This window comes from Halalkalicoccus subterraneus, from assembly GCF_003697815.1.
GTDB classification, from domain to species: domain Archaea; phylum Halobacteriota; class Halobacteria; order Halobacteriales; family Halalkalicoccaceae; genus Halalkalicoccus; species Halalkalicoccus subterraneus.
The window spans coordinates 1-55,551 of record NZ_RDQG01000016.1 but is presented as its reverse complement, the minus strand read 5'-3'; the positions used below and the strand labels follow the sequence as shown (position 1 = coordinate 55,551).

The window sequence follows — 55,551 nt, the reverse complement described above, 5'->3', positions numbered from 1 at the left end:
TAGACTGGTCGTCGTCGACGAGCCACCAGACGACTGCCCCGGCGCCAACCTTCCGGCGAGCGACAATCCCTTGATCCTGTAATCGGAGGAGTTTCTGGCGGGCGGCTTCGGACGTACAGTCGAGTTTCTCACCGACTTCTTTTGCGGTGACGATCGGATCCGCTGCATGTTGGATAACCTCGAGAACGGTATCGGGGCTGACCGTCTCGACATATCTCCCCTCTTCGTTGCGCTTCCGATCGGAACTCATGTGCTAGGCTATGGAATCCGAGGGCCATAACCCTATTGCCCCGAAACAAGTGGGCAAGGTTTATTACCTATTGGTACGTAGCAATAGGTAGAGACAGACCCGCTCCTCGGGGCATTTCGGAGTTAGAAGGAATGCCCGCGTGCTGAGACACGCGAGCTGGTCTGTTTCAGGAGAACCAGACCATATGCAAAGAAACACTCGCCGCACTTGAGTTCGACGCATCGACCAGAAAACGCGCCCAGTACGAAGCCTTCGACTTTGAGCTCGAAGCGCCCGGGCTCGTGACCGTGCGCAACGAGAGCCACGAGAACGCCGACGAACACAGCTATCGCGTGAACGTCGAGGACGGGATTCCGGTCGCCTGTGAATGCCCATCCGATACGTATCACGACGGAGCATGCAAGCATCGTGTTGCGGTTGCGATTCGTGAGCCCGTTCTTGAGGCTGCAAGCGACTACGAGAGTAGCGGAGAGCAAGAACAGGAGGTAGCCACCGACGGCGGAACGACTGTTGAACGGTCGGGAATCAGTGAACACAATGTGGAGAAGCGCCCAAGCGATTGTGACTGCATCCCAGGAATTGAGGATCTTCCCTGCTGGCCCTGTTATCGCGAGGGATTCCGGACGCCGAATCCAAACCCGGAGGGTGAGACCGAGGACTAAAGCGGTTTCGAGTGGTTGGATCACTCGCTAGCCAACACGACAACAATATTTGATCGATGAAACAAGCGCGATTGACGGACGGCGACTGGACTACCTCGGCGGCTGAGAGCCAATTAGCACCTGCTCAGAGCAGTGCGGAACAGACGAGTGATGAGACGTATCCGGAGACGAAAGTAGCGCTGTGCGAGCACGCAGCGACTCATGCTAGAGAGGTTGCAGCCGAACACTTTCCGGAACTGCCAGTCAACGCTATTGACTGGGAAACCTCGACGCGGATGGAGCGCTCCGCCGGGGTCGCGATCTACGACCACCAGTGTGAGCAGATCACAATTTGTCTCTCGTGGGATGCCTATGAGTCATATGGATGGGAGCAGTTTTCTCGAGTCGTTCGTCACGAGCTGATCCATGCCTGGCAGTATCACGAGTACGATGAGGCCGACCACGGGTCGACGTTTCACCAGTGGATTGAACCGCTGAAGACGGATCGTCATTGCGAGCAGTACGCTGAGCCCAACTACTGGGTCATCTGTGAGGCGTGTGAGAGTCGTGATCCCCGATATCGCCGGTCGAAAGTTGTGAAACAACCTGAGAAGTATTCATGCGGTCGGTGTGGTGGTTCGATCTCGATTGAAGAAGCGTAGTACGGTTATTCGCAATCGCCCACGACCGAATCCGGAGCCCAAGAAACAGTGGGTGCTACCCGAGAACTCATTAAATAGTTCGGCGGAAGTGTGGTCAGAAGAGATTCGCTGTCCAACAGATTCCACGAATATCGAGTCAGTCATCACGAACGCTAATATGAGGGTCGTCAGCCGGGCAGTGCACTCATCGGCGATCGGAATGCCAAGCGCGGCGAGTTCGGTCAGCTCGCTCGGGTTGTCCAGCACCTCAAGGAGCCGACTCGGCGTCTCGTCGAATTGCCGAAGCTTGACGGGGCCGTACTCGGCCCACAGATTCCGAGAATGTTGGCTGCGAGCGGTCAGACGTCCTCGAACAGCGGCTCGACGACGATCAGTCGGGTTATCGCTGGTCACCTCCGTCTTCAAAGAGGAACTGCATGGTCTCAAGTACGTCCACAGGCATCCGCTCGGGGAATGATTGATAGGCCGGCACCTCGGCGGTGATCCAGCCGTCGTACCCGATGGCATCGACGGCATCAAGCACGCGTTCCCAGTTTACGTCGCCTTGGGGCGGGTACGTCACGCGGTGGGCGTCTGTGAGCCAGTCTTTGACGTGGATCTTCGAAATTCGGCCGTCGAGCGCGCGTAGCCACCGACTCGGTAGTCCGGAGCGAAGCGCGTTTGCAATATCGAAGTATGCCCCAACGGGGCCGGCGTCCTCGACGTCATCGAGAAACGCTGCGAATTCATCTGGAGAAAGCAGGAAGTTGTTTTGAACGTTCTCGATTGACACGCCAACATCACGATCGGCCGCGTAGTTCGCGATCTCGCGGACTGATTCGACGGCGCGTTCGTAGTCAGCGTCGTAGGTTGTACCGTCTTGGATTACAGCGGGGACGATCAGGACGTCCTCAGCGCCCAGCATCGCAGCGGCGTCGATCATATCACGACTGATATCCAGCCCGATCCGACGCAGTTCATCATCACTGCTCGAGAGCGGATACTCCCAGTGGCTAATCGTCGAGATGGCGGGAACACGCAGGTCATGCTCTTCGGCTATCTTGGCGGCCTCTAGACGTCCCTCTTCGGTCGTCAGGGGCCCCCCGTGCTCGACGTTCGGTTCGACGCCGTCGTAGCCGGCTTTCGCGAGGATCGAGCACATATGCTCGAACTCGTCTGCGGGAAATCCACACTGGTTGAATCCGTAGCGCATCGTCAGTTCATATCCCAGTCATCGGGCGGACTCACCGAAATGATCTCCGTGATATCGCCAAACAGCGTGATATCCTCGCCTGTCTGGACGTTGAACCGTCTCCCTCCGTCTTGGAGTGTAGAGGCCCTTCTGTTCGCGGATCGTGGATGTTCGTTTATAGAATTCACTACAGTGAATGACTACTAGCGACTATTTATATATTCGTATTAGGTAGCAGCCATATTGGCAGGCGAGCCTGAAGGACCCACAGCTGGGCGGTCTCTAGCGGTTGTAGGCTTCCATCACGACCACCATGTCCACTAGTACGCTGGCAACACCCCCTAGATACAATACACGGCCTGGCACGCGCAGATTTGCTACGACCTTAGCGAGCGGAAGAGTGACGATGAGGTGCTCTCGGCGATTACCGGCTACGCCAAGCAGACGGCCCCACCCCGGAGCACTTCTCGACGCGCGACCGATTCGAGCAGTTCATCGACCAGAAGTGGACACCGGCGTCGATTTCGAGAAGGAGTTCGACGCCGACGTGTTCCGATATGTCTCGTTCGACCGGGTTACCAAGGAACTAGGTCATATGCAGCGGGCCTACGACGAAATGGCGACCGCGCTTGAGGACCGAGAGATGATTGCCTTCGCGGCACCGCTCTTTTGTATTGTAAGCGTCAGATAGATCGCTTACAAGGCTAAGAACAGTAGAACATAATACGGAGGGTATTTTGAACGTGGTGTTCACAGTGGCAGGTCCACAGATTCACCTATTTGAGTGTTACCGTCGTCCCTTCAGATGCAGATTCGTAGAGCGCTTCGAGGATACGCATGTCATAAAGGCCATGTTCACCATCTGCGTAGATCGGTGCTTTGGAGAGCAATCGATCGGCGAAGTAGTCGAACTCCTCGGTCATCTCATTTGTATTGTCGCTGGACATTGAGAACGTCTGATCTTCAGTCTCAACGGATATCTGACATTCCATGTGGAACGCCGGTGATAGTTTGATTTGTCCCCTTGTCCCGGTAATAGTTAATTCCGTGTCGTTGTACGCGTTCTGTGTTGCTGTAAATGCGGCGTGCACACTTCCCTCGTAGACAGCAGTTGCCGTCGAACGCTCATCTGGTACATCTGCAAAGGCATCGTGTATCGACGTCATTTGTGCCTGTACAGAAATCGGATCAGCGGAGAGAATAAATCGTACTGTATTAATCGGATAAATTCCGAGGTCCATCATAGACGTACCATAGCCGCTTACATCTGGGTCAAGCCGCCATTGATCTGGGTCTCGAATGATGTCGAGTAATGATTGTGAGTTGTTCCCGTACACTTGTACTGGATCGCCGATAGCGCCGTCTTCAACGAGGTCACGTGCACGCCTGACCAATGGCTCCGTATGCATTCTATAGGCGATCATCAGCGGTATGTCTTTGCTGCCCGCTATCTCTACCATTTGCTCAGCACGCTCAGTACTCGCCTCCATCGGTTTTTCGCAGAGAACAGCCTTATCGAATTCGGCAGCAGTCTCCACATATTCGAGGTGGTATGCATTTGGTGTTGCAATGTAGACCGCGTCATATTCCGCAGCACACTGTCCATCGTGATACTCTTCATCTGAAATTGCATACGGGATATCCGCTTCGTCGGCAAGCCGCTGTGCTTTCTCTTGTGATCGGCTTACGAGTACCGTAGTCTTACAGAGGTCAGTATCGCGGATAGCGGGAATTGCCTCTTCAATAGTCCACCACCCAAGGCCAATCAGTGCAAGTCGAATGGTTCCGTCGGAGGCCTCCTCCCAGTCTCGATACGTGAAGGAGTTGATAGTCTGTTGAAAACCCATGCTACATAATCAATGGGCGCTCAAATAAATGATCGTATCTCAACGTTATATAGTTAAAACAGACTTTTAGTAATCCAGAGTTGGTCTACAAATTCGATTGTGAAGGAGTAGCGATAGAGGTGTGCGATTATATCGTGGTAAAGGGATCTATGAGCTATCAACCATCATTCGATCGGGATCCCGAACAACCACGGGAGAAACGCCACCGAGAGGTAGAGGAACCACTGGGCAAACCACGAGAGTCCGAGCCACATCAGCCCCCAGGGGGCCGACCAGATCGACGGACGGACGGGCCACTCCGCGCCCGGATGGGTCTGAGTCTTCGGGTAGACGTAGTCGAACAGGAAGTGAAGCCCCATTCCGACGGTCACAAAATGGATCCCGGTGTAGACGCCGCCGGTTTCGACGCCGAGCAGGAGGGCCACCTGGAACGCGATCGCCGGCGGGAGGAACGTATGAAAGATCCACGAACGGTGGAACCATTGCCAAAACGTATCGACCTCGGGCAGCAGGACGCCGACGACGAGGAAGAGGAGGAAGACGGGATGGTGTCCGATGACGAGTGCGAGCAGCGCGGTCGGTATCGTCGAGAAGACGTGGACTTTTCGCGTCGTCATGGTGTCGTGCTCAGGTATTGCCGGATAGGTGATTCTTGCGTTTCTGCGGCCTGCTCATACATTACGATCTCCAGTACGGCGACGAACCCGGGAAACAGGAGGAAGACGAACGGCGGGAGGACGACCGTGAGCGTCGCGGCGGCGACGATAAGACAGGAGTGGAGCACCGCGAAGTGGGGGTGGGCACTCGAAACGTCGACGGCCCGTCGAAACGCCGCATTCGTTCCGATTTCCGGTTCAAGCGAGCGGACGTTCGCGACCCGGAAGACGAGGAAGAAGGCCACGAGGGAGAGATACGCACAGACGAGACCCGCGAGAAAAAGGTAGCCCGAGAGCTCCGCGAGCGCGAGGTTGATGTACAGGAGCGTAGCGATCGGGGGTACGACCAGTAGGACCGAAAGTGAGAGGCCCGAAACGAGGTTTCGCCGCACAGATCGGAGGTACGTTTTCAGCCGCGCGAGATCGGAGCGGTGGTCCTCCGGGACGATACGGATCGTCTCAAACAGGGCGAGGACGGCCGCACCGGCCGGGACGAGGAGGACGGACAGAAGGGAGAACGCGAGGCTGAGTAGAACCAGCAGCACGATCTGGCGGTAGGTGAACTTCACCGCCACGACGAGCGATCCGGTGAGGTTCGGGATCCGCGCCACGGATTACCCCTTCATGCCGCTCAGGGTCATCCCGCGGATGAAGTACTGTTGGGCCGAGAGGAACGCGAGGATCACGGGCAGCACCATGATCGCCGCCGTCGCCATCACCAGCCCCCAGTTCTGTGTGTACTGGCCTTGGACGAGGAACAGCGCGACCGGGAGCGTATAGAGCTCCTGGGAGGTCGCGATAATCAGCGGCCACTCGAAGTTGTTCCACGCGCCCATGAACGCGAAGATTCCCAGGGTAGCCACCGCCGGCTTCGCGAGCGGGAGGTAGATGTGGTAAAAGGCCTGGAACTTGTTACAGCCGTCTATCCGAGCGGCCTCGCCGAGCGAGTCGGGCAGCCCGAGGAAGTACTGGCGAAGCAGGAAGATCCCGAACGGGCTCGCGATGAAGGGGACGATCAGCCCACGATAGGTGTTTACCCAACCGAGTTCGGCGAGGATGATGTACACCGGAATGAGCGTCACCATTCCGGGGATCATCATCGTCCCGATGAAGAGGAGAAACACCTTCTCGCGGGCGAAGAAATCCAGTTTCGCGAAGGCGTAGCCCGCAAGCGTATCGAACGCGACGTTGAATAGGGTAACCGCGCCCGCGAAGACGATCGCGTTGAAGAACCACCGCTCGACGGGGTTCTCGGCGAACAGGGCACGGAAGTGCTCGAACGTGATCGTCTCGGGAAGGATCGTGACGATCCCGACGCTCGGATTCGCCGAGAGCGCCGTCGTCACCGTCCAGTAAAACGGCGCGATCATCAACAGCGCGCCGAATATCACGCCCGCGTAGAGCGTTGTCTTCTTCGCCCAGTACACCGGTCCCGACCGTTCGTACCCCGGATAGTCGTAGTTCGAGCGAACCATTAGTAGGTCACCTCGTCGTTACCGCGCGTGCGGTACTGGTAGTAGCTGAACACGAAGATGATGGCGAAGAGGATCATCGCCATCGCGGCGGCCAGTCCCATGCTGTCGTGCTGGAACGCCTCCTGGTAGATCAGGACGACGATCGTCGTCGTCGCGTAGTACGGTCCGCCGCTGGTCAGCGCGTAGGCGATCGCGAACACCTGAAACGAGGAGATGATCGCGAGTACGATCACGAAGAAGTACGTGTTCTGGAGGTTCGGCCACGTGACGTGTCGAAAGCGCTGCCAGCCGTTGGTTCCGTCGATGCGAGCCGCCTCGTAGAGCTCGTCGGGGATGTTCTGGAGGCCCGCGAGGAAGATGATCATGTTGAACCCGATCCCCGCCCAGATCGCGATGAGCATGATCACACCGAGCGCGGTCGAGGGGTCGCCGATCCAGTTGTGCGCCAACCCGACCGGGCCGAGGATGTTGTTGACGATCCCGTTGAGGTTGAGGATCCAGCCCCAGATGATCGCGCTGATCGCCCCCGAGAGCATCACGGGTAGGAAGTACGCGGCGCGAAACACCTTTTTGAATCGGATCTGCCGATCGAGCACGAGCGCGACGGCCAGCCCGCCGGCGATCGCGACCGGGACGACGCCGAACGTGTAGATCATCGTCCGCGAGACGGCCCACCACCAGAGGTTGACCGTCGGCGTACTCAACACGGCCCAGTCGTTCTCCCAGGGAAGGGGGTAAATGAGGCTGCGGTAGTTGTCGAGGCCGACGAACTGGAGGTCGCCGGTAAGCACCTGCCATTCCGCAAACGAGAGGTAGACCGCGAACAACACGGGGACGAACAGGAACGCGGTGAAGACGATGAGATTCGGCAGGATGAACAGAAGCGCCGCTAAGTTGTCCTTTCGCCTAATCGCCTCGAGCGATCCGAACCTCGCCCAGCCCCCCTCGGTCGATTGTGAGTCTTGCGTTGCCATGTTTTATCTGAATTTCAGTGATCAGCCGAGGATGTTATTGTTAACTTCTTCCTCGATTGTCGCGAGCGCATCAGCGGGTTCGACTTCGCCCTGGTAGACTCCCTCGAACTGAGGGTAGATCGCGTTGACGATCTCGCTCGTGTTTGGACCGTACTGCAACGCGATAACGTTCTCAAACTCGCCCATCTCAAACCAGCGCTCGTAGCGTTCGTCCTCCTCGTACAGTTCGACTTCCTCGCGATGGGATTCTCGGATCGAGAGGGCAATCCCTGTTTCGAGCCACGGGAAGATCCCTTCGCCCATCAGGTATTCAACCAGATCGACTGCCTCGTCCTGGTGTTCCGTGTTCTCGGAGACCGCATATCCAACACAGGAGATCGCTACGGTCTGCTCCCCTCCCTCGGGAATTGGCATCCCTGCAATGTCGGTTACTTCATCGATCTCCTCGTAATCGTTTTTGAGTTCAGCAAAGATCCAACCACCACCTGAAAGCATTGCTGTCTGTTGTTCACCGATCATCGCGTGTTCGGCATCGGACGCGACCTCGGATCCGAGCCCCATCAAGCCGTCCTCTCGGAGCCCCTGTAGGAATTCGAGGGCTTCTACGTTCTCTGACGAGTTGATCACACACTCAGTGTTGTCCCCGTTCATCACTTGCCCACTGTTCGCGTGCATAAACGGGTACGCAAGCGAGTTGTGGCCGTCGATGTTCCATTCCACGAGCGGGTACTCAACCTCGCCCTCCTCGTCAATCGCTTCAAGCATCTCGCGGAACTCGTCCCAATTTTCGGGCATCTCGTCATAGCCCGCATTTGCCATCATCTCTGTATTGTGGACGAGCGCATTATACTGGAAATCCTTTGGGACGAAATGTACCCCCTCGGGGAGCGTTGCGGCATCGACCACCGGCTCGTCGAGATCATTTAGCAGTTCGTTGTCTAGTTCGGGTTCGAGGTCAACGAGCACCTCCTCGAACTCCCCGACGTAGTCCATCGGCATATAGAAGACGTCAGGTTCCTCGCCGGCCCCGAACTGGGTCCTGAGTCGGTCCTCGAAGTCCGCGGGAACGTGCTGGAACTGAACGCCGACCTCGTCGTTCTGCTCGGCAAATGATTCGAGCATGTCTTCGACGGCTTGGCGCTCAACACCCTCGCCCCATCCGGAGAACTCAAGGGTGATGTCTCCCTCCCCGAGTTCGACTTCTTCGACGTTGTCGTCTTCTCCCCCGTTCCCGTCGTCTTCGCCGTTACCCCCGAGGCAGCCCGCGAGGGCGACCACCGAGCCGCCTGCTGTGATCTTGATCAGCCTTCGCCGTGATAGACCGTTACCATCCATGGCACTCACTGTGAATCAATTACTATTAAAGTTGTTGGTCTTTCGTTTGAGATTTGGAACCATCTCACCAGTCCGTACACCGATACGGTCGCCGTTTCGAACCCAGTGTTAACTCGGCATACTAAGCAGTTCCCGGCGACTGTTCTTGACCGCCTCCGTGGTTTCGGCGTCGAAAACGTGGATCCGCTCTTCGGGGAAGACGACGTCCAGATCCATTCCGACCTGAACGTGGCGGTCACCGCTAACCGTGGCGGTCATGTCGGTCCCGCCCAGTTCGAAGTGGACATAGGTCATATCGCCGACCGGCTCAACGACTTTCGGCTGGACCGTAATCCGGTTCGGCTCGGCCATCCCCGTGACCACCTCGATGTCCTCCGGTCGAACGCCGAGAATCAGGTCCGGACCGGCTTCTCGGAGCTCGGCGGCTGTCTCCTCGGAGATTTCGTAGGCGAACGCCTCGTGGACCAGCGTCCCGTTTTCGAGCGTGACGTCAAGGAAATTCATCCCGGGCGAGCCGATGAAGCCGGCGACGAACACGTTGTTTGGCTTCTGGTAGCACTCCAAGGGAGTACCGACCTGCTGGAGGTCCCCTTCGTCAAGAACGACGATCCGGTCACCCATCGTCATCGCCTCGGTCTGGTCGTGCGTGACGTAGACCGCCGTTGTTTCGAGACGCTGTTGGAGGTCCTGGAGTTCAGTTCGCATGGTCGTCCTGAGCTTCGCATCGAGGTTCGAGAGGGGTTCGTCCATCAGGAACACCTTCGGTTCCCGAACAATCGCCCGTCCGAGCGCGACGCGCTGTTGTTGGCCTCCGGAGAGTTCACCCGGCTTACTTTCGAGCAGGTCCTCAATCCCCATCATCCCCGCCGCGCTCCGGACACGGTCGTCGATCTCCTCATCATGGAGATCAGTTGTCATTTTGAGGCCGAAGGACATGTTCTCCCGGGCGGTCATGTGGGGATAGAGTGCGTAGTTCTGGAACACCATCGCGATGTCCCGGTCCTTGGGCTTCTCGTCGGTGATATCCTCTCCGTCGATACTGATTGTCCCGTCGCTTACTTCCTCCAACCCGGCGATGGTTCGAAGTGTGGTCGACTTCCCACAGCCAGAGGGGCCAACGAGAACGAGGAACTCTCCGTCGTTAATGGTGAGATCGAGGTGGTCGACGGCGACAATCTCCTCGCCACCCTCGCCGAACACTTTGGTCACGCCCTCCATATCGATTCGTCCCATACCCTCTGCGTACGGACCCCACCGTATAACTATTATGTTTTATAGTATTGGTTTCCGGCTAAGAACGTTCGCTTAGACGGGTAGTAACGGGGCATCAGACCCTATTCAGTGAAATGGCGAGTTATTATCGCGCTATGTATACTTTCAAAGTAGTAACTATAATGATACCTACAAGGCAGTAAATTTATATCAGGGAACATGCCATGGAGAGTGTATGGTCAGAATATCGTTTATCGGGGCCGGTAGCATGGTGTTTGCTCGAAAGCTAATCGGAGACATCCTTTCGTTCCCAGAGCTGGCGGACAGCACAATTAGGCTGATGGATATCGACGAAGGACGTCTCGCGAAGACAACCGAGGTAGCCGAAGCGATGGTCGAAAACGGCGACGTCGACGCGACGATAGAATCGACGACCGACCGGCGACAGGCACTCGACGATGCGGACTACGTGCTAAACATGATCAACGTCGGCGGTACCGAACCCTTCGAGAATGAGATTCGCATTCCTGAGAAGTACGGTGTCAAACAGGCCATCGGTGACACCCTCGGACCTGGCGGCGTCTTCCGTGGGTTGCGGACGATTCCGACAATGCTCGACCTCGCCCGAGATATGGAGGAGCTCTGCCCGGATGCTCTATTATTAAACTACACTAACCCGATGGCGATCATCTGTTGGACCCTGTTTGAGGCGACCGAGGTCGAAACGGTCGGGCTCTGTCATAGCGTTCCCCACACGGCGGAGGCGATCGCTGACTACGTCGATGTTCCCGAAGACGAACTTGACTACTGGGTCGCAGGTATCAACCACATGGCGTGGTTTCTCACCTGCGAGCACGATGGCGAAGACCTCTATCCCCGTCTGAAGGCGTCAATCGACGACGAGGAGATCTATCGTCGGGATACGGTTCGATTCGACCTCCTGAAGCATTTCGGGGCATTCGTTACCGAATCGAGTCACCACAACAGTGAGTATCACCCGTACTTCCGAACAGATCCTGCAGAGATCGAACGGCTGACCGGCACCGATTACGCCGAGCGCATGCCAACAGCAACGTATCTCGAGGGGTGGAAAGAACGATCTGATCAGCGGGACCAGCCCGAACACGACATCGATCTCGAAGAACTAGAGATCGAACGCTCCGAGGAATACGCATCCCGAATTATCCACTCACTGGAGACCGACACGACCCGCCGGTTCAACCTCAACGTCAGCAACGAGACAGACGCAATACAGAACCTCCCCACAGAGGCCTGCGTCGAGGTTCCGTGTCTGGTCGATGCGACAGGGATTCGTCCATGTAGTATCGGGAGGCTTCCCCCACAGCTCGCGGGCTTGAATCGAACGAACATCACGGTCCAGCAGCTCACAGTCAAGGGTGCCTTGGAGAACGATCGCGAAGCAATCCAACAGGCAGTTAAGCTCGACCCGCTGACGGCTGCAGAGTTGACGCTTGACGAGGCCCACAAGATGACCGAAGAACTGATCGAAGCCAATCGGGAATACCTCCCCGAGCTTGCATGAGCGAAATCGCCGATTACAACTTATACGAGGTACCGCCGCGCTGGCTATTTCTCCGCCTTGAAACGAGCGACGGACTGGTGGGTTGGGGCGAGCCCGTTGTCGAGGGACGGGCGAAGACCGTCCGTGCAGCGGTCGAGGAGCTGCTCGACAACTACCTCATTGGCGAGGACCCCGCACAGATCGAGAATCACTGGCAGACGATGTACCGTGGCGGTTTCTATCGTGGCGGACCGGTATTGATGAGCGCGATTGCCGGGATCGATCAAGCACTCTGGGACGTTAAGGGTAAGCGCTTCGGCGCGCCGGTCTACGAACTGCTCGGTGGGCGGGCGCGCGACCGGATTAGAGTGTATCAGTGGATCGGCGGCGATCGCCCTAGCGAGGTCGGCGAAGCAGCGGCCGAGAAGGTCTCGGAGGGCTTCACCGGTCTGAAGATGAACGCGACCAGCGAGCTTCGGCGGGTGGACACATCCGCTGCCGTCCGGGAGGCCGAAGAGCGCCTCGGGGAAGTCCGCGAGGCGGTCGGCCCCGAGGTCGACATTGGGGTCGACTTTCACGGACGGGTCACCAAGCCGATGGCCAAACGGCTCGCCGAGGCCCTCGAGCCCTACGAGCCGATGTTCATCGAGGAGCCCGTCCTTCCCGAGCACAACGACGCTCTGCCGGCGATCGCCGCCCACACATCGATCCCGATTGCCACGGGCGAGCGGATGTTCTCACGGTGGGACTTCAAGGAGGTCTTCGAGGACGGTAGTGTCGACGTCATTCAGCCGGACCTCTCGCACGCCGGCGGGATCACCGAGGTCAAGAAGATCGCGGACATGGCTGAGGCCTACGACGTGGCACTGGCACCGCACTGTCCGCTAGGCCCGATCGCACTAGCGTCATGCGTCCAAGTCGACGCCTGTTCGCCGAACGCACTGATCCAAGAACAAAGCCTCGACATCCACTACAATCGAGGTGGCGATGTCCTCGATTACTTGGTCGACTCAGGAGTCTTCGAGTACGATGAAGGATACATCGAGATTCCTACTGGCCCTGGTTTGGGGATCGAGCTCAACGAGGAGTACATCGAACGCCAAGCCGAGAAAACGGTCAACTGGCACAACCCCGTCTGGCGCCATGACGACGGCAGCGTCGCAGAGTGGTAGTAGCAAAACGCTCGATCTCTCGAAAAGGGGAATTTGTTCATATAATGTGAACAGGCAAGTCAGAAGTAAGACGGTGTTACATTTGTATGTGTGTAATTCGATTATAGGGTCTCGGTATTCTGTTCATAATTTGTGAACGCTGTATCTCACGCACTCAGTACTCGTAGTACCCCCTGTCCTGGGATTCGATATCGGGTTCGACAGTTTCGACGTCTGAAAGATAATTTCGAAGTCGCGCCCGGAGATCGTCGGCTATTGGCCGGTAATCCGGTCGGCCCACAAGATTGGTCGATTGATGGGGGTCTCGCTTGAGGTCATATAGGTACCGTTCAACGTATAATTCGCTGGATGCCTGGCCGTCCCCGCCTCGCCAGCCGGTGAGTGAGGGGGCAGCCACGGCGTACAACCAGCCGTCAGTTCTAATCGCCCGGCCGATCTGTGATTCACTGATCTGAACGAATGCCTCGCCGTCACGGTCAAGCTCGTCGCCTCTGATGACCGGTAAGAGACTCGCGCCATGCATCCTATCAGGTGGATCGATATCTGCGGCATCGAGAAGTGTGGGGGCTATATCAATAGTACTCGTGGTTTTCCGAATTCGCTCGTTCCTGTCAAAATCAGGTCCAGAGAACAGAAGCGGAACCCTGACGGCCGAATCGTGCGGGCTACGCTTGAACTCGCCCGGTCTGGTCCGGAAGTGACACCCGTGATCAGAAGTATAGGCAAAGACGGTATCCCCGTACAACCGCTCGTCTTTGAGGTAGTCAACTAGTTTCCCGATACACTCGTCGATGCGTCGGACGATACCGTAGTAGTCAGGGAGCTCCTGATACCATACTCCAGGTCGATTCGAGAGATCCGGTGGAACATACGGGTGGTTTCGATATCGATCCGCATAGTCTTCCGGAGCAACGAAGGTCCACTGATCGTTCTGATCATGGGGCTCTAGATACGATACAACGAGGAAGAACGGCTCAGTGAGCGACTCGATCGCGGTCTTCGCGAATCGGGTGAACGCATCAACGCGGTACTCGTTGAACTCGAATGGATCGCCTTCCCCATTGAAGAGGCGGCCCTCATAGGGAGCAGTGGTGAACTCGGGAATATCCGCAGCGAGCCAGAAATCGTCGTATCCGCCCCGTTGTTGCTCGGGAACAGGATCGGCAAATGATCCGCCGAGATGCCAATTACCAACGAATCCAACATCGTATCCGGCGTCTCCAAATACGTCTGCTAGCGTCCGCTCGTCCTCGGGCAGTGGTTGAGATTCTCGCCAAACACCCGTTTCAGTCGCGTACTTGCCTGTATGGAATGTAGCACGATAGGGGCTGCACGTCGGCTGGGGTGTTATCGCCTCTTCAATCACTGTCCCCCTCTCGCCAATCGCATCAAGGTTAGGTGTCAGGTCATGGGGACAGCCGTAGAGGCCCAGACTGTCCCAGCGCTGTTGGTCCGTAACTACGGCCAATACGTTCGGTTTCTCGCTCATTGTTGTGCCGAATTCACGGACCGTGAGAACTGCGTCTGAATATTGTTCGCCGTGCTACTCACAATGGATGGAATATCGTACTCTTCGACTTTCTGTGCCATTCTCTCGGCAGGCCCTGAGAGAGTTACAGCCCCCATTGCCCGACCATCTGTATCGACGATCGGAGTAGCAATACAGTGGCGATCGATCCGATGTTCGCCCCGATCGGTTGCGCTCCTCTTGTCGTAGATATACTGGAGTTCCTTTTTCAGTTTCTCGGCGTCAGTGATGGTTTTGTCCGTAATAGCGGGAAGACCGCGTTCCTCGAGTATGCGGTCCCGTTCCGCTTCGGACATATATGCGAGGATCGCTTTCCCCCCAGCTGTAGCATGGAGAGGGATACGTTCCCCTTCTTGGATACTTAGCACTCTCTCTTCGTCCGTTTGAACGCGACTGAGATATATCCCCCAGTCGTTTTCGGGTACTACAATACTTGCTACTTCACTAGTTGCCTCTGCAAGAGATTCAAGCGGTGCCTGTGAAATAGAATACAAGGGGATTGCTGCCCGAATAGTGGTACCGATTCGGAGAAAAGAGAGGCTCAATCGATAAGTCGTTCCGTCTTTAACGACGTATCCAAGTTGTCTAAGAGTATTGAGATGTTTGTGAACCGTTCCTTTCGCAAGATCAACCTCAGCAGCTAATTCACTTACGCCTGACGTTTTGTGCTGCAGTAGGGCTTCAATTACACGAAAGCTGGTGACGGTCGTTTTTGCTGTCGGAGTGTTTGTATTCGGTGGGTCCCAGTTGGGAGTTTGGGCCATAATCTATCGTTCGTCGCTTGCCACATATATTTTCATGCTTTATGAAAATATTCATCATTACTAATTCATAGAGAGGCCGAAGCCTTCAGTTCCTGCTCGTGAGTGTCTCCTATCATGCCAGAGACCGAGGTAAACACCGCGAGGTCATCCGAGGGTACGTGACGTGCGATCTTGGAGATCGCACGCCCAAACAAGTCGAACAGCTCTATCAGAAATGCTCGGCCATCGAGACGAATTACGGGGTGTTTCGCTAGGTGCGAGCGATAACAACGGCACAGGGTCCGATCATCCGATTTGCGATCGTGCTGGTCGAGTTCTTGCTAAAGAATCTGTGGCTGGTGCTGCGAGGAGCGGACGAGACCTGCCCAAGGAGTTTACGTTCACGGTGTTCTGTGGGTGAATCAGGTATATACTGAAGGAAGGGTTAGAGCGGCGCTGAGAGATCGAGACAAGCGGCATATGTGTGCCAGCATTGTACGCGCCAGCCGCGGGCTGAGACCAGATGGGTTACGACTTCCGCAAGTGACAGCGTGATTTCGCCCTCTCCAGTCGTAATCTCTAGCTATGAATTCAGGTGGTTCCTGAAGTCGTCCTCATAACGAGAGATGCCACATCAACCGCAGCACGCAGCGCGGCTTTGAGATCGAGTCGGAAAGTACCGATACTCCGTTTTCCATGACCAACGCGAAAAGCGGGGCGACTCCTGCACCCGGCTGCCGGTTTATGAGCCGACTCCGATCCGGTAGACAACCGCCTCGTAGGGCCGGAACTCAGTACAAGCGGGATCGGCCTGAGCATCATCGTAGTTGCCGATCACTGCCTCCATGTCGTCGGTCTCGATGGAGCCATCAAAGGCCTTTGGCCGGTCAGACCAGTTGAGGACGACCAGCCACGTTTCGTCGTCAAGCGTACGCGTGTAGGCGTAGAGCTGCTCGTCGTCGGGGATTAGGAGGTCGTATTCACCGTAGACCAGCGCGTCCCTGTCGTCCCTAAGGTCGATCAGATCCTGGTAGTGGTGCCAGACCGAGCTTTCGTCGTCGAGCGCCGATTCGACGTTGATCTCGGAGTGGTTCGCGTTGACTGCGAGCCACGGATTGCCAGTGGTGAAACCGGCGTGTTCCGCCCCGGACCACTGCATCGGCGTCCGTGAGTGATCCCGGCTCCAGTAGTTCACGAGGTCGCGCACTTCCTCGTAGGAGTCGACGACGCCCGCCGCCAGGAATTCATCGACCTTCCCGACGGTCATAGTGTCGTCGACTTCCTCCAAGGTCCGGAAGTCGGCGTTCGTCATGCCGATCTCCTGACCCTGGTAGACGTACGGCGTCCCACGCATCGTCAACAGGAAGGTAGCAACGAGTTTCGCGCTCTCCGCCCGGTAGTCGGCGTCGTCGCCGAATCGCGAGACGATCCGCGGCAGGTCGTGGTTCCCCATGAACAGTGCGTTCCAGCCACCGTCCTCGAGCTCGTTCTGCGCCCGGGTGATGATCTGCTTGAACTCCCGGAGGTCCCACTCGCCCCACTCGTCAAGGTCCCACTGGCCGCTGGAGCCCGCGTCGACGCCCATGTGGTCGAACTGGAACACCATGTCCAGCCCGTCACCGTCCTCGCCAAGGTGGGCGGCGACCTCTTCGATGTTCGTCTGGCCCATCTCGCCGACGAGCATCACGTCGTAGTTCGAGAATGTCGCATTATACAGTTCCCGCAAGTGCTCGTGGATCTGCGGGCCCTGGATATAGTGTTCGGAGCCCACGAGCGAGGAACTCGGATCGCCATCGGGGAGCCCTTCGGCCTTCGAGAGAAAGTCGATGGCGTCCATCCGGAAGCCGTCGATACCCTTCTCAAGCCACCACGTGATCATCTCCGTGATGTCTGCACGAACGTCGCGGTTGCGCCAGTTCAGGTCGGGCTGTTTCTTGTCGAAGAGGTGGAGGTACCACTCCCTGCGCTCATCGTCGTAGGTCCATGCCGGCCCGCCGAAGACGGAGGTCCAGTTGTTCGGCGGCTCATCGGGGCTACCGTCGCGCCAGTGGTAGTAGTCTTCGTATCTCCCCTCGCACTGGCGGGAACGCTCGAACCACTCGTGTTCATCGGAGGTGTGGTTGATCACGAGATCCATAATCAGGCGCATGTCCTGCGCGTGGAGCTCTTCGAGGAGTATCTCCCAGTCGTCTATCGTTCCAAATTCAGGGTGGACCGAGCGGTAGTCGGCAATGTCGTAGCCGTTGTCGGCGTTCGGCGAGTCATAGACCGGACAGAGCCAGACGACGTCGATCCCCAGCGAGTCGAGATAGTCGACCTTCTCGACGATCCCCTGGATGTCGCCCACCCCGTCACCGTCTGAGTCGTTGAAGCTCCGCGGATAGATCTGGTAAACGATCGCCTCTTTCCACCACTGGCGGTCTAGTTCTCCTTCATCTATCGGTGCAGTTGTACGCATACCGACTGATAATAATTTACTATATTTATAGTTTATTAATATAGCACTACGTGAACCGTGGCATGCTCGGAGATCCGTTCCCTCAGTCAGCTCAAGACCACGCATCACAGCTACGCTAAACCCCTGTAGTCTCAACTTCCAAATGGTTCAGTTTCATGTAGTACTATAGAGTTTATAAATTGCTATCCTCGCAGTAACAGCACCGTGTCTATGGAATATAGCCGATTCAGCTGATTCGTGGTCCACTTTTGATTAAGTCACAAGTCATAAGTAGATTTGCCAACCCTCACGCCCTCAACTCATCCAACCCCATGCCAGACCCCAACCCCCAGGGTTCACACGTTACAGAAGGCTCTCCATCGCTTCACGATGGGCTTACGCAGTTTCTCGAAGTGAAAGCCAAAGGCGACGACTCAGGTAGATGCCGATAGCGCCACATTCGACTCTCGGGCTCGTCGTTCGCGAACGAGACCGTGGCCGAGCTGGCTAGCCTGCAGCTAATGGATGCCTCTCCTCGCTCTGACTACGTTACCGTCAACCTCTACTGAGAACTTAAGCAACAAGCCGATTACGTATAAAGTTCTTATACTAGTGGTCCGTAACACGGCATATGAACCACGAGACGAAAACTAGGAGTCATCTCGGATCTTCTATTTCGCTCTCTATACCAACTCGCGATCCGGATCTATTCAAGCACAAAGCAACCAGCGATGTGCTCCTCTTTTTAACCAACCACCGGTTTGGCGGCTTTTCGCTTCGAGAGATCGCAAGTCAGACTGGTCATTCACACCAGTCTGTGCGACGAGCGGTGAATGTCCTCGGTTCGAATGGACTGGTCGTTGAATCACCGGAGAGCAACCAGCGACTCGTTCAGATAAACCGCGATCGGCTCACTATCCCAGACGATCCAATTCTCCGGATCCCGCAACCAGAATACCACCGTCCCGTAAAAGCGGCGGTAGAAGAGCTTCGCGAGAAAATCAGTGACGTAGTTGGTGTTGTCCTCTATGGGAGTGTGGCCCGAGGGGAGGCTGACCGACGAAGTGATATCGATCTCTGGGTGCTTACTCGATCTGGACGGGCTGAAGGTCAACGGGAAGCGAACGCTGTTGCTCGTGATCTCAAGGAGGTGTCGTTCGATGGAGACCGGTATGCATATGATATTGACGTCGAGGCTGTCCAAGCAATTCCAACTTACACTGAGGATATCCGGGAGATTGTCGTCTCGGGAATCCCGATCTACAAAACGAGTGACTTCGAAACCGTCGAAAACCTCCTGTTGGAGGAAGGAGGCGACGATGAGTAGTGGTTCAGATCCGAACGCTATTCTCACCGCACTTGAACGTGCTCAGGATGCCTTCGAGATGGTTGGACGAGGTCGGACAGAGTTCGAGAAAGGGATTAGTGCCGATACAGACTGGAAGACACAGTTGACAAAAGCATGCCGGCTCCTCGAAGTCATCGAAATAATCCAACTACAGGACGGGTATTATATTGCCGTCATCGAGCTCTGTTTTGGGGCTATCGAACGCTCGATCGAGGCGTATGCGCTCTCAATGACGGATGATACACTCCAAGACTTCCAGGATCACCAGTTCAGTTACGACCGCGCACACCAGATCGGACTGTTCGAGAGAGATACCGCAGAAGCGATGAAAGCACTCTATAGCGACAATCGGACTGAGAGTTACTACGGAGGGAGCCGACCGACAGCAGAGCAAGCGGAGGCAATGACTGAATTAGCGATCGCTGTCCACGAGTTCTCGGTGAGTCAAATCCGGGAAGGTGGCGTCTGTCTCTGTGACTGACGATCGAGTCCCGTATAGAACGCGCAAATGAGGTAGGTATTTGGCACGACAGAGCGTCTCTATAGTCATTCTGACTGGGTTTGATTCTTAATCGAAATAGCCGTACCCGATGTGTCGCATCTCGTTCAGGAAGCTGTCGTCACTGAGGTCGGAGCGGAACGCTGCCAAGTACACGTCCAGTCGGTGGACGGTTTCCTCAAACTCGGTTTCGGCCAGTGACTGCAGCTCTCGGAGCCGGGATAGATCCTCGTCCGTATCGAGGTAGAATGTTTTCGCCTTCCGCCCATCCTTGGGACTATCATACCGAACCCGATGTGGGATAGTGGCAGGTCGTTCTGGTTCGTGTTGCGGCTCGGTGGTTGCAGGATTAGACGGTGTATCGGTCTCTGATCCAGTGTCCGGTTCGGAGTCGTCTGGTCGCGTGTCGGCAGCGGAAGCGGACGTATCGGTGTCGAACGAGTCGTCAGCGCCGTCGAAATTGTACCGGTCCTGTTTGCCCATCAGGCGTTCACCTCCTGTTTACGGTCGCCTAGCAGCTTCTCTGGCGTGGCATCACCCATTTCCATGTCCTTGACTGCATCCCACTGTGCAACCGCTTCATCGTACGTGTAGTCGCCAGTCATCCACCGGCCAATCACCTTGAATGCGAGCGGAACGTGCTCCTCGTAGCTGCGGAGGTCACGCGTCTCACTGGACTCGATAAAGGAGAAGAGATCCATCTGCTGATCCCACGTGTACCGCAGTAGGGAGTGCTCTGGGATGGAGAACGGACTGAGTGGGACGCCACGGTCAGACATGGAATCGCGGTACTGTTCGAAGATTTTGGCGTTCCCGACGCGGCTGGGGACGGTGCCTTTGATCACGATGTCGACGCCCATCTTGGAGAATCCGGAATCCATGGCATCGACCGTGGATTCTAGCCCTTGTTGGGAGGCGTCACCTTTCGGTGTGAGTTCGATTGGGACCATGATGTTGCGGGCGGCGATGATAGCGTTGTCCACGAGATCGTTCAATGTGGCCTGGACGTCAAGGATGAACACGTCGTACTGGTCGCTGAGTTGCTCGAGCTGTTCGCGGATTACCCAGTATTCGTCGACGCCACGGCGATCTGAACTGTTAAGTGCGGATTCAAAGTTTGAGAGGTCTTCGTGGCCGGGCACAAGGTCAAAGTATGGTGTGGAGACGATGATGTCCTCGAGTTTGGTGTCACCGAAGAAGGTGTCCATGACGGTCGGTTCAACCGTCTTGTCGGGTGTGTCGTGGTCAAGATGATCGTAGCCGGCGTAGTGGGTGAGTGCGCCCCGTTGTGGATCAAGGTCTAGTGCGAGCACGTTGTAGCCGTCGCGGCCGATGGCGGCGGCGGTTTGCATTGTGTTTGTGGTTTTGCCGGGGCCGCCTGATTCTGACCACCAGACGAATGCTTGGGTCATCTGCTATGTGTCCACGGAGCGGGCTGTCTTGAAGGTTTGTCAGACATGTGTCTGACTGGCTGGCTTGTAGGCGTTCCAGCGAGTTTACTGGAAAGTTTGCTAGCGAGTTTACTGGATGTCTTTCTGGTAAACTGTATATATTTCTAAGTAGAAAACTTTCCAGCAAACGATGATGTAAACCGGCGTCAAAGTAGAGACTGCGAGGAACTGGTCACAGGCATCAGCAGGTAACATTGTGTCGCGACTGTCGTTTGCTGCGTCCTCAGTCTCTGCCGGAAGTACGGCGACCTGATAGACCGCTTCTGGATCGACCGTCGCGTGTTCGACCAGCTCTTCGGGAATCTCAATCTACCTTCTTCCCTCTATCTCGGTCGGCCGAGCCGTAATCAGCGCCTGCAGACGATCTGGAATTGAAACCATGGATAGGTGTCCTCTGTAGGCGACGGCACGTAATTCCATGGAATTCTTTGGCAAATAGGTCTACTACAGTGTGTTCTTTGCTGCGTGTTTCCACTATCTCGTTCTCATGGTGCCGACAGATTAGTCTACAGGCAGCGGAGAGAATATCATCTCAATACGCTGGCTGCAGTTTCAGAACAGCAGTTACTTCACATGGAAATATCTCTTTTAGAAAACTCTGGCAGAAAGTTTGAATTCCATACTATATTCCAACACCCATTGTAATGGCATAATCCCACTTGATCCATATTTTAAATTTTCCTAATAAAATCGACCGTAAAATTCGTATAAACAAAATATCAAAACAGTCTCGATAGATATCCCTATTTACTCAATTATTTTAAATAATGTTTTATATGCGCTACTGTTGAACCCTTATTAGGGAGATATGTATCGAGTCCTACTAGCAATCGACGACAATGTAGATCATGCCAGAACGCAGGCCGAGACAATTAAACAATTGTCAGCTCAGAGAGTTGATACAGAGATTATCCTCCTTCACGTGTTCACTAACAACACATCCGGGGCGTCGATCGGTCAAATAAAAGCGGCACGAACGGCCGAAGACGAATTAGCTGATATTGACGGCCGCGTGACAATGGATGAGACGAGCGGGGATCCGTCCGAGATGATACTTCGATATATCGAGAACAATGATATCAACCTCATCTGCCTCGGCGGACGGAAACGTTCTCCCACGGGCAAAGCCTTGTTCGGTAGCGTCACGCAGGACGTTATCTTAGGAACTGACCGTCCCGTACTTGTCTGTGGTGGGAACTCAGATACTTAACACTCTACGAGCGAACAACCGCCAGTGACGATCACCAATAGCACGTTTCAATTCTTCTAGTTCGCCGTTTTCCTCAACATTAATTTCAATGAGATACGAATTCGTGATTCTCGTAGGTGAGCGTCGTCTCGTCGGGCTGGTTACTCATGATGATCCTCTCACGGATAATTCGTGATTTGGGTTGCTTTCTGATAGTCATGTATCAAGAATTTCTGCTCGGACCGTGAATGCATCGCCCGGCTTAATCGACCGGTAGTAAGTCACCTTGTCGGTTCCGAGCCCGCCAACGACAGCACGCTTCGTTCTGATACCTCCAACGAGGAGTCTAACCGAGAGACCGAGTGTGCGATAGCCGCCGGCGATGAGGCCACTAAATTGCCACTTAAGTGCTGCCATTGGATAGGTATGGATTGAAGCAGATTACATTGCTTGGTAAGCTCAACGTCTCGCCTTCGAAGATAGTCACTGAACCGCATTGAATCGGATTGTTAAATTAAATCAGTCAATTTCTACTAAATATTTGTCCCTACAGACAGAATAGACATCTAACAAAGGAGCGTATGATGCTTGAATTGTTCTGAGATTCGAAGGTCTTGATAGTATCACTATATTCGATATCCCTCTAAATATTCAAAACTCCCCTGTAAACCGGCACACCAGTTCCAGCGATAACTAAGAGTTCCATAAGAAGGAAAGTCATTGATTATTTGCTTGAGTAACTGAGGTGATAAGCTTTCACTAAAAAATTCTTGCCAAATTCCATCATCTTCCATTTCAAGTGCCATTTCTACGACTGATTCTGCTTCTTTGCGATTGCACTCAAAATTTTCTATGAGTATCATCACAAACTGCTCCTTGGTATATGAGTTCATGTGTCTCGTCTCTACAAATGCTATTTCACCAATCTTAATTATTACTATAGTTGGTATCGACCACCATATTTTTGTCGAATAGAGAACTAATAAAGTAATAATTATTCTATTAAAATCGAATGATGGGGCAGTAATCAATCAGCATGGCAGCAAAGTATGATGTTCGTTCCAATCCAAGTAAGCACCTTATCGCCTTCTTGGTTATACGCGCGGGTTTGATTTCGGACGTAGCCTCGGTCATCACGACTTTTCGACGGTCGCGTTTCGAGAATTTCGTTCTCTACGGTCAGAGTGTCATTAGCATACACGGGTGTTAACCAAGAAAGTTCGTCTAACCCAGGTGAACCGATGCTCGCGGTTTCAGCAAGGAACTCATCGACAAATAAGCGCATGCAGACGCTCGCAGTGTACCAACCGCTAGCGATCACTGCCCCAAATACAGACTCTGTTGCTGCGTCTTTGTCGATATGTATTGGTTGAGGATCGTACCGCTCGGAGAATGCCATCATCTCGTCTTCCGGAATAGTGTAGTTTCCGAGATCTCGGACTGTCCCAGCCGTTGTATCTTCGAAGTAAATATTTGTCATCAAGCAGGCGTTCAACCTCCATTGGCATAAAGTATATTAATTTTATTTATAATATACTATTTTTAATAATATGTATAATACTACTGAACACCGAATAACTGTACTCTACAGACATAATTTTCATTATTATCTTGATAAGTGCTTGCTGATTCTAAGAAGCCCGACAAAATTCCTAATAAGCATTTTAGCAAGATATTGTCTACCCGAACATACCTGATTTAAGTGGCTGCTGAATATATGGACCATTATGCGAATCGCAGTATTAGGAGCCGGTACCATGGGCCATGGGATCGCACAGGCAGCGGCAATGGCTAACAATGAAGTCACGATCCGGGACCTCGAAGAAGGAATCCTCGAAGAAGGAGTCAATGCAATCGCATCGAATCTCCAGGGCGGTATCGAACGCGGGAAAGTTAGTAAGAAGCAGAAAGCGGCGACGCTCGATCAAATCACGACAACGACATCACTGTCAAACGCCGTCGTGGACGCGGATCTCGTCATTGAAGCGGTTCCAGAGATTCTTGAGGTCAAACACGACACTTTCCAAGAGGTCGAGAACGCGGCCCCAGAAGACACGATCATCGCGTCGAATACCTCCTCACTATCGGTGACCGAAATTGCGAGTGCCCTCGATCGATCTGAACGGGCTATTGGCCTTCACTTTTTCAATCCAGTGCACATCATGGGTCTTGTCGAAATTGTCGTCGCCGAGCAAACGGACGACGAAACGATTGCGTTTGCCGAAGAGTTCATCAAGGACATCGGAAAGGAGCCCGTCACTGTTCGGGATTCAGCCGGGTTTGCTTCATCTCGACTCGGTGTCTCCCTCGGCGTGGAAGCGGTTCGGATGCTAGAGACAGGTGTCGCCAGTCCTCAAGCCATCGATCGGGCAATGGAACTCGGTTACAATCATCCAATGGGACCGATCGAGCTCACGGATGTTGTTGGGCTTGACATCCGACTTGATATCCTTGAATATCTTCAAGAGGAATTAGGCGAGCGATTTCGGCCGCCACAGTTGTTGCGCCAGAAAGTCCGCGCTGGGAAGCTCGGCAAGAAGACCGGTGAGGGTTTTTACCTCTGGGAGAACGGCGAACGCGTTGGTGTCAGCGGCGACTTGGAGGGGGGTCGATGAACAACGGCGATACGAATCCTGAGGCCGTTGGTGACGAATGCGAAACCGTCTCGGTGGCTGTCAGCGACCGAATTGAGGGCGTTGTGACCGTCACGCTCTCGCGCCCGGAGGCCAGAAACGCGCTCGACGCACGGTTGCGCTCGGAGCTGAGCGACGTCCTTGCGGCGATCGCCGACGACGACTGTTGCCGGGTAGTCGTTCTGACCGGCGACGACGAAGGGAAGGCGTTTGTCGCCGGGGCTGACGTGACCGAACTTCGCGAACGCGGCACGCTCGAACAGCGCGAGGTGAGTAAGCGACCGAGGATTTACGAGACGATCGCAGACTTCCCAAAGCCGGTAATCGCCCATATTAACGGTCACGCGCTCGGCGGTGGGTGCGAACTCGCGCAGGCCTGTGACATCCGAATTGCCCACGAACAGGCAAAGCTTGGCCAGCCAGAAATCAATCTTGGCATCATCCCTGGCGGCGGCGGTACCCAGCGTCTGCCCCGACTTGTCGGCGAAGGACAAGCAATGCGGCTAATTCTCTCTGGCGAACTCATCGACGCACAGGAGGCAGCGGAGATCGGCCTCGTCGACGAGGTCCATAATGAGGAAAGCCTCGACGAGCGCGTTTACGGGCTGGCAAAGTCAATGGCTGAGAAGAGCCCGGTCGCCCTAGAGTTCGCGAAAACAGCCATCCAGGCAAGTGTAGAGATGGATCTGTCATCGGGTATCGAGTACGAGGCCGAACTGTTCTCGCAACTGTTCGCGACCGAGGACAAGAACGAAGGGATCGACGCGTTCTTCGAAGACCGCGATCCGAACTGGCAGGGAAAATAAGAACTCACTGTGCTATTGCTAACGGCATAAATAGATGCCATGGGAAGTAGAATCGTTGTCTTGACCAAACGCGATCGTTCACAAACTCTACATGCTCGTGATCAGTGTCTCCGGAGCGTTGACCAACAAATTGGAAGCGTTCCGAACAGCAAGTTGACTCAGATCACTCGATATTGAAGTACGGCTTAGAGAAAAAGACAGTTCAACGACATAGATATAAAAATACCGAGAACTACGATCCCAAGCAAATTTACATTGTAGACCGAACTGTTCGTAAGCGTCCCCCCAGTGTCATCCTTCGAACAAAAAGATAACGTTTCTACCGCGTAACGAGTTCGTAATTCTCGTAGGTGAGCACAGTCTCCTCCCGCTGGTTCGTCACGGTGATCACCTCGTGGACGATCCCCACGCTCGGGTCACTTTCAAGAGACGGGTATCGAGAATTTCATTTTTCACGGAGATCGTATCGCCTGGCTCGGCCGGCTGATGCCAACGCACGTCGTCAATCCCTAGACCGCCGACGACTGCGCGCTCTGTTCTGATACCCTCAACGAGGAATCTAACCAAGAGACAAAGTGTGTGATAGCCGCTCGCAATGATGCCGCCGAAGTGGCTCTCGGCTGCAGCCGACGGGTCCATGTGGATCTCAAGCAGATCGTACCGCTCGGCGAACTCGACGATCTCTAATTCGGAAACAATCGTTGAACCGCAGTCAATCGTGGTTCCGGGTTCGATTCCCTCGAACCGGACGAGATCGTCTGATCGACGCATACGAAAGCTAGCCCGACGTCTCTCAAAGTAGTTTTTAATTTTTCATAATTTTGTACACTACGCTCCGATTCGAACCCACTCATAGACAATATAATCGTCGTGCTACGAATTGGCACGTTCGAAGACCATGTTTGTATCCAAGCAGCAAAACGGGTGGTACCCACCGATTGCCACTCACGCGAGCAACTCTAAGACCGACGTCGAGAGGATCGAGACACCGATCGTGAGAGCAGCCTCGTCGATGTCGAACCGCGGCGTATGGTGACCGCTTGGGTTGCTTGCACCGATACCGAGGTAGGTAGCGGTGCCACCATTCTGACTGACGGTTCGCATCAGGTAGGTCGCGTCCTAATGCGGATTCGAATCGGGGCGTTCAAGCACTCGGATCTCGAGGCCGGGAGTAGTGATGCAAGTAGTCATCCAGGGTATCCTCACGGATCCGTTCGCGATTATGAACGCGATCGGGCTGATCGCGTTCGCACTCGTAGGTGCTGTAAAGGCGATACGTGAGCGGTTCGATCTGTTGGGCGTCGTCGTTGTCGGACTCGCGACGGCCTTCGCGGGCGGCGCGACCCGTGACGTCCTCGTAAACCGGGTACCGCTGGTGTTGAGTTCGCTCGGCGAGATTGCGCTCGGACTGTTCGGCGTGTCCCTCGCGGTCGGGTTGAGTGCTGCACTCGAGTCGCCGGACGATCACCCTGTGACGGTCATCTCGGACGCCATTGGCCTCGCCGCGTTCGCCACGGCCGGGTCAATCGTCGCGGCAGATACGGGACTGCCGGGCTTCGGGATTGTCGTCATCGCGACGATCAACGCAGTCGGTGGAGGCGCGTGTGCGGACATCCTCTTGGATCGGCCGCCCTTCATTCTCCTCACCGACTTCTACGCGAGCTGTGCCGTGTTGGGTGGAGGGGTTTTCTGGACCGTCACGGCACTCGGTGGCGCCGAAAGCGTCGCCGCCGCGCTGTGTGCCGTGGTCACGGTCGGAACCCGATTGGCAGCGGTCACCTACGGTTGGGAGCTGCCGACCGCACAGAGAGTCGGGGAGGTTCTAACGTGGCCCCGGAACGAACGGAGCCGATAGCGTTGAGTCGCCACGATAATCCACAATTCGCGGAACTACCGTACGCAGAGTTTTCGCCTATCTCGGCGGATATCCATCAGCCTACGGGCGGACTCTCTCAAAGCCAACACTCGCGGCGAAAATCCGCTCGTCCTTGTAGCGAGGTCCGACGATCTGAAGTCCGATAGGAAGATCGTCATCTGTAAACCTGGCCGGGATAGACGCGCTTGGAATTGCTGTCAGATTGAACGGCCACGTGAGGAACCATCCTAATGCTTCGCGGGTCTCTTCACCATCTATTTCGGGTGGATCAGATATATATTCCGTACTTGAGGGTTTTATTGACAGCGTCGGTGTCACCAATAGATCATATTCCTCGAAGAGGTTCTGAATCGTGTCGAAGAACGACGTTATCGTACCTTGTGCGGACCGACTCAAGAACAGCTACCTCCTGTCCTTCCTCTATTTTCTTGGTCACTGAGTTGAGTAATTCGTCTTGGTGGTTATCGTACATATCAATTTCGTGTTCTGTTTTCACACTTTTGTTGATACTGACCATCGTGACCCTCCAGTGGTCGATAAAGGCATGCCAAAGGTCATTGGATGTCTGTTCGATTCCAATCTCGACTTCTTCTACCGGTGCATCGAGTGTCTCGAATGCGTTCTTCGAGAATTTCGAGTCCGCGTGGCAGGGTCGGTGATCCGTCGGAATCAAGACTCAAAGGGAGCGAGCATCCGGTCGTCGAACAATACGGCCGCCCCGGAACGGTCGAAACAGCCGTACTCGGTGATTCCTTCGATACCGACCCGACCATCCGCGAGTAGGGTGTGCTTGATACGGACTGTCTCGCGATCGATACCAACCACGTCACACTCGACACGCAGGGTCGATTCGAAAGGGACCGGTGCCTTATGTTCCCAGCGCCAGTCACGCAGTCGGAACGGCTGTTTCTCGCCGCTCAATTCCCCGAGGCTCGTTCCCTGCTCGCGAAGAAACTCCTCCAAAGCGATCCCGGCAAATCGGGGGTACTCTTCGAAGTACGCCAGCTCTGCCCCCTCGATGTGCGGGCTCCGGATCGGGACGGAAGACTCGAACGTCGGGAGATCCCGACTGTCGGCCGCCTTGTTTGGGCCGACCGCGGGGCTCCGGTTGACGAGTCGGTCAGTGAACGCCGAGTGTACCCGATCGGGAAGCGGGAGGGCGTTGCCGTCCGGTCCGATCGTTACGTGGGTCATTCGCGCGCTCACGAGGGGGTCGCTCTTGCGGTCGGTCATCTCGTAGAGCAACTCAACGCTAGAGGTTCCGACGTTCAGAGGAATGACCTCAACGTCGACTTCGTCCCCAATAGTGGGGTATCGTTCGATAGTGGTACTCACAACGACCGGCGCAAAGGGAATCCCGCCATCGTCAAGGATCTCGCCGAAGGAGTACTCGACGGCCGCGGCCACCCGTTGGGTAGCAATCAATTGCCAGTCGAAGACCGTTGCGCCGTGTATCAAGGGTCCCGCGAGCTCGCCGAACTGCACTCGATGGGAGGTAATCGTTTGCACGGATCACCTTCTATCGCCGATTACTACTAGTCTACAGGAACCGGCAAACGACGGAGCGACTCGAAACGGCGTCGACCAACGGCTTGCTACTCCCCGGTAAACTCGGGGTCGCGCTTCTCGCGGAAGGCCGTGATCCCTTCGCGGTGGTCATCAGTTTCCAACAGAGTGCTCTGTGCGAGAGATTCGAGCAGGCCGGCCGACCGGGTGTCCGTATCGCGTGCCGCGTTGACGACCCGCTTTGTGAGCCCCAGCGCCTGTGGGGGTCGGTCGAGCAACGATTCGGCATACGCCCGAGCGGCCGCCTCGGGGTCATCCTCAACGCGCTCAACCAATCCGATCACATCCGCGCGCTCGCCATCGACCAGCTCCTTGCTGAAGATCATATCCTTGGCTTGCCCAGGGCCCACAAGGTGGACAAACCGCGAACAGCCCCCAAGACCGGGGATTAACCCGATGTTGTGCTCCGGGAAACCGAGCGTCGCGTCGGGAGCGGCGAGACGGACGTCACATGCTAATGCGAGTTCGAGGCCACCGCCAACGCAGGTTCCGTTGATAGCCGCAAGGACCGGTTTTTCCATCCCTTCGAGCCCGTCAAAGACACGACCAAGCACCCGCGAGTTCGTTCGAAACTCTGCGCTCGTCCACTCTTGTGCTTCCTCAAAAAGGGAAACGTCCGCGCCGACCGAGAACACGTCCTCGGTGCCTGTAACGATTACGACGCGGATGCGGTCCTCGCGTAGTGTCTCGAGCGCCTTGGCCAGTTCGTGGCGCATCCGCTGGCTAATCGCGTTAACTGGATCGTTCGTGAGCTGAAGCGTCGCAATCCCATTTTCCTCGACCGTTAAATCGAGCGTGTCGAATTGCATGTCTCGGCTATCGTCTCCCAGGGGTTATAGTTCATCCCACTCGGGTGATCGTTTCTCGAGAAACGCCGATAATCCCTCATCGAATGTATCCGATCCGCTTATTTCCTTGATCGCAGCCCGTTCCTGCTCGAGATGCTGATCGAGTGAGCCCTCGAACGTTGTATCGACCAAGACTTTTGTTTTCGCGTACACTTCCGTCGGGCCAGCGGCGAGCGTCGCCGCTCGATCTGTGACTGCGTTGAGAAACTCCGATTCGGGAACCACGTACTCATCGTTCGCGAGGCCGAGATCAACCGCCTCGGTAGCAGTGATTGATTCCGGTTCGAACAGTAGTTCTCTGGCTTTGTAGGGGCCGACGGTGTTAACAAGGAAGAAGGGCGTGGCGTTGTCGGGTGTTAGTCCGACACGTGCATATCCGGTGTTGAGAATGGCATCCTCGTGCATTAGAACAAGGTCAGAGGCGAGAACAAATCCAAGCCCCCCACCGGCAGCGACCCTCGAAACGGCCGCGATTACGGGCGCAGGAAAGTCTCGAACCGCACGGATAAAGCGGTTTGACGCTGCCGCGATTGTATCGATCGTGGCAGGGCGCATCTCTTGTGGCGTGCCCTTGATAGCACCGAGGTCGGCCCCGGCGGAAAAGCCTGATTCCCCATAGAGCACGAGACACCCGACCGGATCGAGATCTCTGATGGCGGCCGCCATCGATTCGACCTTCCGTGGGTCAAATGTATTCAACGGACTTTCTCCTGGCTCCATCACCAGCCGAGCGACAGTTCTATCCTCAACGTACTCGATACGGACTTCGTCGTGAACGTACTCAATACACGTCATCTGTTCTCCCTCTCAAGATCCGTTCGGACCATTACTGCACCCCCAGATATTGCTCCATAGCCGCGCGATCCGCGAGCAGTTCATCAGCCGATGATTCGTGAACTACCTTTCCAGTCTCAAGTACGTACGCTCTGTCCGCGAGCCCGAGTGCCATCTCGGCATTCTGTTCTACGAGTAGAATTGTCACGCCCTCCTCATTGAGTTCACGAATAATCGCTTCGACATCTTCAACGATCTGTGGGGCAAGTCCCTCACTGGGTTCGTCAAGCAACAGGAGGTCGGTCTCCGGCCCCAATAGCGCCCGTGCGATTGCGAGCATCTGTTGTTCGCCGCCGCTCATCGTTCCGGCCTTCTGGGTCCGACGCTCGTCAAGTCGGGTGAAGCGCTTATAGACCTCTTCGATACTCTCTCGCTGGTCGGTGTCGGCGCTGTGGGCCGCCAATCGGAGGTTCTCCTCAACGGTTAGCCCGCCGAAAACGCGCCGTTCCTCGGGAATCCACGAAATTCCACGCTTCCGTATTTGGTGGGGATCTAATCCATCGATCGGCTCTCCGTCCTTCTCGATTCGGCCCGATTGGGCCGGCGTCAGCCCCATGATGCTTCGCAGTGTCGTCGTCTTACCGGCTCCGTTCCGACCGACGAGTGCGACGATTTCCCCATCACCGACGGAAAGCGAGACGTCGAACAGTACGTGGCTGTCCCCGTAGTAAGTATCGATTGAATCGATGATCAACCGTTGACTGCCACTTGTACGTGGTTGCGTTTCGCCTTGGCCGCCGATCTCGGTGCGTTCGCTCATCTTACTCACCCCCCAAATAGGCTTTCTGGACCCGTTCGTCGTTTCGGATCTGATCGGGAGTGCCGCGTGCAAGTACCATTCCTTCGTTCATGACTGCAATATGATCTGAGATCCCCATAACAATATGCATATCATGTTCAATGAGTATCAGCGTGATATCTGATGCGATCTCTTCGATCAATTCGACGGTCTCCCGGGTCTCCTCCGGGCTCATTCCAGCCGTTGGCTCGTCCATTAGAAAGAGGTCAGGATCAGCCGCGAGTGAAATTCCGATCTCCAAGTGGCGACGCTGGCCGTACGAGAGGTTTGACGCCGTCTCGTCAGCCACGTGGGACAAATGAACGCGCTCGAGAATTTGCTCGGCAGACTCAGTTGCCGCCTCAAGGCCGCGATGGTGGGCGAGAAAATCACGTGGCCGAAATCCGGTGTGTGGAGCTTGAGTCGCCAGTCGAATATTCTCGCGGGCGGTAAGGTCTGCGAAAAAATTAGTTATCTGGAACGAGCGGACTAGCCCGCGTTCAACGAGACGGTGAGGTTCCTCACCGTCGATCCGGTCGCCGCGAAGCGTTATTTGACCGTCAGTCGGTTCGTACTTACCCGTAAAGAGGTTGAATAGCGTAGTTTTGCCCGCGCCATTCGGACCAATTATTGAGGTAATTCGATTGGCTGGTATCTCGAGTGAGACTCCGTCAACTGCCGTGAGTGTCCCAAATTTCTTAGTCAAATTCTCAGTCGAGAGTATTGGCTCTCCGTCCTCTCGTGTCGATTCGATAGTGTTTGTAGTGTGGCTTTGTGTCATCCTTTCACCTTTTCTATATAATTTCGAAGCGCTCCCTTTGCATTGGTGATTGCATTACGTGGGTCGTTTCTGATGGAAATTAGCGTGCCGGCAAGCCCTCGTGGTGCGAAAATCACAACAACGACAAACACGCTTCCTAGGATAATCTCCCAGGTGGCGAAGCCAGCGAGCCGTTCCTCGAGGTAGATCACGAGCGCACCGCCGAGCATTGGGCCCCAAAGAGTTCCCATCCCGCCGAGCAATAGCATCACGACGAGTTCGCCACTGATCGTCCAGTGGAGTAATCCAGGCTGGGCAACACTTTGGAACGGAACATATAGTCCCCCAGCAAGCCCGGCAAATCCACCACTGATCGCGAAGGCAAGCAATTTGTAGCGCTGGACATTGTAGCCAATGAATTGCATACGTTCCTCGTTCTCGCGGATCCCCTGCATTGTACGGCCAAATGGTGAGTTCGCCACCCGGACGAGGATGGCGAACGATAAGAGTACGAATACAAGTGTCAGGTAGAAATACAATAGTCGCGAGCCAAAATCGATTCCAAAGATGTCGTATAGCGGGATACCAAAGAGGCCGTCGTCGCCGCCAGTGATCGTTTCGACACCTAGTGCTGCTGCCGGAAGATCGGTAAATATGATCACGTAGAACATCTGAGCGAACGCCAGCGTCAGCATGGCGAAGTAGATTCCTTTTGCACGGACGCTGAACCAGCCAATGAATGCCGCGACGAGGATCCCCACCAGCATCGATATCGGTAGGACAATCAGCGCATTCGTCGTCATTTCTCGTACCACGAGGGCGGCCGTATAGCCGCCAGCACCGAACATTGCCGCATGCCCGAACGAGAGGAGGCCAGCGTACCCGAAGACGAAATCCAAACTCAATGCAAGTAACGCGAAGACGAGCATTCGCGTCAAGAGATTCAACCAGAACGGTTCGAACGCCTGTGCGACCGGGGCGAACGCAGCCAGGACACCAGCAACGATTAGGGCTGCAATACGACCCTGTGAGGACAGAACCTGCTCACCGGCCGGAGCTGTTACTTCGCTGAGTCCGACCGCCTCCTTCAGGTTGTGTGCATACTCGGTAATCGCCTTCATGATCAGGCCGCCTCCGTTGCGCCGAACAGGCCGCTTGGTTTAATGATTAGAACTGCCGCCATCAGCGTAAAGATGAACAGGTCGGTCAGTGCCGGTGCGATTAGGGCGCCATATGCAATAACGAGCCCAATCAACAGCGCCGCGTAGATCGCGCCCTTGAAACTGCCGAGTCCGCCGATAACGACGATAACAAACGCCTCAATGATAACACCGAAGCCCATTCCTGGATGAACCGACCGCGACGCACCGAGTAGCACGCCAGCGATAGCTGCGAGCGCTGCCCCAAAGACGAACACAGCAGTAAACACCTTTTTAACGTCGACACCGAGCGCATCGACCATTTCGGTATCATGGGCGCTCGCCCGCATGAGAATCCCGAGATCGCTGCGCTCAATGGCGATCCAGATCGTCCCGATCAAGATAGTACTGAATGCGAGTACGAATAGCCAGTAGACTGGATAGGTAACGGGGCCAACTGACACTGACCCGGAGAGCAACTCGGGAGCTGGTATCCGCCGAGAGCGTGCGCCCCATATTTCGACGATAATTCCTTGGGCCATGATCGCAAGCCCGAACGTGAGTAGGATGTGATATAGTGGATTGCGGCCGTACAGAGGGCGTAGCGAGAAAATCTCAATACCGGCTCCAATCACCCCAACGACTAATGGGGCGAGCAAGAGCGCGAGCCAAAAGCTTCCGAGGAGATCTGCGATTACCAGACCGATGTACGCGCCGAGCATATATAGCGCTCCGTGAGCGAAATTGATCACATCCATCATTCCGAAGATCAGTGTAAGTCCGGCGGCGATGAGCGCGAGCGTCACTCCAAGTTGGAGGCCCAGAAGAGTCGCTCGGAGGAGCGACTCTAGCATACGCGCCTCCAGACCAATCTATTGCCGAATAAGCATCGTGTCATCGTTTCAATCTAGGCTGCAACCCCACGTGGGTGGTTCGACTGTTTCGAGTGTTTCGACGATCTCGTTTTCAGGTCCGTCCTCTCCCTCAACTACCTCGCGAACATACATGTCCTGAACTGGGTCATTCGTCTCCGGATGGAAACTGAAGTCACCCCGAGGGCTATCGATTTCTGCACCACGAAGCGCCTCCACCATCGCGTCGGGATCCGTTCCACCCTCAGTGACGGCCAGCTCGAACGCCTGTGCGGAGTCATACCCTTGACAGGCGTAGACGTTCGGTGTCTCATCGTGCTCTTCACGATAGCTCTCGACGAATTCCTGTGTTCGTTCATGATTCGATGCGTAGTGGAGCAGAGAGTACTTCCCGACTGCGGCGTTACCCTGAGCTGGAAGCGAATCTTCGTCTAATAAGAATCCACTACCTGTCTGAACCATCTCCTCGTCAAGACCGAACTCGTGGAACTGTGTAATGTAGTTTACTGCGTCGCTACCGGCGAAAAACGAGTACACTGCGTCTGCTCCACTTCCCTCGATATCTCCCATATATGGCGAAAAGTCGTCGGTACCAAGCGGGACTGTCACCTCATCAACGACCTCGCCGCCAGCCTCCTCGAATGCCTCGGCGAAGAAGTCACGCGAGTTCTGACCGAACGCGTAGTCGGCGTAGGTGAGAACGATATTATCAGCGACGTTCTCGTAGACCCACGGTGCGAGCGGTGCGCTCGTCTGCCAATCATTGAATGATGTACGGAAATGATACGGCAGGCAGCCATCCTGGACAACGCGGTAATCGCCTGCGTTTGCGTTAAGCCAGATTGCGCTTGACTCATTTTCGACTGTCTGCATCATTGCGATTGCAACGGCACTCGAGACCGGACCGACCAGAACATCGGCGCCAGCTTCGACGAGTAGTTCGCGGGCAACCGACACACCGGTGTCGGTGTCCGCCTCTGTGTCTCTGCTCACGAACTCGACCTCTTGCCCGTCGATTTCCCCACCCTGTTCATCGACGTACATCTCGAACCCGTTTACAATACTGTCGCCAAGTAGCGAGTAGACGCCGGTGAACGGGAGCACATACCCGACAGTGAGGGTGTCATCTCCTTCCCCGAGACAGCCAGCGATCCCCGCCGTCGTCCCGAGTAGCGCGCTCGTTTGCAAGTACTGTCGCCGCGAGATGCCTGATGAACTTGTTGTGGATCCCTGCCGTTGTGTGGTAATTACATCCACGCCTCTATGAGACATACTCATTCGAGGTATACTAAACTATTTATAATTTTCTACTCATTCGTTTCATATGATCTATAGACGGATTATGCGAGGGGGCGATTTTATATGTTATTGTTCGACAAGGAGTAGTGGATGGTAGACCAAACAACAACTACACTAGAGGAGGCAGTATCTCGAATCAAGCCCGGCAGCTCGGTAGCTATTGGTCTTGCTCTCGAACATGCGATCCCATTCGCTGCGGGTCACGAACTCCTTCGACAGGGGACTGACGACCTCACGCTAATCGGACCGATCAGTGACCTCCTGTTCGATCAGCTAATCGGCGGTGACACAGTGTCCCGAATTCGTGCCGCGTGGGTTGGAAACGTCAGTGCGGGTACCGGCTATCGATTCCGGGAAGCCATCGAAGAAGGTGAAATTGAGATCGAAGATCACTCGAACTTCAGCATCGCGCTTGCGCTACAGGCGGGAGCTTTGGGTGTCCCTTATCTCCCGACTCGGTCTTTGTTGGGGAGCGATATTTTTGAGAGGAGCGACCTGTTCCAAAAGGAGATCGATCCATTTTCGGAGGAGGAACTCGCTCTCGTACCTTCAATCGAACCGGACTGGACGATCGTTCATGCACAGCGGGCGAGTCCTGATGGCAACGTTCACCTATGGGGTAACACCGGTATTCTTGATCCAGCCGTTGGTGCTGCAGAGAACATCTTGGTCACCGCCGAGGAAATTGTTGATCCAGAGGTGATTACGGCTGATCCGAGTCGGGTCGCGATCACAAGCGAACAGGTGACAGCCGTCGTCGAGTGCCCATTCGGTGCCCATCCGTCGCCATTGGCAGGCCACTATAACCGCGATAACAACTATTATTTGACCTATCATCAGCAAACTAAAACACAGGATGCCTTCGATAAATGGGCCGCCGAGTGGGTTTATGGCGTCTCTGATCGAGCCGAATATATCAATAGAGTCGACGCCGACCTTTCGATCACCGAGCCGACTGTCGCTACGGAGGTGCGCTATGGCCAGTGAGGGATACTCCCCTCGAGAGCTGATGGTTAGCGCGGCAGCCGCGGAGATCGAGGATGGTGACACGGCATTCGTTGGGATGCGCTTGCCGCTTATCGCATTCCAAGTCGCTGTTAGCACTCATGCGCCAGATTCGATGGCGGTGTACGAGAGCGGCGTTGTCAGGGATTCGCCTGCAAACGGATTCATTCACACAATGTGTGATCTGCCGAACCTGAATCACGCGGTGTCGACGACGGGAATGATGAGCATTATGAGCCGTCTCCAGCGTGGGGACATAGATGTCGGATTCCTCGGCGGCGCGGAGATAGACCGGTATGGCAATCTCAACACGACGTGGGTTCAGAGTGGTGATGACGAAATTCGCCTTCCTGGCAGCGGTGGCGCATGCGATATTGCCTGTATGGCTGGTCGAACCGTGCTGCTCATGCCTCACGAACCACGCCGGTTTACCGAGGAAGTCCATTACGTGACGAGTCCGGGTCACAGCCACACCGGTGGGAGGCGGAAGAACCACCCCGCACCCGGTGGCGGCCCCAGCGCACTCGTGACTTCGAAGGCGACATTCGGCTTCGATGCCGACGGGGAACTCTACCTTCGGAGCGTCCATCCAGGGATCTCAGCAGAGGAGGTGCTAGTCGACTTCCCCTGGGAAATGAATACTGCCGAGGATATCGGCAAAGGTACAGTGATGACGACTCCCGAGCCCACTGATGAGGAATTGAAACTGATTCGGACATTCGACCCGGACGGGTTCTGGACTCAATCCTGAGAGTAATGTGAGTACCGGGATCGTCCTCACCCAATTGTGTTGAACAACCGAAATCGGAAGAAGAGCCTTGTTCGGACTATGAGAATATGAAAACGCATCCGATTTCTGCCCATAACCTTTCTTGGCTCTTGCAGGAAAGGAACCGTTAGGTATTTCTCCCGAAACTATGATGATCTATTCGGATATGCAGTCCAGTATACCATCGGAGTACCTGCCGGACGAGGCGAACGGACCGGATTACGTCCACGCCGTTCCGGAAGTACACTACCCTCGACAAATCAACGTGGCGGAAGAGCTAGTAGATAGACACGTTCACGAGGGACGGGGAGATAATGTTGCCGTCCACTTTGAGGATCAAACTATCTCCTATGCGGAGTTACAAGATACGGTCAATCAGATGGGAAACGCACTCATCGGTCTTGGGGTCGAGCCCGGCGATCGGGTTGTCGCCAGATTCCCCAACCGACCCGAAGCGGTCGTAACCTGCCTCGCCGCACAAAAGATCGGTGCCGTCGCGCTTCCTTCGATGAAGCTCCTTCGGGCCGCGGAACTCGATCATATCATCAATAATGCCGAGGCGACGACAGTCGTTGTCTACGACGACCTCCTTGAGGAAATCGAAAATGCATTGCCAAGCCTCGAAACCGTTGAGAACGTTATCGTCGCCGAGCGCAATAGCGTCGAACACGATCACTACGACTACGATACGCTCCTTAATGATGCGAGTAGCGATCTTGACGCACATAAAACGGAACGCGACGATGTAGCGTTAATGCTGTACACGAGTGGGACGACGGGCGAGCCCAAGGGCGCGGTCCACACCCACCGAAATTTGCTTGCGAGCGCGGATACCTACGCCCAGTACTGTCTCGAACCGACTGAGGAGGACGTCTTCGGTGGAAACCCACCGCTTCCATTCGCGTACGGCTACGGCGATCTTGTTACGTTCCCGCTTCGCTTCGGAGCCAGTACGAGTCTTGTTGAAGACGCTACACCGGGGGATTTACTGGAAGCTATCGACGCCCACGGAATTTCGATCCTCTGTTCGATCCCGACTGCATTTAATCAGATTCTCTCAAAGTACCCCGACGGTCCCGAAAATTACGACATCTCTTCCCTTCGCGTGGGCGCGAGCGCCGGTGAGCCGTTAACGCCAACAACGTTCGAGTCGTTCAAGAGGGAATATGGGATCGAACTGCTCGACGGGATTGGAACAACAGAGATGCTCCATATATTCATCAGTCACCGTCACGGCGAGGAGATCGATCCAAGCGCAACCGGATTTCCGGTTCCCGGCTATGAGTGCAAGATCGTCGATCCCGAGACCGGCGAGGAATGCGACCGCGGCGAAGCAGGGTTGCTAGCCGTTCGTGGTCCGACTGGTATTGAGTATTGGAACCGACCACGAAAGCAGGCCAACGCGGTGAAGAACAACTGGTCGTACCCAGGCGATATCTTCGTCCAGCGGGAGGACGGTCGTTTTGAGTATAAGTCCCGAAATGATGATCTTATCATATCTAGCGGCTACAATATCCCAGGCCCGGAGGTTGAGGCCGTCATTGAGGAACTCGGTTCCGTCAGCGAGGTTGCCGTCGTCGGTAGCCCGAACGAGGAACGCGGCGCGATCGTTAAGGCATTTGTCGTGACCGCCGACGGTGTTCTCTCGGGAGACGATCTGGTCGACGAGATCCAGAGTCACGTCAAGGACACGCTCGCACCGTACAAGTATCCACGTGAAGTTGAGTTCGTACGCGAACTACCACGAACTGAAACGGGAAAGATTCGCCGTATCGAGCTTCGCGAGCGGGAGATAGAGAAGAAAGCGCAATAACCCGCCGTAACCCCGTTTTCCGAATGCTGCTTTCTTTAGTTACTACACTGGCCCGAAAGCGTCGCTGTATTTCCCATGCATGTATTCAAATAGTGTATACGAATTCGTATACCATCGACAGAGAATCAGGTCAGCCGCTGAAATGCCATATTATTTGACGCTGTGAAGTGTTATCTATTATCCCCTATGATATTGTCTCACATACTATTTTACATAGACATCAAGTATTACTAATGTATGTTTGTAATATAATTCTGGAGTAGGCCTTCTACCCTCCGGAAACATATTACAAACATATTTCTGTAAAGCATCTACTGGCTTCGATAAGATCTACTATCTTTATCGGGTGCTAGCGTGCTCTAGAGGTCTGGTAACACGTGTATACGAATTCGTATACGGCTAATAGCATACACTTGGTAATACGATTGAATGAATACTACGCGGTCTGTCACGGGGTTCCAGCCGACAGTTAGAACGAGGAATCAGAAATCAAGATCAGTTCAGATGTATCGAACTCGGTCGTCGATCACGAATAAACAATCATGAGGCTCTTGGTTCGATGTACAATACGCTAAGGGCTCTCGTTGGTCCGTATCTGCATGTCTGAACGAGGCTTCGCGATACAGGTGAGAACATAGCCATCCTCTTTTTCGCTTTCAGAGAGAAACATTCCCTCCATCTGATCTGTTTCGCCCTTCTCACACATCCCGCTACAGACGCCACAGACACCCATCCGGCATTGGTAGGGCAGATCAAGTCCAGCTTCCTCTGCTGCCTCAAGGATTGATTCGTTTTCGTCCACCTCAAGGGTCACCCCCTCATCGACGAACTCGATAGTGTATGTCTCAACCATGGGTTCTACTGCTCCTCGATGGAGCGTTCGAAGACGTGTTCAACTGGTTCGAATCCGAGTTTTTCGTACACCTCTGCGGCCTTCTCGTCGCCGTCAACCACGTCAATTCGATAGAAGTCGATGTCACGCGGTGAGTCAGCGAACCAAGTATGAGCCTCCTCAATCAACGCCTTACCAACGCCCTCATTCCAATGGTCCTCCCGAACATAGTGACCATTAATGTACCCGTGATCCTTGAGACGAAAAATTGGATGATCACCCATCACACGTGCTTCAAGAACGCCAATCAATTCGCCTGTTTCTTCGTGTTCGGCGATGATCACTGTCCCGTATTTTGAGTCGACAAGTTGATTCTCGAAGTACTGTAGCCATCGATTGTCTGCGTCCTCTTTATGCTGGTAGCGATCATCGTACTTCGAAAGGTGCTCTGTGAACCCGTGCCAGAGTTCGAGGATTTCCTTACCGTCATCGACCGTACTGTGTCGTAGTTCGTACGTCATGTTCTCTCTTCTGCTCCCAACTACCAAAAAGGTCCTGTCATCTCTTCCATCATAATGATGATGGTTTTCCCTAAATGGTCTTGAAGAGGATCTGAATTCGGCAATCGGATACGAAAATCGTATACAGAAAACAATTATAGTGCTGGCCAAACAATTGGAGTGTAGAGGTAGACCATGCCAACAGAGAAACAGTTGAAACAGCAAGTTCAGAATGGAAAGATGATTGAATCGACCGATGAGATGACCGAAGGCTACAAGAAAGCCTTGAAACAGATTTTGCTGGTCTCGGGAGATACAGAGCTGATGAGTGCGCCCGCGTACTATGATCAGTCTCTCAACGCACCGTCGCCTAACGCACGAGCGTCCTGTATCAGCGTAATCCAGGACGAACTCGGCCACGGCCACATTGCTTACCGCCTGCTTGAAGACTTGGGTGAGAACCGCGAAGACCTTATTTACGGGCGCGAGCCTCATGAGTTCCGCAATACATACGGGTTCGATCAGCACATTGAGAATTTCGCGGAGCTCGTGACGGCCCACGGCTTGTTCGACCGTGCAGGTATCGTCCTCTTGGGCGATATCCACGAAAATACCTCATATGCGCCCTGGAAACGCGCGCTGACGAAAGTCAACAAGGAAGAACAGTTCCACCTCCGCCACGGAGAGACGTGGATGCGCCGTCTTGCGAACAAAAACGACAAAACCCATCGAAAGCTGCAGGAAGCGGTTGATTGGATGTTCCCGATCGGAATCGAGTGGTTCGGATTGCCCGACGACAAGAAAAAACATGATGATCAACTTGAGTACCAAATTAAAGGCAAGTCCAACGACGAACTCCGTCAAGATTGGCTTTCGCGGTCGTTACCTCTAATGAACGAACTCGACCTAAACGTTCCAGCTCACTACGATGAAGAGGCGGACGAGTACGTCATCGAGTATGACATGCCGATCGCGTTCGACGCAGAGAACAAAGAATGGCGCTACAACGAATCCATTTCGTGGGGCGATGTCATGGACCGCTGGCGTTCCCGCGGTCCGGCCAACGAAAAGTACGTTGAGCTCATCCAATCAGGTAAAGTCGAGGTCGAGGTATAGCTTATGTCGAGCGTACAACCACGAACAAAAGGTATATCCGACTCTTCGCACGCGAGCGAGTTTGTTGAGCGGCGCCGCGCGGACGCAACCCCCTTCGAAGGATATCTTTGGGATGTTGTTGATGAGATCCCCGATCCACACATTCCCGTCAGCCTAGTCGAAATGGCGATGATCTACGACATTGAGGCTGATAGTGGAGCAGTCACCGTTGAGATGACGTACCCTTGTATGGGATGTCCAGCCTACGACATGATCCAGAACGACATCGAAAGTTGTTTGACCATCCTTGATGGCGTCGAAACCGTCGACATTGAGGTGGTTTGGGATCCAGTCTGGTCGAAAGATATGCTCACCGCCGAGGTCAGAGAGAAGATGCGGGAAGCGGGAATTAGCCTCTAAGATCGATGAAATACGAAGTATTTGCACGGATCAACCAAGGCGATGAGACGCTCCATATCGGTAACGTGCGGGCACAGAGTGACCGCTTAGCAAGGATGTATGCACACAACACGTTCGACGAAGAGGACTGGGATTTCCTCGCAGTCGTTCGCGAGGAAAATCTGATTGAGGTCACCGGCAAGCAGCCTACAATGAGGGTGGGTGCTGATGAGTAAATGGCCAGACTCAGCGGTCGACTATGTACAAGCTATCGCAGACACCAAACTCATCCTTGGGCACCGGAACGCTCAATGGAGCCTCGCTGGACCCTCACTTGAGGACGATATCGGCGGGGCAAGTGCCGCCCAAGAGGAAATCGGTCACTTCCGCCAGTTCATCAATGAACTGCAGTCACAAGGCCGGGATCTAGATTGGCTCAACGGTCAACGCGACGCAGAGGAGTTCCATAACGCCGCCTGTCTTGATCGGATCGATGGGAACTGGCCGGCATATGTAGCCTCAATCGCACCAGCCGACCGCGCAGCGTGGTACCTAATCGATGCCATCGATAAGGATGATCTCGATGGACTAATCACCAAAATGGGTGAAGATGAGTACTTTCATCTCGAGTACCATGACGCTCGTTTAGAGGCACTAGCCGAAGAAGATCCTGACACAATACAGACTACTCTGGAAACAACATTGCCTCAAGCGCTTGCGTTCATCGGACCTGCAGAATACAACGAAGCAACGGATCCACTGTTCCAAGCTGGGTTCACTAACCGTTCGATTACCGAGATTCGCAAAGCATTCGAAGGACACTACCGCGACTTGTTCAAGAATACGGCCGTTTCGCTTGACAGCGTCGATTGGGACGGTCCGGCACTCAGCGAGTGGAACGAAGTCAGACGACGCGTTGGTGACGGATCAATCAGTGACGCCGATACCCGACAGCTTCGGGGGACCGAGAACGAACTCTTCGCGATGAATTGATCGCCATGAACGACCAAGATTCGGATCTGAACATCATCTGCCCATTCTGTGACTCAGCGGATACCGAACGGGAATCCGCGTTCGGAAGTGAGATATCGAAGATGCAGTACTACTGCAATAGCTGTAATACCGTTTTCGAACGCATCAAGTTCGATGGTAAACAGCCCGATACCGAATAATCATCCTCTGTTTTCCCTATTCATCGCGAGAGGTGGTCACAGTATTTTTTAGTAGTTATAGTAGTCGAAGGGTTTCCCGAGATCAATTATGATGGAAAGTTACTTATGCGCCACTGTTGATCAATGAGATGTATGCAAGCGTTTAGCGAGCTAGACCTGGAATTCTTCCAGACAGACTTAGAGGATCATGTCGGAACCATCCGTATCGATCGACCACCGGCTAACGCCCATAATATCGACGTTCTCCTTGAATTGCAGCGAGCCGTCGAGACAGTCCGATTTGATGAAGATGTCCGAGCCGTTCTGTTCGGAAGTGCTAACGAGAAGTTCTTCTCAACGGGCTTTGATATCAAAGCACTTCAGGAGGAATCGGGTAAACAAGTAGGCTATGCAAGCCAGACGAGCAAAGAGATCATCATGAAGATGCGGACGACCGATACCATCTTCATTGCGGTAGTGGATGGTCACTGTATGGGTGGTGGGTTAGAACTCGCGCTGGCCTGTGACTTCCGATATGTCGGTAATGATGATAATTACAACGTTGGCATGCCAGAGATTCACCTCGGTCTCATCGCTGGTGAGGCGGGAACACAACTGCTTCCCCGCTATATCGATCGGTCCACCGCACTCAAAATGATGATTACTGGTGAGACAATCTCACCGGAAGAAGCGACTGATCGCGGCATCTTCGACGAGCTCCACCCTGCTGGAGAGGTTGAAGACGCCGCCCGCGAGTTCGCCCAGCAAATCGCCCAGAAGTCCCACATGGCTGTTGGCCATAACAAACTGGCTGTCAACGAGGGCCTCGAAATGCCCCTTTGGGATGCTCTCTCCCACGAGCGCGAACTCCAAAATCGTCTGCTCGGCTCCGACGTGGAGAAAGAAGGTGTTAACGCATTTCTCGGAGATCACGAAGCAGACTTCCTGGCCGTCGAACTCGGCGAGAAAGAACCTGGCGAACCAAGCGACGACTAGCTGCTGACTTGCGGCCACGTATATCCCATTCCGTTTTTAACCAGTGCGGTTTTTAGATCATCCAACTATAAAGGGGAGGAATAATTGTGAGACATGGCTGGTTAGCTGAAAATCGATGAATTCACCGGAACGGCGTTGAAGATATAGTATTTCTAGATAGGACGAGGCAAATGCCGTTACCCGAGGGTTTGTTTTGGTACTAGAGATTCAGCACTTCACTTGCAACGGTTGTTCGCTGAATCTCGTTTGTTCCGCCAATGATACTCAGTATCTTCGCATCTCGGTAGTAGCGCTCAAGCGGCAGATCCTTTCGATAGCCTTTCCCGCCATAGACTTGGATTGCGTTACGAGTAATGAACTCAGCAGCCTCGCTCGAGACGAACTTCGCCTTACTCGACTTGCGTGTGTCGCCCTGACCGTCAGTGATCGACTTTGCCGAATCGTAGACAAGGTGGCGCGCCCCGTCTAGTTGAGCATCCATATCGGCGACGAGTACCTGCACTGCCTGGTACTGGCCGACTGCCTGGCCACCTTGCTCACGCGTGCCAGCGTAGTCGATTGCCTCATCTAACGCAGCGCGGGCAATACCTATCCCGATAGCGCCCAATCCTGTTCGGGCCATGTCGATAGTTCCCATTGCGATCCGAAAGCCCCTACCTATCTCGCCCAGCAGTGCATTCTCGCTCACGTGGACGTCATCAAACGTTGAGTCGCCAGTGACATGGCCACGCATCCCCATAAACATCTCGCGTTCGAAGGTGAATCCCTCCTGATCATCGACGGCAGGAACAAGAAAGACACTCACACCGTGACCCTCCTCGGGCGCAGGGCGCTTACGCGCGACGACGAGGTGGATATCTGCGACGCCGGCATTCGTCCCGAAGGACTTCTCGCCGGCGATCGAGTAGCCCCCGTCGTCGGCCTCGGCGACCGTCTCGAGTTCCGTCGGCGAACTGCCTGCGCTAGGCTCGGTCAACAGCATCGCGCCGACATGCTCTCCACGGACCATTGGTTCGAGGTACTCGGATTTCTGTTTCTCGGTGCCGAAGTTCAAGATCGGGAGCGCTGCGAACGTGTGGCCCTGGATCGTCTCGGCGACCGCGCCGCTTGCCTCGGCGATCCGCTCGACAGCCAGGCAGTACGAGAGGAAGTCCGACCCCTCGCCGCCGTACTTTTCGGGAACCATGATCCCCAGGAGACCGTATTCGCCCGCCTGTTCGATCACTTCGCGAGGGAACTCATCGTCCTGCTCGATGCGTTCTGCCTCCGGTTCGACGACGTCGGCGGCGAAGGCCGCCGACCGGTCTCGGATTTCGCGGTGCTCCTCGGAGAGCGCGCTCTCGATGAGGGTCATACGGTTCAATACCTGGGACACGCCACTATAAAGCTTCTCGGAGATGATTCGAGAACCGTCAGCTGGATCGGTTGGTCTCCCCGCACCAGTATGCGCAGCCATCCCGGTTCGCGGGGCTGATTTCCGAGTGACTCCTCAGTGGACGTAATGTTGACACACGAATCGTACACCCGGTTTCGCCGTACACGATAGATCTTGTCGCCCAGGTCGACAATGTTTTTCACAGCTGGCTCCTCCCAGAAGCGGTCGTCTGAATTACCAGGCGCGGAGCCGATGGTTTGCTGAGATCCGTGCGAACGTCGGTAGCAACGGGATTTTGTACGGTCTTCTCGGGAACCGGCTCTCCGTTCTCAGGGATAAACGTGCGGCGGGAGAACGCTACTCAAGATTGACGTTGACGTTCTTTGTCTGGGTGTACTCGTGGATGGCTTCGGTACCCTGCTCCCGTCCGAGGCCGCTCTGCTCGAATCCGCCAAAGGGCGTCTGAGGCTGGGTAACTGGAAATTCGTTGACGCTCACCATCCCGTAATCGAGATAATCGGCGACCGAGTGGGCCGTCTTCAGGTCTGTAGTCCAAATTCCGGCCATCAATCCGTAGGGAGAATCGTTGGCGATCTCGATGGCCTCCTCACGGTCGGCGAACTCAATCACCGACAGCACGGGTCCGAAGATCTCCTCACGGGCGATCGTCATATCATTGGTAACATCAGTGAACACGGTCGGCTCGACAAAGTGGCCGACATCCTTCTCGGAGGGAATATTGCCGCCGGTCGCGACCGTTGCACCCTCGTTTTTGCCCGTCTCGATGTACTCGAGCACCTCCTGCTGTTGGCTTTCGCTGACAGTTGGTCCCATTCGGCCGTCGTCGTCAATCCCGCTTCCAAGCGGCGTCGATTTAGCCCGTTCGACGACTCGATCGACCACCTCGTCGTGGACGTCTTCGTGGACGAGCAGGCGTGACCCCGCCCAGCACATCTGGCCGGCGTTCATGAAGATGCCGTAGTGGACCCCTCCGGCAGCGGCGTCGAGGTCGGCGTCCGGGAAGACGAGGTTCGGCCCCTTCCCCCCGAGTTCGAGCGTGACGCTCGTGACGTTTCGCGAGGCGTGCTCCATAACGGCCTTGCCGACGCCCGTGCTGCCCGTGAACGCGACGTGATCGACGTCCGGGTGTTCGGCGAGGCGGTTCCCGGCGGTGCTCCCCCGTCCGGGGACGACGTTCAAGACACCGTCGGGCAGGTCCGCTTCCTCCGCCGCGATCGCGTAGTATAGCGCCGACAGGGGCGTCGTACTGGAGGGTTTTAGGACGGCCGTGTTCCCGCAGGCCAGCGCTGGCGCGAGGCTTCGGCCGGCGAGCTGGAACGGGTAGTTCCATGGGATTACGTGGCCGGTGACGCCGAGCGGCTCGCGAACCGTGTAGTTCAGCCTGTCGCCGGGGACCGGCACCTCGTTGCCCTGGATCTTGTCGGTCCAACCGGCGTAGTACCGGAAGGTGTCGATTACCATGTCGACATCCAGGGTCGCCTCGAAGGGAGTCTTGCCGTTGTCTCGAGATTCGACACGGATGATCTCGTCCTTTCGTTCCTCGATCGCGTCGGCCATGGCGTACAGCCGTGCGCCACGCTCCCGGGGGGCCAGTGATCGCCACTCCACCTCGCGCCCGACCGCTCTCTCCGCGGCTGAGACGGCGCGGTCGATGTCCTCCGTCGTGGCTTCTGCGACCTCCGCGTAGGGTTCCTCGGTCGCTGGATCTTCTGTGACGAGCGTCTCGCCGCTCTCGGAACTTGTCCACTCGCCGTCGATAAACAGGTCTGTCGGACCGGAATAGCTCATCCGGAGACGGCTTCTCAGAGGGCGATTAAAAATATTTGGTTCGCACCGACTGAGAGTACATCATACCTGATGACAACACACGATTGGAATTAAATATCAAAATATTTATATATTAAATATAATACTATTGATGTGAATCTATAGAGATCGAAGCTGCAGTCGTACGGGAAGAATCAGGATCATTCGAGATTGGATCACTGGAATTAGACGATCTCTGGCCTGGAGAGGTTCAGGTTCGCACCGTTGGTGCCGGACTGTGTCACACGTACATCACAGTCAGAGAGCAGTACTACCCGACTCCGCTGCCAGCGGTACCGGCCACGAGGGACCGGGTGTTGTCGAGGGAATCGGGGAGGATGTCACAGAAGTGAATCCCGGCGACAGGGTCGTTCTCACGTTCGACTACGGCGGGAACTGCCTAAACTGACGAGAGGGCGATGTCACGTATTGCGAGGGGTTCTTCAAGCACAACTTCGCCGGCCGGTGGGTCGGGGACAGGTCGGCGCCGATTCACGATAACGGTGAGGAGGTAAGCGGTATGTTCTTCGGCCAGTCCTCCTTCGGGATCCACGCGCTGGCCACCGAGCGAAACATCGTTCTTGACGGGGACGATGTTTCGCTCGAACTTCTGGGCCCGCTCGGGTGTGGTATCCAGACGGATGCGAGCGCCGTCATCAATACTCTTGATCCGCAGGCGGCCTCCTCTATCGTCGTCTTCGAGACCGGGTCAGCCGGGCTGAGCGCGGTCATGGCCGCGGACCTGAAGGACTATACGGACATACTCGCCGTCGACCTCATAGAGTCTCGTCGCGGGGCAGCGCTCAAGTTGGGTGCGACTCACGCCATCGATCCCGACGTCGTCGACAATACGGTCGACGCCGTCCACGACCACCTCGGTGGGGGCACCGACTACAACGTCGAGACGACGGCCAACACGACCGTTCTCCGGCAGGCGGTCGACTGCCTGCGACAGAACGCCGACTGTACGGTCGTTGGCGCCCCACTGCTGGGGACCGAGGTGAGTCTCGACTTGAACAACGTCCTGCTCGGCCGTAACGTCAAGAGAGTTATCGAGGGCAACTCCACGCCGGACCTGTTCATCTCTGACCTGATCGACCTCTATCGTGCCGGGAAGTTCCCGTTCGACGAACTCGTCACCTACTATGACTTCGAGGAGATCGAGCGAGCGGTCGAAGAACAGGAGGCCGGTAAGGTGGTCAAGCCGGTCCTCCGGGTGACCGAACCATAGTATGGACTCTTACCACTGCGCGTGGCACTGATCGAACCAATTCTATAAGTTACATGGGCGGGAACGTGGCGATATGCGAGATGCATACGTGATCGGAGCCGGACAGTCGTCATTCGGTTCCTTCCCCGAGGAGACTTACCTCTCGCTGTTCGAGAATGCCTTCGAAACAGCGCTCGAGAGCAGCGAGGGCAATCTCTCGACAGGAGCGATCGACGAGGCGTACCTAGGGACACTTGGCGTCGGGGGCCGACAGATCGGTCTCTCGGGACCGGCGGTAACCGAGCATATCGGCTTACATGGCGTTCCAACTACACGAGTTGAAAACGCCTGTGCGGCCAGCGGCTACGCGTTTCGTCAAGCCGTTACTGCTGTTCGCTCAGGTATGGTTGACGTGGCGTTGGCGGGCGGGTACGAGGTAATGACTGACACAAGTGGCGACCAGACAAAGTGGTGGCTCGGCGTCAGTGGCGAGACAGAGTGGGAACGCATTAGCGGGACCACTTTTGCCGGCGTCTACGCTCAGATGGCAAGCGCCCATATGGATGCGTACGACACGACCGTTGAAGACCTCTCGCGGGTCGCAGTCAAGAACCACGCGAATGGAGCAAAGAACCCCAAGGCGCACCTTGGATTCGAGTGCACACTCGACGACGCCGTTTCGGCGCCATCGGTTGCTGACCCACTCAATCTGTATCATTGCTGTCCAACCACAGACGGCGCGAGCGCGGTGCTGGTCGCGAGCGAGGAGGTTGCCCGCAAGCACGGTGAGGACTTGATCCGTGTCGCGGGCGCGGGCGCCTCAAGCGGGCGGGTAGGCCTCTTCCAACGTGAAACGCTCACGAGTATCCCCGCAAGCGTCCGGGCTGGTGAGGCCGCCTACAAGGAGGCCGAGATCGGCCCGGAGGACCTCGACTTCGCGGAGGTCCACGACTGCTTTGCTATTGCCGAACTGCTCGCCTACGAGGATTTGAGCTTCTGCGAGCGCGGTGAGGCCGGACGGCTCCTTCGGGAAGGGATCACCGATTCCGATGGCGAATTGCCGACCAACACAAGCGGCGGACTCAAATCGAAGGGCCACCCAATTGGCGCTACGGGCACTGGGCAGATTGTTGAGGCGTTCGATCAGTTCCGGGGCGAGGCCCACGTGCAAGTCGAGGAGCCCCAATACGGACTAACACACAATGTCGGCGGATCCGGCGGCGGGGTAACCGTTCACGTCTTCGAGCGGGAGGAGGCAGCATGAGGGGAATCGACGCCGCTGGGGTCTACCTCCCTCGGTTCCGGTTGCCGACCGAGGAGACGGCCGCGGCGTGGGGTCATGCTGACGCGGGCGGGATCGATCAAAAGGCGGTCCCTGCGGCTGATGAGGACACATTGACGATGGCCGTTGCGGCGGCCGAACGTGCCCTTGAAAACGCAGCTGTTGACCGTTCAGCGATCGACCTCGTAGCGGCGGCGACGACGACTCCGCCTATGGCCGAAGGCGACTTCCTCTCTCGGTTCGTCCGAATGGTCGCACTTCCAAATGACGCTGCGGGCTCTATTTCGACCCAGCACACCGCTGCTGGCGGTGAGGCACTTGCACGCGCGCTTGATACCGACGGGCCAGCGCTGGTCGTCGCCGCTGACTGTCCGGAGGGAGACCCCGCCGATGCCGACCACCCACTGGGTGCCGGCGCAGCCGCCTTCGTGGTCGACGACAACGCAACCGTCCCCGTCCGAGATGTCGCTTGGCATAATGACGAAACTCCGGGAATTCGATTTCGGCCTCGAGGCGAGCGCGAGGTTGCTTCGCTCGATATTACGACCTACGAGCGAACCGCGGTCCGCGAGGCTGTAACCGAGGCGGTATCAGCCTTGGCAGGCGATACGACCGAAGCGACCGCCGCAGCGCTTCACCAACGTGACGGGAAATTCCCTTACCGGGTCGCGGGCGACCTGCCTCTCTCGAATGAGGCTGTAGCAATTGGGACCGTAGTTGACCGGATCGGAGACGCTGGGGTCGCGACGGTCCCCATCGGTCTGCTTGTAGCGCTTTCAGAGGCAAGCGAGGGCGGCATGACCATCGGCGGTTTCTTTGGCGGTGGCAGTGCGGTCGCGTTCAGTCTTGAAGGAAGCCTCCCGGTTAGAGGGATCGATGATCTTGAGGCCGGAGAGTCAATAGAGTACACAGCCTACCTTCGCAAACGTGGCTACGTCGTCGATAGCGAAGTCGCTGGCGGCGGTGCGAACGTCAGTCTCCCGAACTGGCAAAAATCACTCGATCAGCGCTATCGGCTTGTCGCTGGCCAGTGTCCCAACTGCGGCGGAGTCACGTTCCCGCCACGGGGGGCTTGCCAAGAGTGCCACTCGCGGGTCGAATTCGAGCGGATTGAGGCTGCCCGAGATGGGGTGATCGAAGCGCTAACGGTCATCGGCCAGGGCGGTGCCCCACCAGAGTTCGCCGAATTACAGAAACGCGAGGGTGCGTACGCGGTCGCTATTGTCGCGCTGGAAGCCGGCGACGGCGAGGCGACACTGCCGGCACAGTTGGCCGACGTCGATCCCGAGGCAGTCGTGGTCGGCGACGAGGTCCGGACAACGATCCGGCAGATTTACGCACAAGAGGGTGTGCCACGCTACGGCGTCAAGTTTAAACCGACCGGATAATCTTGAATGTGTGATCTATCGACACGCTTATCGGTGCCACAAGTGACGGAGGTGCATGAAAGATATAGAACCACCGGCTCCAGACGATCTCGAACGGTACGCTGCTGTGCATCACATCAAACTCACCGAGACGGAACGTGAGGAATTCGCGGCCGTCGCACCCGGGCTACTAGAAGCATATGAACGACTCGAAGAAATCGAATCATCGGCTCCGATAGTGCCCGCCCACGCAGATCGAGCCAACAATGTCCCGACTGAAGATGACGATCCATTAAACGCCTTTGTCCGGCGCTGTTCAGTTTCGAAAAACGAGTCGGGACTCCTCGAAGGGTACGACGTCGGGTTGAAGGACAGTATCTCTCTGGCCGGCATTGAGATGACCTGCGGTTCGGCCCTATTCTCGGGATACGTTCCTTCCACCGACGCAACGATCGCGACGCGATTGCTCAAGGAGGGTGCAACGATCACGGGGAAGCTCAACATGGAAAACATGGCCTTCTCGGGCAGTGGAGAAATGTCCGCCCACGGCCCTGTACCGAACCCGCGAGACCCCGAGTACCTCGCCGGGGGTTCTTCAAGCGGATCAGCCGCCGCAGTCGTCAGCGGTGACGTCGACATCGCCATCGGTACCGACCAGGCCGGCTCTGTCCGAATTCCAGCCTCCTGGAGCGGTTGCGTCGGGCACAAACCAACTTATGGACTTGTCCCCTACACAGGAATCGTTGGGCTCGGTCGCTCATTCGACCACGCCGGTCCCCTCGCGCGCTCAGTGACAGACTGTGCCCGTACGCTCGAAGCGATCGCCGGCGCAGATGGGTTGGATCCGCGCCAGGGGGCCGTCCCTACTGAATCCTATAGCAAGGCCCTCACGTCCGACCCCGCCGATCTCACGATCGGCGTCCTCAAGGAGGGGTTCGACCATGCCGAGAGCGAGGCTGGGGTCGATGAGACCGTTACCGCTGCACTCGAAGACCTCGCTGACACGGGCGCCAAACTCCGAGACATATCGGTGCCAATGCACCGTGACGGGCTCGCGATCTGGAACGGAATCGCAAACGAGGAAACGGCCGCGACTATCGCCGGAGAGGGAATCGGCCACTTCGGCAACGGTTACTACGATACTGAACTGATGGCGGCGTTCGGCCAGGCACGTCGGGAGCGCGCCAATGAGTTCCCGCCAACGGTCAAATTCGTGGTGGCTCTCGGAGAGTACCTCACTGAGGAATACCACGGGCGTTATTACGCGAAAGCCCAGAATCTCTCGCGGGATCTCGCTACGTCCTACAACGCGGCGCTCGCCGAGGTCGACGTTCTTGCGATGCCGACAACGCCCCAGACTGCCCACAAGCGCCTTGAGAACCCCTCACGACTCCAGATTCTCGAACGGGCAGTGAACATGCTCGCCAATACATCTCCATTCGATGTCACCGGACATCCCGCGCTCTCAGTTCCTGCGGGGACAAGCGAGGGACTGCCGGTCGGATTGATGTTCGTCGGTGAGGTGTTTGATGATGCAACGGTACTGCAAGCCGGAGATGCGTTTGAACGGTGCCGAGCCTGAAGACAAAGAATTCGAATGTGGTATTATTGCCTGTCACCGGCGCCGGGTCGGGCTATAGTCGGGGATACAAGGAAACTTTCGAGGAATCGTCTACTACGGCGTCAAGGTCAGATCGGACGGATAATCCTCGACGAGCGGGCGGTAGCGTATCGGCTCTCCGTTCTGTCGTTCGACGATACCGAGGACAGCCAGTCGATTGAGATGTGCCGCAGCTTCGCCGGCACCAAACTTGATATGGATGCCGTTCATCTCGCCGAAGAGGTGGCGTGCGACGGCCCATGGCGTTGACTCCTCAGCGGTTCGCAGCGCGCGGAAAGCCGCGTGAGCGCGCTCACGGTGATGCTCTTTGACTTCGTCGACTGCTTTTGTCACATTCATTCTTGTCCCGTGGCCGGGTTCGCCCTCGTCGAAGCGGGCATTCACCCGATCAACAGAGGTGAGGTATGCTGCCAGTGGGTCCTCAGTACGCGTGTCGCTCCCCCCGACGTTTGGCGTGTATGTTGGAAGGAGGAGATCGCCAAGTAGCAGCGTCCCTTCGCAGGCGAACGAAGCGTGACCCAGTGTGTGGCCAGGCGTGTGGAGAACTTCTATACCGGCGACAGTCTCGCCGTCCTCATGGGCCGTAACCGGGTACGTCGTAGGAATCTGGGACGGCGAGTCCACTTCACGCAGTGCCTTACATTGTTTCTTCGGGACACCCCACTGCTGGAGTGTCTCGATATCTCGATCAAGGCGGCGCTCGCGTGCGGCTGCGTAGTCTCTGACAAGAGGTGCGTCCTCCAGATGCATATGAAGCGTTGCGTCCGCCGCCTCGGCAAGGCGACACGCAAGGCCGACGTGGTCTGAATGCCAGTGTGTCACGAGCACATGCTCAACTGTTTTTACGGAGTCGATTGCGTCGGTGAGCGCCGTCCACGCTGCTTCGGTCGGCGGCCCCGGATCGATGACGACACCGCGGTTGGGAAAGTGGTAAGCACTGTTGACTCCTTCGGCCGTACCCGCCCCAACCGAGATACGGATTACTTCACTCATTTAACTCCTCCTCCAACTCGAGAGCGGCCCACTTCTCACAGGCTGATTTCCGAACGTCCTGAGGATACGAATTCTCGAATGTCACACGTGGGGCAATGTACTCCTCGTCCCAGCGAGGATCCCAGGTCGCATCGATGTAGAGGCGCGATCCAGTCTCTCCGTTGCTGCGATACATTGGAGTACTGGCAGCGGGTGCGTTGGGCTCACTGAATACCCAGTCGTTACTTGGATGGGCTTTTACCCACATATCGTCAAGCGCTCGCGCGAGGTCGTCAGGTTCAGTGTGCTCATCCAGTATCAATACCTTATCAAAGTATTTCGAGAACGAGAATAAAACGTTTGCCAATTGCCACTCGAACCCCGAGTAGAGGATTTCGCTAGAGACAAGACAGAGTCCGAGCCGTCCCTCGACAGGTAGTCGAATCCAGGACACCGGCGAGACTCCCCAGTAGCCGTTGATACGTCGGTATAGAGCCGCAGCCTCAACGAGCGCGGTCAGATGGAGATCATCAGTTAGGGGTTCCCCAAGGGGAACAAACGGGACAACAGGGTCCTCACGTGTTGCAATGGTCTCGACTTCAACGGTTATACCCGCCATCTCACAGCCTCGCTCCCAGATCGCGACTGGCCCGCCAACCCCGTCATCGATATCAATGATTGAACCGTCGATCCGTACTTCTGCGTGCGTAGGAACCATCCGTCCATCAATGTCCGAGATGGCGGTTCCGTCGAGGGCGGCTGCTATCTCTGGGACAGTTGGCGTCGTTCGATCTAGCGTCCAGCCCTGTAGCGCGGCAACGTGTGGGGCTGCGCCGACGCCAAGCGAGACGCTCGTTCGTCGGCTGTCGCCACACCACTCGACGAACGACTTCGGGATCGAGAGGCGAAGCCGGGATCGTCGGTGGATCGCACCACGAACCGGTGCCCATGAAGTGATTCCGTCGTGCTCAACGGCGAGCGATCCGAGCGTGATCAACTGCCGCCCGTTGGGTTCAATAGTTGGGAGTCCTAGCGAGGTTGGAGCGAGGGAGGGATCGATCGTCGCGATCGGGTCCTCAACGGCGACATCTGCGAGTTTGCGCGTGTCTCGTCGGGAGAGTGATTTTAGGAGTTGTATGTAATCGCTCCCATCACGATTGAGCGAGTTCTTAAGGCGGCACCACGGTTGGTGATGGCGACTAGCAATCTGGGCGTGACCTGCGTACACGCCGCTGGCCAAGTTGACCTTACCAGGTGTAGAGACAAATTTAAGGGCACCACAGCCGCCTTTAAGCGCTTCGGCAGCGACGACCGCTGCCTCCTCATCCCAGTGGACTCGATCGTTCACCATCAGCAGGTCTCCGTCACTTTCGAGAGCCTGCAGGTGGTCGCGAAACGTTGTCATTGGGCCCCCCTGATCGGATCGATGTGGATTGCATCGGGGTCGGCCCCTGCGTCTACGAGCACGGATCGCGCCCACTCGCGCAGTTCGCCGTCCGATATGTCGATATTCGCATCGTCGTTTTTTGTCGCGTCGACATATGCTTTGGCTGTTTTGGCCTTCGAGGTTCCCGTCTGAACATTACCTTTCTCACTGGGAGTCTGGTAGATATTCAACGGCACTTTTGGCATCGTTTCGACACCGAACTGGTGAAAGTCACTATCGGGGTCTGCGTGTAGAACGAGTGCTTCTAGTACCTCACGCTGGTCAAAGGGATCAATATCCGTGTCAACAAATATGAAGAAATCAACATGTAACATACCCCACGTAGTGAAGATAAAGTTTGCGAGTTCATGTAAATATCCAGGGTCCG

59 protein-coding genes and 2 pseudogenes (1 of these 61 only partly in view) are annotated in these 55,551 nt (G+C 55.6%); 26 read left to right on the top strand and 35 right to left on the bottom strand.

All coding sequences use genetic code 11. The annotated features are described in order from the left end of the window. Nucleotides 1-250: the 5' portion of a helix-turn-helix domain-containing protein gene (locus EAO80_RS04265; protein ID WP_122088697.1), read on the bottom strand. It extends 140 nt beyond the left edge of the window; only the first 250 of its 390 coding nucleotides appear in the window; its start codon is at nucleotides 248-250; its stop codon lies beyond the left edge, outside the window. A 281-nt stretch (nucleotides 251-531) separates the two neighbouring features. Between EAO80_RS04265 and EAO80_RS04260 the strand changes: the two genes are divergently transcribed. Beyond that, nucleotides 532-912, top strand: coding sequence for an SWIM zinc finger family protein (locus EAO80_RS04260; protein WP_245998443.1), 381 nt, complete (start codon nucleotides 532-534; stop codon nucleotides 910-912). 56 nt (nucleotides 913-968) lie between these two features. Then, the gene (locus tag EAO80_RS04255) at nucleotides 969-1,553 is read left to right on the top strand and encodes a SprT family zinc-dependent metalloprotease (protein WP_122088696.1); all 585 of its coding nucleotides are present in this window, start codon (nucleotides 969-971) and stop codon (nucleotides 1,551-1,553) included. A 379-nt stretch (nucleotides 1,554-1,932) separates the two neighbouring features. Here the strand turns inward: EAO80_RS04255 and EAO80_RS04250 are convergent, their stop codons facing one another. Next, nucleotides 1,933-2,745 (bottom strand): sugar phosphate isomerase/epimerase family protein, encoded by an 813-nt coding sequence (locus EAO80_RS04250; RefSeq protein WP_122088695.1) that lies wholly within the window; start codon nucleotides 2,743-2,745, stop codon nucleotides 1,933-1,935. 484 nt (nucleotides 2,746-3,229) lie between these two features. On the opposite strand from EAO80_RS04250, the gene EAO80_RS04245 reads away from it, so the two are divergent. Further along, nucleotides 3,230-3,415 carry a hypothetical protein gene (locus tag EAO80_RS04245; RefSeq protein WP_122088694.1) on the top strand — a complete coding sequence of 62 codons (186 nt, stop codon included), beginning with the start codon at nucleotides 3,230-3,232 and terminating at the stop codon, nucleotides 3,413-3,415. An 85-nt stretch (nucleotides 3,416-3,500) separates the two neighbouring features. Here the strand turns inward: EAO80_RS04245 and gfo6 are convergent, their stop codons facing one another. From gfo6 to EAO80_RS04210, 7 genes are all read right to left on the bottom strand, one after another. Continuing rightward, on the bottom strand, nucleotides 3,501-4,571 hold the full coding sequence (gene gfo6, locus EAO80_RS04240) for a D-xylose 1-dehydrogenase Gfo6 (RefSeq protein WP_122088693.1): 1,071 nt from the start codon (nucleotides 4,569-4,571) through the stop codon (nucleotides 3,501-3,503). Between the two features lie 164 nt (nucleotides 4,572-4,735). Next, nucleotides 4,736-5,188, bottom strand: coding sequence for a hypothetical protein (locus EAO80_RS04235; protein WP_122088692.1), 453 nt, complete (start codon nucleotides 5,186-5,188; stop codon nucleotides 4,736-4,738). Further along, a complete protein-coding gene (locus EAO80_RS04230; protein ID WP_122088691.1) occupies nucleotides 5,185-5,838 on the bottom strand; it encodes a DUF624 domain-containing protein in 654 nt (217 codons plus the stop codon). Before EAO80_RS04230 ends, EAO80_RS04235 begins: the two co-directional genes overlap by 4 nt. Nucleotides 5,839-5,841: 3 nt before the next feature. After that, nucleotides 5,842-6,702, bottom strand: coding sequence for a carbohydrate ABC transporter permease (locus EAO80_RS04225; protein ID WP_122088690.1), 861 nt, complete (start codon nucleotides 6,700-6,702; stop codon nucleotides 5,842-5,844). Next, nucleotides 6,702-7,676 (bottom strand): carbohydrate ABC transporter permease, encoded by a 975-nt coding sequence (locus tag EAO80_RS04220; protein ID WP_122088689.1) that lies wholly within the window; start codon nucleotides 7,674-7,676, stop codon nucleotides 6,702-6,704. The genes EAO80_RS04225 and EAO80_RS04220 overlap by 1 nt, the downstream gene beginning before the upstream one ends. A gap of 21 nt (nucleotides 7,677-7,697) precedes the next feature. After that, on the bottom strand, nucleotides 7,698-9,011 hold the full coding sequence (locus tag EAO80_RS04215; RefSeq protein ID WP_162993877.1) for an ABC transporter substrate-binding protein: 1,314 nt from the start codon (nucleotides 9,009-9,011) through the stop codon (nucleotides 7,698-7,700). Nucleotides 9,012-9,119: 108 nt separating this feature from the next. Continuing rightward, entirely contained in the window at nucleotides 9,120-10,244 is a 1,125-nt protein-coding gene (locus EAO80_RS04210; RefSeq protein WP_122088687.1) for an ABC transporter ATP-binding protein, read from the bottom strand. Between the two features lie 214 nt (nucleotides 10,245-10,458). On the opposite strand from EAO80_RS04210, the gene melA reads away from it, so the two are divergent. Then, nucleotides 10,459-11,766: an alpha-glucosidase/alpha-galactosidase gene (gene melA / locus EAO80_RS04205; protein WP_122088686.1), complete on the top strand. Its 1,308-nt coding sequence runs from the start codon at nucleotides 10,459-10,461 to the stop codon at nucleotides 11,764-11,766. Continuing rightward, entirely contained in the window at nucleotides 11,763-12,917 is a 1,155-nt protein-coding gene (dgoD, locus tag EAO80_RS04200; protein ID WP_122088685.1) for a galactonate dehydratase, read from the top strand. Before melA ends, dgoD begins: the two co-directional genes overlap by 4 nt. Before the next feature lie 154 nt (nucleotides 12,918-13,071). Here dgoD and EAO80_RS04195 read toward each other — a convergent pair whose 3' ends face one another. Together EAO80_RS04195 and EAO80_RS04190 are read right to left on the bottom strand one after the other, a co-directional pair. Next, nucleotides 13,072-14,406: a sulfatase-like hydrolase/transferase gene (locus EAO80_RS04195; RefSeq protein ID WP_122088684.1), complete on the bottom strand. Its 1,335-nt coding sequence runs from the start codon at nucleotides 14,404-14,406 to the stop codon at nucleotides 13,072-13,074. Beyond that, nucleotides 14,403-15,209 carry an IclR family transcriptional regulator gene (locus tag EAO80_RS04190; protein WP_122088683.1) on the bottom strand — a complete coding sequence of 269 codons (807 nt, stop codon included), beginning with the start codon at nucleotides 15,207-15,209 and terminating at the stop codon, nucleotides 14,403-14,405. Before EAO80_RS04190 ends, EAO80_RS04195 begins: the two co-directional genes overlap by 4 nt. Before the next feature lie 77 nt (nucleotides 15,210-15,286). Between EAO80_RS04190 and EAO80_RS20195 the strand changes: the two are divergent. After that, nucleotides 15,287-15,648, top strand: a pseudogene (locus EAO80_RS20195) (ISH3 family transposase); the annotation flags it as partial. Between the two features lie 282 nt (nucleotides 15,649-15,930). On the opposite strand, the gene EAO80_RS04185 reads toward EAO80_RS20195, so the two are convergent. Then, complete coding sequence (locus EAO80_RS04185) at nucleotides 15,931-17,646, bottom strand: glycoside hydrolase family 13 protein (protein ID WP_122088682.1); 1,716 nt, start codon at nucleotides 17,644-17,646, stop codon at nucleotides 15,931-15,933. A 610-nt stretch (nucleotides 17,647-18,256) separates the two neighbouring features. Here EAO80_RS04185 and EAO80_RS04180 point away from each other — a divergent pair. Then, nucleotides 18,257-18,952: a nucleotidyltransferase domain-containing protein gene (locus tag EAO80_RS04180; RefSeq protein WP_245998440.1), complete on the top strand. Its 696-nt coding sequence runs from the start codon at nucleotides 18,257-18,259 to the stop codon at nucleotides 18,950-18,952. After that, the gene (locus EAO80_RS04175; RefSeq protein ID WP_245998439.1) at nucleotides 18,945-19,454 is read left to right on the top strand and encodes a DNA-binding protein; all 510 of its coding nucleotides are present in this window, start codon (nucleotides 18,945-18,947) and stop codon (nucleotides 19,452-19,454) included. The genes EAO80_RS04180 and EAO80_RS04175 overlap by 8 nt, the downstream gene beginning before the upstream one ends. Nucleotides 19,455-19,541: 87 nt before the next feature. On the opposite strand, the gene EAO80_RS04170 is transcribed toward EAO80_RS04175, so the two are convergent. Next, nucleotides 19,542-19,955 carry a hypothetical protein gene (locus EAO80_RS04170; protein ID WP_122088680.1) on the bottom strand — a complete coding sequence of 138 codons (414 nt, stop codon included), beginning with the start codon at nucleotides 19,953-19,955 and terminating at the stop codon, nucleotides 19,542-19,544. After that, a complete protein-coding gene (locus EAO80_RS04165; protein ID WP_122088679.1) occupies nucleotides 19,955-20,884 on the bottom strand; it encodes a ParA family protein in 930 nt (309 codons plus the stop codon). The genes EAO80_RS04170 and EAO80_RS04165 overlap by 1 nt, the downstream gene beginning before the upstream one ends. Nucleotides 20,885-21,731: 847 nt before the next feature. Here EAO80_RS04165 and EAO80_RS04160 point away from each other — a divergent pair. Next, on the top strand, nucleotides 21,732-22,133 hold the full coding sequence (locus EAO80_RS04160; RefSeq protein WP_122088678.1) for a universal stress protein: 402 nt from the start codon (nucleotides 21,732-21,734) through the stop codon (nucleotides 22,131-22,133). 195 nt (nucleotides 22,134-22,328) lie between these two features. Here the strand turns inward: EAO80_RS04160 and EAO80_RS04155 are convergent, their stop codons facing one another. The 3 genes from EAO80_RS04155 to EAO80_RS04150 all read right to left on the bottom strand — a co-directional run bounded on the left by EAO80_RS04155 (nucleotide 22,329) and on the right by EAO80_RS04150 (nucleotide 23,592). Continuing rightward, nucleotides 22,329-22,544, bottom strand: coding sequence for a MaoC/PaaZ C-terminal domain-containing protein (locus EAO80_RS04155; protein WP_281272993.1), 216 nt, complete (start codon nucleotides 22,542-22,544; stop codon nucleotides 22,329-22,331). Nucleotides 22,545-22,738: 194 nt separating this feature from the next. Next, nucleotides 22,739-22,975: a hypothetical protein gene (locus EAO80_RS19480; protein WP_162993876.1), complete on the bottom strand. Its 237-nt coding sequence runs from the start codon at nucleotides 22,973-22,975 to the stop codon at nucleotides 22,739-22,741. A 164-nt stretch (nucleotides 22,976-23,139) separates the two neighbouring features. Continuing rightward, nucleotides 23,140-23,592, bottom strand: coding sequence for a MaoC family dehydratase (locus tag EAO80_RS04150; RefSeq protein WP_122088676.1), 453 nt, complete (start codon nucleotides 23,590-23,592; stop codon nucleotides 23,140-23,142). A 247-nt stretch (nucleotides 23,593-23,839) separates the two neighbouring features. Here EAO80_RS04150 and EAO80_RS04145 point away from each other — a divergent pair, with 247 nt between their 5' ends. After that, nucleotides 23,840-24,727, top strand: coding sequence for a 3-hydroxyacyl-CoA dehydrogenase family protein (locus EAO80_RS04145; RefSeq protein WP_122088675.1), 888 nt, complete (start codon nucleotides 23,840-23,842; stop codon nucleotides 24,725-24,727). Further along, nucleotides 24,724-25,551 carry an enoyl-CoA hydratase/isomerase family protein gene (locus tag EAO80_RS04140; RefSeq protein WP_122088674.1) on the top strand — a complete coding sequence of 276 codons (828 nt, stop codon included), beginning with the start codon at nucleotides 24,724-24,726 and terminating at the stop codon, nucleotides 25,549-25,551. Before EAO80_RS04145 ends, EAO80_RS04140 begins: the two co-directional genes overlap by 4 nt. Before the next feature lie 387 nt (nucleotides 25,552-25,938). Here the strand turns inward: EAO80_RS04140 and EAO80_RS04135 are convergent, their stop codons facing one another. Both EAO80_RS04135 and EAO80_RS19475 read right to left on the bottom strand, forming a co-directional pair. Further along, complete coding sequence (locus EAO80_RS04135; RefSeq protein WP_211330632.1) at nucleotides 25,939-26,322, bottom strand: MaoC/PaaZ C-terminal domain-containing protein; 384 nt, start codon at nucleotides 26,320-26,322, stop codon at nucleotides 25,939-25,941. Between the two features lie 174 nt (nucleotides 26,323-26,496). Next, nucleotides 26,497-26,655 (bottom strand): M20 family metallo-hydrolase, encoded by a 159-nt coding sequence (locus tag EAO80_RS19475; protein WP_162993872.1) that lies wholly within the window; start codon nucleotides 26,653-26,655, stop codon nucleotides 26,497-26,499. Between the two features lie 73 nt (nucleotides 26,656-26,728). On the opposite strand from EAO80_RS19475, the gene EAO80_RS04125 reads away from it, so the two are divergent. Further along, nucleotides 26,729-27,406 carry a trimeric intracellular cation channel family protein gene (locus EAO80_RS04125; RefSeq protein ID WP_245998437.1) on the top strand — a complete coding sequence of 226 codons (678 nt, stop codon included), beginning with the start codon at nucleotides 26,729-26,731 and terminating at the stop codon, nucleotides 27,404-27,406. Nucleotides 27,407-27,487: 81 nt separating this feature from the next. Here EAO80_RS04125 and EAO80_RS04120 read toward each other — a convergent pair whose 3' ends face one another. The 9 genes from EAO80_RS04120 to EAO80_RS04080 all read right to left on the bottom strand — a co-directional run bounded on the left by EAO80_RS04120 (nucleotide 27,488) and on the right by EAO80_RS04080 (nucleotide 35,412). Continuing rightward, nucleotides 27,488-27,823, bottom strand: coding sequence for an amidase family protein (locus EAO80_RS04120; protein ID WP_162993875.1), 336 nt, complete (start codon nucleotides 27,821-27,823; stop codon nucleotides 27,488-27,490). A gap of 273 nt (nucleotides 27,824-28,096) precedes the next feature. Continuing rightward, nucleotides 28,097-28,936 (bottom strand): acyl-CoA thioesterase, encoded by an 840-nt coding sequence (locus EAO80_RS04115; RefSeq protein WP_162993874.1) that lies wholly within the window; start codon nucleotides 28,934-28,936, stop codon nucleotides 28,097-28,099. 86 nt (nucleotides 28,937-29,022) lie between these two features. Beyond that, the gene (locus tag EAO80_RS04110) at nucleotides 29,023-29,802 is read right to left on the bottom strand and encodes an enoyl-CoA hydratase/isomerase family protein (RefSeq protein ID WP_122088669.1); all 780 of its coding nucleotides are present in this window, start codon (nucleotides 29,800-29,802) and stop codon (nucleotides 29,023-29,025) included. A gap of 24 nt (nucleotides 29,803-29,826) precedes the next feature. Continuing rightward, nucleotides 29,827-30,636 (bottom strand): enoyl-CoA hydratase/isomerase family protein, encoded by an 810-nt coding sequence (locus EAO80_RS04105; RefSeq protein WP_122088668.1) that lies wholly within the window; start codon nucleotides 30,634-30,636, stop codon nucleotides 29,827-29,829. A gap of 31 nt (nucleotides 30,637-30,667) precedes the next feature. Continuing rightward, nucleotides 30,668-31,435 (bottom strand): ABC transporter ATP-binding protein, encoded by a 768-nt coding sequence (locus EAO80_RS04100; protein ID WP_122088667.1) that lies wholly within the window; start codon nucleotides 31,433-31,435, stop codon nucleotides 30,668-30,670. Between the two features lies 1 nt (nucleotide 31,436). Beyond that, nucleotides 31,437-32,234, bottom strand: a complete 798-nt coding sequence (locus EAO80_RS04095) for an ABC transporter ATP-binding protein (RefSeq protein WP_122088666.1) — start codon at nucleotides 32,232-32,234, stop codon at nucleotides 31,437-31,439. Further along, on the bottom strand, nucleotides 32,231-33,334 hold the full coding sequence (locus EAO80_RS04090) for a branched-chain amino acid ABC transporter permease (protein ID WP_122088665.1): 1,104 nt from the start codon (nucleotides 33,332-33,334) through the stop codon (nucleotides 32,231-32,233). Before EAO80_RS04090 ends, EAO80_RS04095 begins: the two co-directional genes overlap by 4 nt. A 2-nt stretch (nucleotides 33,335-33,336) precedes the next feature. Further along, nucleotides 33,337-34,206, bottom strand: coding sequence for a branched-chain amino acid ABC transporter permease (locus tag EAO80_RS04085; RefSeq protein ID WP_122088664.1), 870 nt, complete (start codon nucleotides 34,204-34,206; stop codon nucleotides 33,337-33,339). Between the two features lie 48 nt (nucleotides 34,207-34,254). Further along, the gene (locus EAO80_RS04080; protein WP_245998436.1) at nucleotides 34,255-35,412 is read right to left on the bottom strand and encodes an ABC transporter substrate-binding protein; all 1,158 of its coding nucleotides are present in this window, start codon (nucleotides 35,410-35,412) and stop codon (nucleotides 34,255-34,257) included. 201 nt (nucleotides 35,413-35,613) lie between these two features. Here EAO80_RS04080 and EAO80_RS04075 point away from each other — a divergent pair, with 201 nt between their 5' ends. From EAO80_RS04075 to EAO80_RS04065, 3 genes are all read left to right on the top strand, one after another. Beyond that, on the top strand, nucleotides 35,614-36,510 hold the full coding sequence (locus EAO80_RS04075; protein ID WP_122088662.1) for a CoA transferase subunit A: 897 nt from the start codon (nucleotides 35,614-35,616) through the stop codon (nucleotides 36,508-36,510). Continuing rightward, nucleotides 36,500-37,279 carry a CoA-transferase subunit beta gene (locus EAO80_RS04070; protein ID WP_122088661.1) on the top strand — a complete coding sequence of 260 codons (780 nt, stop codon included), beginning with the start codon at nucleotides 36,500-36,502 and terminating at the stop codon, nucleotides 37,277-37,279. The genes EAO80_RS04075 and EAO80_RS04070 overlap by 11 nt, the downstream gene beginning before the upstream one ends. 184 nt (nucleotides 37,280-37,463) lie before the next feature. Continuing rightward, nucleotides 37,464-39,110 (top strand): acyl-CoA synthetase, encoded by a 1,647-nt coding sequence (locus tag EAO80_RS04065; RefSeq protein WP_122088756.1) that lies wholly within the window; start codon nucleotides 37,464-37,466, stop codon nucleotides 39,108-39,110. A 571-nt stretch (nucleotides 39,111-39,681) separates the two neighbouring features. Here EAO80_RS04065 and EAO80_RS04060 read toward each other — a convergent pair. Then, nucleotides 39,682-39,963 (bottom strand): 2Fe-2S iron-sulfur cluster-binding protein, encoded by a 282-nt coding sequence (locus EAO80_RS04060; protein WP_122088660.1) that lies wholly within the window; start codon nucleotides 39,961-39,963, stop codon nucleotides 39,682-39,684. 5 nt (nucleotides 39,964-39,968) lie between these two features. Next, complete coding sequence (locus EAO80_RS04055; protein WP_122088659.1) at nucleotides 39,969-40,463, bottom strand: GNAT family N-acetyltransferase; 495 nt, start codon at nucleotides 40,461-40,463, stop codon at nucleotides 39,969-39,971. Between the two features lie 174 nt (nucleotides 40,464-40,637). On the opposite strand from EAO80_RS04055, the gene EAO80_RS04050 reads away from it, so the two are divergent. The 6 genes from EAO80_RS04050 to EAO80_RS04030 all read left to right on the top strand — a co-directional run bounded on the left by EAO80_RS04050 (nucleotide 40,638) and on the right by EAO80_RS04030 (nucleotide 44,083). Next, the gene (locus EAO80_RS04050) at nucleotides 40,638-41,558 is read left to right on the top strand and encodes a Phenylacetic acid catabolic protein (RefSeq protein WP_122088658.1); all 921 of its coding nucleotides are present in this window, start codon (nucleotides 40,638-40,640) and stop codon (nucleotides 41,556-41,558) included. Nucleotides 41,559-41,561: 3 nt separating this feature from the next. Next, nucleotides 41,562-41,957 (top strand): metal-sulfur cluster assembly factor, encoded by a 396-nt coding sequence (locus tag EAO80_RS04045; protein ID WP_122088657.1) that lies wholly within the window; start codon nucleotides 41,562-41,564, stop codon nucleotides 41,955-41,957. 5 nt (nucleotides 41,958-41,962) lie between these two features. Continuing rightward, nucleotides 41,963-42,172, top strand: coding sequence for a phenylacetic acid degradation PaaB family protein (locus tag EAO80_RS04040; RefSeq protein WP_122088656.1), 210 nt, complete (start codon nucleotides 41,963-41,965; stop codon nucleotides 42,170-42,172). Next, nucleotides 42,165-42,929 carry a Phenylacetic acid catabolic protein gene (locus EAO80_RS04035; protein ID WP_122088655.1) on the top strand — a complete coding sequence of 255 codons (765 nt, stop codon included), beginning with the start codon at nucleotides 42,165-42,167 and terminating at the stop codon, nucleotides 42,927-42,929. Before EAO80_RS04040 ends, EAO80_RS04035 begins: the two co-directional genes overlap by 8 nt. Nucleotides 42,930-42,934: 5 nt before the next feature. Beyond that, nucleotides 42,935-43,108 carry a PaaD-like zinc ribbon domain-containing protein gene (locus tag EAO80_RS21005; RefSeq protein ID WP_449404316.1) on the top strand — a complete coding sequence of 58 codons (174 nt, stop codon included), beginning with the start codon at nucleotides 42,935-42,937 and terminating at the stop codon, nucleotides 43,106-43,108. A 132-nt stretch (nucleotides 43,109-43,240) separates the two neighbouring features. Beyond that, entirely contained in the window at nucleotides 43,241-44,083 is an 843-nt protein-coding gene (locus EAO80_RS04030; RefSeq protein ID WP_122088654.1) for an enoyl-CoA hydratase/isomerase family protein, read from the top strand. Between the two features lie 199 nt (nucleotides 44,084-44,282). Here EAO80_RS04030 and EAO80_RS04025 read toward each other — a convergent pair whose 3' ends face one another. Further along, nucleotides 44,283-45,437, bottom strand: a complete 1,155-nt coding sequence (locus EAO80_RS04025) for an acyl-CoA dehydrogenase family protein (protein WP_122088755.1) — start codon at nucleotides 45,435-45,437, stop codon at nucleotides 44,283-44,285. A 378-nt stretch (nucleotides 45,438-45,815) separates the two neighbouring features. Beyond that, nucleotides 45,816-47,267 (bottom strand): aldehyde dehydrogenase family protein, encoded by a 1,452-nt coding sequence (locus tag EAO80_RS04020; RefSeq protein ID WP_122088653.1) that lies wholly within the window; start codon nucleotides 47,265-47,267, stop codon nucleotides 45,816-45,818. Nucleotides 47,268-47,523: 256 nt separating this feature from the next. On the opposite strand from EAO80_RS04020, the gene EAO80_RS20730 reads away from it, so the two are divergent. The 5 genes from EAO80_RS20730 (at nucleotide 47,524) to EAO80_RS04000 (ending at nucleotide 52,726) form a co-directional block, all read left to right on the top strand. Further along, a complete protein-coding gene (locus EAO80_RS20730; RefSeq protein ID WP_368280511.1) occupies nucleotides 47,524-47,694 on the top strand; it encodes an alcohol dehydrogenase catalytic domain-containing protein in 171 nt (56 codons plus the stop codon). A gap of 111 nt (nucleotides 47,695-47,805) precedes the next feature. Beyond that, nucleotides 47,806-48,516 (top strand): zinc-binding dehydrogenase, encoded by a 711-nt coding sequence (locus EAO80_RS20190; protein WP_245998435.1) that lies wholly within the window; start codon nucleotides 47,806-47,808, stop codon nucleotides 48,514-48,516. Between the two features lie 73 nt (nucleotides 48,517-48,589). Then, nucleotides 48,590-49,759, top strand: a complete 1,170-nt coding sequence (locus EAO80_RS04010) for a thiolase C-terminal domain-containing protein (protein ID WP_122088652.1) — start codon at nucleotides 48,590-48,592, stop codon at nucleotides 49,757-49,759. Then, entirely contained in the window at nucleotides 49,756-51,165 is a 1,410-nt protein-coding gene (locus tag EAO80_RS04005) for a zinc ribbon domain-containing protein (RefSeq protein WP_122088651.1), read from the top strand. Before EAO80_RS04010 ends, EAO80_RS04005 begins: the two co-directional genes overlap by 4 nt. 55 nt (nucleotides 51,166-51,220) lie before the next feature. Continuing rightward, on the top strand, nucleotides 51,221-52,726 hold the full coding sequence (locus tag EAO80_RS04000; RefSeq protein ID WP_122088650.1) for an amidase: 1,506 nt from the start codon (nucleotides 51,221-51,223) through the stop codon (nucleotides 52,724-52,726). A 93-nt stretch (nucleotides 52,727-52,819) separates the two neighbouring features. Here the strand turns inward: EAO80_RS04000 and EAO80_RS03995 are convergent, their stop codons facing one another. The 3 genes and pseudogenes from EAO80_RS03995 to EAO80_RS03985 form a co-directional block, all read right to left on the bottom strand. Beyond that, entirely contained in the window at nucleotides 52,820-53,758 is a 939-nt protein-coding gene (locus tag EAO80_RS03995) for an MBL fold metallo-hydrolase (protein WP_122088649.1), read from the bottom strand. Further along, nucleotides 53,751-55,142 (bottom strand): UbiD family decarboxylase, encoded by a 1,392-nt coding sequence (locus tag EAO80_RS03990; protein WP_122088648.1) that lies wholly within the window; start codon nucleotides 55,140-55,142, stop codon nucleotides 53,751-53,753. The genes EAO80_RS03995 and EAO80_RS03990 overlap by 8 nt, the downstream gene beginning before the upstream one ends. Further along, a pseudogene (locus tag EAO80_RS03985) lies at nucleotides 55,139-55,551 on the bottom strand (UbiD family decarboxylase domain-containing protein); the annotation flags it as partial. The gene EAO80_RS03990 and the pseudogene EAO80_RS03985, both read right to left, overlap by 4 nt.

Bases quoted from the DNA above. Each gene is read 5' to 3' on its own strand.
- EAO80_RS04095 (WP_122088666.1), bottom strand. From the start codon at position 32,234: ATGACACAAAGCCACACTACAAACACTATCGAATCGACACGAGAGGAC.
- EAO80_RS04160 (WP_122088678.1), top strand. From the start codon at position 21,732: ATGTATCGAGTCCTACTAGCAATCGACGACAATGTAGATCATGCCAGA.
- EAO80_RS04190 (WP_122088683.1), bottom strand. From the start codon at position 15,209: ATGGCCCAAACTCCCAACTGGGACCCACCGAATACAAACACTCCGACA.
- EAO80_RS04035 (WP_122088655.1), top strand. From the start codon at position 42,165: ATGAGTAAATGGCCAGACTCAGCGGTCGACTATGTACAAGCTATCGCA.
- EAO80_RS21005 (WP_449404316.1), top strand. From the start codon at position 42,935: ATGAACGACCAAGATTCGGATCTGAACATCATCTGCCCATTCTGTGAC.
- EAO80_RS04040 (WP_122088656.1), top strand. From the start codon at position 41,963: ATGAAATACGAAGTATTTGCACGGATCAACCAAGGCGATGAGACGCTC.
- EAO80_RS04220 (WP_122088689.1), bottom strand. From the start codon at position 7,676: ATGGCAACGCAAGACTCACAATCGACCGAGGGGGGCTGGGCGAGGTTC.
- EAO80_RS04055 (WP_122088659.1), bottom strand. From the start codon at position 40,463: ATGACGTACGAACTACGACACAGTACGGTCGATGACGGTAAGGAAATC.
- EAO80_RS04070 (WP_122088661.1), top strand. From the start codon at position 36,500: ATGGCCAGTGAGGGATACTCCCCTCGAGAGCTGATGGTTAGCGCGGCA.
- EAO80_RS04075 (WP_122088662.1), top strand. From the start codon at position 35,614: ATGGTAGACCAAACAACAACTACACTAGAGGAGGCAGTATCTCGAATC.
- EAO80_RS04185 (WP_122088682.1), bottom strand. From the start codon at position 17,646: ATGCGTACAACTGCACCGATAGATGAAGGAGAACTAGACCGCCAGTGG.
- EAO80_RS04170 (WP_122088680.1), bottom strand. From the start codon at position 19,955: ATGGGCAAACAGGACCGGTACAATTTCGACGGCGCTGACGACTCGTTC.
- EAO80_RS04110 (WP_122088669.1), bottom strand. From the start codon at position 29,802: ATGCAATTCGACACGCTCGATTTAACGGTCGAGGAAAATGGGATTGCG.
- EAO80_RS04090 (WP_122088665.1), bottom strand. From the start codon at position 33,334: ATGAAGGCGATTACCGAGTATGCACACAACCTGAAGGAGGCGGTCGGA.
- melA (WP_122088686.1), top strand. From the start codon at position 10,459: ATGGTCAGAATATCGTTTATCGGGGCCGGTAGCATGGTGTTTGCTCGA.
- EAO80_RS19480 (WP_162993876.1), bottom strand. From the start codon at position 22,975: ATGATACTCATAGAAAATTTTGAGTGCAATCGCAAAGAAGCAGAATCA.
- EAO80_RS04050 (WP_122088658.1), top strand. From the start codon at position 40,638: ATGCCAACAGAGAAACAGTTGAAACAGCAAGTTCAGAATGGAAAGATG.
- EAO80_RS04195 (WP_122088684.1), bottom strand. From the start codon at position 14,406: ATGAGCGAGAAACCGAACGTATTGGCCGTAGTTACGGACCAACAGCGC.
- EAO80_RS04215 (WP_162993877.1), bottom strand. From the start codon at position 9,011: ATGGATGGTAACGGTCTATCACGGCGAAGGCTGATCAAGATCACAGCA.
- EAO80_RS04145 (WP_122088675.1), top strand. From the start codon at position 23,840: ATGCGAATCGCAGTATTAGGAGCCGGTACCATGGGCCATGGGATCGCA.
- EAO80_RS03990 (WP_122088648.1), bottom strand. From the start codon at position 55,142: ATGACAACGTTTCGCGACCACCTGCAGGCTCTCGAAAGTGACGGAGAC.
- EAO80_RS04025 (WP_122088755.1), bottom strand. From the start codon at position 45,437: ATGACCCTCATCGAGAGCGCGCTCTCCGAGGAGCACCGCGAAATCCGA.
- dgoD (WP_122088685.1), top strand. From the start codon at position 11,763: ATGAGCGAAATCGCCGATTACAACTTATACGAGGTACCGCCGCGCTGG.
- EAO80_RS04180 (WP_245998440.1), top strand. From the start codon at position 18,257: ATGAACCACGAGACGAAAACTAGGAGTCATCTCGGATCTTCTATTTCG.
- EAO80_RS19475 (WP_162993872.1), bottom strand. From the start codon at position 26,655: ATGCGAACCGTCAGTCAGAATGGTGGCACCGCTACCTACCTCGGTATC.
- gfo6 (WP_122088693.1), bottom strand. From the start codon at position 4,571: ATGGGTTTTCAACAGACTATCAACTCCTTCACGTATCGAGACTGGGAG.
- EAO80_RS20190 (WP_245998435.1), top strand. From the start codon at position 47,806: ATGTTCTTCGGCCAGTCCTCCTTCGGGATCCACGCGCTGGCCACCGAG.
- EAO80_RS04250 (WP_122088695.1), bottom strand. From the start codon at position 2,745: ATGCGCTACGGATTCAACCAGTGTGGATTTCCCGCAGACGAGTTCGAG.
- EAO80_RS04210 (WP_122088687.1), bottom strand. From the start codon at position 10,244: ATGGGACGAATCGATATGGAGGGCGTGACCAAAGTGTTCGGCGAGGGT.
- EAO80_RS03995 (WP_122088649.1), bottom strand. From the start codon at position 53,758: ATGAGTGAAGTAATCCGTATCTCGGTTGGGGCGGGTACGGCCGAAGGA.
- EAO80_RS04065 (WP_122088756.1), top strand. From the start codon at position 37,464: ATGCAGTCCAGTATACCATCGGAGTACCTGCCGGACGAGGCGAACGGA.
- EAO80_RS04140 (WP_122088674.1), top strand. From the start codon at position 24,724: ATGAACAACGGCGATACGAATCCTGAGGCCGTTGGTGACGAATGCGAA.
- EAO80_RS04165 (WP_122088679.1), bottom strand. From the start codon at position 20,884: ATGACCCAAGCATTCGTCTGGTGGTCAGAATCAGGCGGCCCCGGCAAA.
- EAO80_RS04225 (WP_122088690.1), bottom strand. From the start codon at position 6,702: ATGGTTCGCTCGAACTACGACTATCCGGGGTACGAACGGTCGGGACCG.
- EAO80_RS04125 (WP_245998437.1), top strand. From the start codon at position 26,729: ATGCAAGTAGTCATCCAGGGTATCCTCACGGATCCGTTCGCGATTATG.
- EAO80_RS04005 (WP_122088651.1), top strand. From the start codon at position 49,756: ATGAGGGGAATCGACGCCGCTGGGGTCTACCTCCCTCGGTTCCGGTTG.
- EAO80_RS04010 (WP_122088652.1), top strand. From the start codon at position 48,590: ATGCGAGATGCATACGTGATCGGAGCCGGACAGTCGTCATTCGGTTCC.
- EAO80_RS04100 (WP_122088667.1), bottom strand. From the start codon at position 31,435: ATGAGCGAACGCACCGAGATCGGCGGCCAAGGCGAAACGCAACCACGT.
- EAO80_RS04235 (WP_122088692.1), bottom strand. From the start codon at position 5,188: ATGACGACGCGAAAAGTCCACGTCTTCTCGACGATACCGACCGCGCTG.
- EAO80_RS04175 (WP_245998439.1), top strand. From the start codon at position 18,945: ATGAGTAGTGGTTCAGATCCGAACGCTATTCTCACCGCACTTGAACGT.
- EAO80_RS04060 (WP_122088660.1), bottom strand. From the start codon at position 39,963: ATGGTTGAGACATACACTATCGAGTTCGTCGATGAGGGGGTGACCCTT.
- EAO80_RS04255 (WP_122088696.1), top strand. From the start codon at position 969: ATGAAACAAGCGCGATTGACGGACGGCGACTGGACTACCTCGGCGGCT.
- EAO80_RS04030 (WP_122088654.1), top strand. From the start codon at position 43,241: ATGCAAGCGTTTAGCGAGCTAGACCTGGAATTCTTCCAGACAGACTTA.
- EAO80_RS04135 (WP_211330632.1), bottom strand. From the start codon at position 26,322: ATGCGTCGATCAGACGATCTCGTCCGGTTCGAGGGAATCGAACCCGGA.
- EAO80_RS04045 (WP_122088657.1), top strand. From the start codon at position 41,562: ATGTCGAGCGTACAACCACGAACAAAAGGTATATCCGACTCTTCGCAC.
- EAO80_RS04150 (WP_122088676.1), bottom strand. From the start codon at position 23,592: ATGACAAATATTTACTTCGAAGATACAACGGCTGGGACAGTCCGAGAT.
- EAO80_RS04000 (WP_122088650.1), top strand. From the start codon at position 51,221: ATGAAAGATATAGAACCACCGGCTCCAGACGATCTCGAACGGTACGCT.
- EAO80_RS04020 (WP_122088653.1), bottom strand. From the start codon at position 47,267: ATGAGCTATTCCGGTCCGACAGACCTGTTTATCGACGGCGAGTGGACA.
- EAO80_RS04085 (WP_122088664.1), bottom strand. From the start codon at position 34,206: ATGCTAGAGTCGCTCCTCCGAGCGACTCTTCTGGGCCTCCAACTTGGA.
- EAO80_RS04105 (WP_122088668.1), bottom strand. From the start codon at position 30,636: ATGACGTGTATTGAGTACGTTCACGACGAAGTCCGTATCGAGTACGTT.